This window comes from Dyella sp. NPDC103356 (assembly GCF_055584465.1).
In genome coordinates this window covers 115,344-171,148 of the sequence record NZ_JBVJLZ010000009.1, presented here as the reverse complement: position 1 = coordinate 171,148, position 55,805 = coordinate 115,344, and the positions used below count along the sequence as shown (strand labels likewise).

At 60.1% G+C, this 55,805-nt stretch carries 55 protein-coding genes (2 of these 55 cut by a window edge); 23 read left to right on the top strand and 32 right to left on the bottom strand.

Annotated features, from left to right (window positions below; genetic code table 11):
• Nucleotides 1-153, bottom strand: partial view of an SRPBCC family protein gene (locus tag ACZ6WW_RS19295; RefSeq protein WP_465275640.1) — the beginning only. 348 nt of this gene lie to the left of the window's left edge; 153 of the gene's 501 nt are visible here — the first part of the coding sequence; the start codon lies at nucleotides 151-153; its stop codon lies off the left edge, out of view.
• Nucleotides 131-493, bottom strand: coding sequence for an ArsR/SmtB family transcription factor (locus ACZ6WW_RS19290; protein ID WP_465275639.1), 363 nt, complete (start codon nucleotides 491-493; stop codon nucleotides 131-133). The genes ACZ6WW_RS19295 and ACZ6WW_RS19290 overlap by 23 nt, the downstream gene beginning before the upstream one ends.
• 290 nt (nucleotides 494-783) lie before the next feature.
• On the opposite strand from ACZ6WW_RS19290, the gene ACZ6WW_RS19285 reads away from it, so the two are divergent.
• Both ACZ6WW_RS19285 and ACZ6WW_RS19280 read left to right on the top strand, forming a co-directional pair.
• Entirely contained in the window at nucleotides 784-2,187 is a 1,404-nt protein-coding gene (locus ACZ6WW_RS19285; protein ID WP_465275638.1) for a multicopper oxidase family protein, read from the top strand.
• A 14-nt stretch (nucleotides 2,188-2,201) separates the two neighbouring features.
• A complete protein-coding gene (locus tag ACZ6WW_RS19280; protein WP_465275637.1) occupies nucleotides 2,202-3,503 on the top strand; it encodes an FAD-dependent oxidoreductase in 1,302 nt (433 codons plus the stop codon).
• A 16-nt stretch (nucleotides 3,504-3,519) separates the two neighbouring features.
• On the opposite strand, the gene ACZ6WW_RS19275 is transcribed toward ACZ6WW_RS19280, so the two are convergent.
• Together ACZ6WW_RS19275 and ACZ6WW_RS19270 are read right to left on the bottom strand one after the other, a co-directional pair.
• Nucleotides 3,520-4,203 (bottom strand): TetR/AcrR family transcriptional regulator, encoded by a 684-nt coding sequence (locus ACZ6WW_RS19275; RefSeq protein ID WP_465275636.1) that lies wholly within the window; start codon nucleotides 4,201-4,203, stop codon nucleotides 3,520-3,522.
• An 86-nt stretch (nucleotides 4,204-4,289) separates the two neighbouring features.
• Nucleotides 4,290-5,231 carry a helix-turn-helix domain-containing protein gene (locus tag ACZ6WW_RS19270; protein ID WP_465275635.1) on the bottom strand — a complete coding sequence of 314 codons (942 nt, stop codon included), beginning with the start codon at nucleotides 5,229-5,231 and terminating at the stop codon, nucleotides 4,290-4,292.
• Between the two features lie 66 nt (nucleotides 5,232-5,297).
• On the opposite strand from ACZ6WW_RS19270, the gene ACZ6WW_RS19265 reads away from it, so the two are divergent.
• From ACZ6WW_RS19265 to ACZ6WW_RS19245, 5 genes are all read left to right on the top strand, one after another.
• Nucleotides 5,298-5,780: a cupin domain-containing protein gene (locus ACZ6WW_RS19265; RefSeq protein WP_465275634.1), complete on the top strand. Its 483-nt coding sequence runs from the start codon at nucleotides 5,298-5,300 to the stop codon at nucleotides 5,778-5,780.
• Nucleotides 5,781-5,968: 188 nt separating this feature from the next.
• On the top strand, nucleotides 5,969-6,844 hold the full coding sequence (locus ACZ6WW_RS19260; protein WP_465275633.1) for a LysR family transcriptional regulator: 876 nt from the start codon (nucleotides 5,969-5,971) through the stop codon (nucleotides 6,842-6,844).
• Nucleotides 6,845-6,929: 85 nt separating this feature from the next.
• A complete protein-coding gene (locus ACZ6WW_RS19255) occupies nucleotides 6,930-7,835 on the top strand; it encodes an MBL fold metallo-hydrolase (protein ID WP_465275632.1) in 906 nt (301 codons plus the stop codon).
• 254 nt (nucleotides 7,836-8,089) lie between these two features.
• Nucleotides 8,090-8,881 carry an alpha/beta fold hydrolase gene (locus ACZ6WW_RS19250; protein WP_281848792.1) on the top strand — a complete coding sequence of 264 codons (792 nt, stop codon included), beginning with the start codon at nucleotides 8,090-8,092 and terminating at the stop codon, nucleotides 8,879-8,881.
• 86 nt (nucleotides 8,882-8,967) lie between these two features.
• Entirely contained in the window at nucleotides 8,968-9,480 is a 513-nt protein-coding gene (locus ACZ6WW_RS19245; protein WP_465275631.1) for a DUF302 domain-containing protein, read from the top strand.
• A 244-nt stretch (nucleotides 9,481-9,724) separates the two neighbouring features.
• Here ACZ6WW_RS19245 and ACZ6WW_RS19240 read toward each other — a convergent pair whose 3' ends face one another.
• Nucleotides 9,725-10,678: an AraC family transcriptional regulator gene (locus ACZ6WW_RS19240; protein ID WP_465275630.1), complete on the bottom strand. Its 954-nt coding sequence runs from the start codon at nucleotides 10,676-10,678 to the stop codon at nucleotides 9,725-9,727.
• A gap of 116 nt (nucleotides 10,679-10,794) precedes the next feature.
• Here ACZ6WW_RS19240 and ACZ6WW_RS19235 point away from each other — a divergent pair, with 116 nt between their 5' ends.
• Nucleotides 10,795-11,565, top strand: coding sequence for an alpha/beta fold hydrolase (locus ACZ6WW_RS19235; RefSeq protein WP_465275629.1), 771 nt, complete (start codon nucleotides 10,795-10,797; stop codon nucleotides 11,563-11,565).
• 181 nt (nucleotides 11,566-11,746) lie between these two features.
• Here ACZ6WW_RS19235 and ACZ6WW_RS19230 read toward each other — a convergent pair whose 3' ends face one another.
• A complete protein-coding gene (locus tag ACZ6WW_RS19230) occupies nucleotides 11,747-12,343 on the bottom strand; it encodes a TetR/AcrR family transcriptional regulator (RefSeq protein WP_465275628.1) in 597 nt (198 codons plus the stop codon).
• 108 nt (nucleotides 12,344-12,451) lie between these two features.
• Here ACZ6WW_RS19230 and ACZ6WW_RS19225 point away from each other — a divergent pair, with 108 nt between their 5' ends.
• From ACZ6WW_RS19225 to ACZ6WW_RS19210, 4 genes are all read left to right on the top strand, one after another.
• A complete protein-coding gene (locus ACZ6WW_RS19225; RefSeq protein ID WP_465275627.1) occupies nucleotides 12,452-13,198 on the top strand; it encodes an SDR family NAD(P)-dependent oxidoreductase in 747 nt (248 codons plus the stop codon).
• Nucleotides 13,199-13,308: 110 nt separating this feature from the next.
• Complete coding sequence (locus ACZ6WW_RS19220; protein WP_465275626.1) at nucleotides 13,309-13,761, top strand: DOPA 4,5-dioxygenase family protein; 453 nt, start codon at nucleotides 13,309-13,311, stop codon at nucleotides 13,759-13,761.
• Complete coding sequence (locus ACZ6WW_RS19215) at nucleotides 13,758-14,447, top strand: SDR family NAD(P)-dependent oxidoreductase (protein WP_465275625.1); 690 nt, start codon at nucleotides 13,758-13,760, stop codon at nucleotides 14,445-14,447. The genes ACZ6WW_RS19220 and ACZ6WW_RS19215 overlap by 4 nt, the downstream gene beginning before the upstream one ends.
• A gap of 102 nt (nucleotides 14,448-14,549) precedes the next feature.
• A complete protein-coding gene (locus tag ACZ6WW_RS19210) occupies nucleotides 14,550-15,596 on the top strand; it encodes an aldo/keto reductase (protein ID WP_465275624.1) in 1,047 nt (348 codons plus the stop codon).
• Nucleotides 15,597-15,689: 93 nt separating this feature from the next.
• Here ACZ6WW_RS19210 and ACZ6WW_RS19205 read toward each other — a convergent pair whose 3' ends face one another.
• From ACZ6WW_RS19205 to ACZ6WW_RS19185, 5 genes are all read right to left on the bottom strand, one after another.
• Nucleotides 15,690-17,282, bottom strand: coding sequence for a tryptophan halogenase family protein (locus tag ACZ6WW_RS19205; protein WP_465275623.1), 1,593 nt, complete (start codon nucleotides 17,280-17,282; stop codon nucleotides 15,690-15,692).
• Nucleotides 17,283-17,451: 169 nt separating this feature from the next.
• A complete protein-coding gene (locus ACZ6WW_RS19200) occupies nucleotides 17,452-19,881 on the bottom strand; it encodes a TonB-dependent receptor (RefSeq protein WP_465275622.1) in 2,430 nt (809 codons plus the stop codon).
• A gap of 114 nt (nucleotides 19,882-19,995) precedes the next feature.
• Complete coding sequence (locus ACZ6WW_RS19195; RefSeq protein WP_465275621.1) at nucleotides 19,996-20,220, bottom strand: hypothetical protein; 225 nt, start codon at nucleotides 20,218-20,220, stop codon at nucleotides 19,996-19,998.
• Complete coding sequence (locus ACZ6WW_RS19190; protein ID WP_465275674.1) at nucleotides 20,217-22,712, bottom strand: glycoside hydrolase family 3 protein; 2,496 nt, start codon at nucleotides 22,710-22,712, stop codon at nucleotides 20,217-20,219. Before ACZ6WW_RS19190 ends, ACZ6WW_RS19195 begins: the two co-directional genes overlap by 4 nt.
• 402 nt (nucleotides 22,713-23,114) lie before the next feature.
• Nucleotides 23,115-24,128 (bottom strand): LacI family DNA-binding transcriptional regulator, encoded by a 1,014-nt coding sequence (locus ACZ6WW_RS19185; RefSeq protein ID WP_465275620.1) that lies wholly within the window; start codon nucleotides 24,126-24,128, stop codon nucleotides 23,115-23,117.
• 300 nt (nucleotides 24,129-24,428) lie between these two features.
• Between ACZ6WW_RS19185 and ACZ6WW_RS19180 the strand changes: the two genes are divergently transcribed.
• Complete coding sequence (locus tag ACZ6WW_RS19180; protein ID WP_465275619.1) at nucleotides 24,429-25,895, top strand: MFS transporter; 1,467 nt, start codon at nucleotides 24,429-24,431, stop codon at nucleotides 25,893-25,895.
• An 18-nt stretch (nucleotides 25,896-25,913) separates the two neighbouring features.
• Here ACZ6WW_RS19180 and ACZ6WW_RS19175 read toward each other — a convergent pair whose 3' ends face one another.
• The 5 genes from ACZ6WW_RS19175 to ACZ6WW_RS19155 all read right to left on the bottom strand — a co-directional run bounded on the left by ACZ6WW_RS19175 (nucleotide 25,914) and on the right by ACZ6WW_RS19155 (nucleotide 30,410).
• On the bottom strand, nucleotides 25,914-26,420 hold the full coding sequence (locus ACZ6WW_RS19175; protein ID WP_281848804.1) for a hypothetical protein: 507 nt from the start codon (nucleotides 26,418-26,420) through the stop codon (nucleotides 25,914-25,916).
• Between the two features lie 230 nt (nucleotides 26,421-26,650).
• Nucleotides 26,651-28,426, bottom strand: a complete 1,776-nt coding sequence (locus ACZ6WW_RS19170; RefSeq protein ID WP_465275618.1) for a GGDEF domain-containing protein — start codon at nucleotides 28,424-28,426, stop codon at nucleotides 26,651-26,653.
• A 57-nt stretch (nucleotides 28,427-28,483) separates the two neighbouring features.
• Entirely contained in the window at nucleotides 28,484-28,783 is a 300-nt protein-coding gene (locus ACZ6WW_RS19165; RefSeq protein WP_465275617.1) for a hypothetical protein, read from the bottom strand.
• Between the two features lie 185 nt (nucleotides 28,784-28,968).
• The gene (locus ACZ6WW_RS19160) at nucleotides 28,969-29,811 is read right to left on the bottom strand and encodes an SAM-dependent methyltransferase (RefSeq protein ID WP_465275616.1); all 843 of its coding nucleotides are present in this window, start codon (nucleotides 29,809-29,811) and stop codon (nucleotides 28,969-28,971) included.
• Nucleotides 29,812-29,999: 188 nt separating this feature from the next.
• Nucleotides 30,000-30,410, bottom strand: a complete 411-nt coding sequence (locus ACZ6WW_RS19155) for a cytidine deaminase (protein ID WP_465275615.1) — start codon at nucleotides 30,408-30,410, stop codon at nucleotides 30,000-30,002.
• Between the two features lie 189 nt (nucleotides 30,411-30,599).
• Here ACZ6WW_RS19155 and ACZ6WW_RS19150 point away from each other — a divergent pair, with 189 nt between their 5' ends.
• Nucleotides 30,600-31,046, top strand: coding sequence for an HIT family protein (locus ACZ6WW_RS19150; protein ID WP_281848809.1), 447 nt, complete (start codon nucleotides 30,600-30,602; stop codon nucleotides 31,044-31,046).
• 16 nt (nucleotides 31,047-31,062) lie between these two features.
• Here ACZ6WW_RS19150 and ACZ6WW_RS19145 read toward each other — a convergent pair whose 3' ends face one another.
• The 4 genes from ACZ6WW_RS19145 to ACZ6WW_RS19130 form a co-directional block, all read right to left on the bottom strand.
• Nucleotides 31,063-31,509: a hypothetical protein gene (locus ACZ6WW_RS19145; RefSeq protein WP_465275614.1), complete on the bottom strand. Its 447-nt coding sequence runs from the start codon at nucleotides 31,507-31,509 to the stop codon at nucleotides 31,063-31,065.
• 91 nt (nucleotides 31,510-31,600) lie between these two features.
• Nucleotides 31,601-32,182 (bottom strand): hypothetical protein, encoded by a 582-nt coding sequence (locus ACZ6WW_RS19140; protein WP_465275613.1) that lies wholly within the window; start codon nucleotides 32,180-32,182, stop codon nucleotides 31,601-31,603.
• Between the two features lie 194 nt (nucleotides 32,183-32,376).
• Nucleotides 32,377-34,011 carry an NAD(P)/FAD-dependent oxidoreductase gene (locus ACZ6WW_RS19135; RefSeq protein ID WP_465275612.1) on the bottom strand — a complete coding sequence of 545 codons (1,635 nt, stop codon included), beginning with the start codon at nucleotides 34,009-34,011 and terminating at the stop codon, nucleotides 32,377-32,379.
• A gap of 95 nt (nucleotides 34,012-34,106) precedes the next feature.
• Entirely contained in the window at nucleotides 34,107-35,054 is a 948-nt protein-coding gene (locus ACZ6WW_RS19130) for a hypothetical protein (protein WP_465275611.1), read from the bottom strand.
• A 308-nt stretch (nucleotides 35,055-35,362) separates the two neighbouring features.
• Here ACZ6WW_RS19130 and ACZ6WW_RS19125 point away from each other — a divergent pair, with 308 nt between their 5' ends.
• Complete coding sequence (locus tag ACZ6WW_RS19125) at nucleotides 35,363-35,770, top strand: hypothetical protein (RefSeq protein ID WP_465275610.1); 408 nt, start codon at nucleotides 35,363-35,365, stop codon at nucleotides 35,768-35,770.
• A 10-nt stretch (nucleotides 35,771-35,780) separates the two neighbouring features.
• On the opposite strand, the gene ACZ6WW_RS19120 is transcribed toward ACZ6WW_RS19125, so the two are convergent.
• Nucleotides 35,781-36,818 (bottom strand): DUF1254 domain-containing protein, encoded by a 1,038-nt coding sequence (locus tag ACZ6WW_RS19120; protein WP_465275609.1) that lies wholly within the window; start codon nucleotides 36,816-36,818, stop codon nucleotides 35,781-35,783.
• Between the two features lie 112 nt (nucleotides 36,819-36,930).
• Here ACZ6WW_RS19120 and ACZ6WW_RS19115 point away from each other — a divergent pair, with 112 nt between their 5' ends.
• Entirely contained in the window at nucleotides 36,931-37,845 is a 915-nt protein-coding gene (locus tag ACZ6WW_RS19115) for a LysR family transcriptional regulator (RefSeq protein ID WP_465275608.1), read from the top strand.
• A 223-nt stretch (nucleotides 37,846-38,068) separates the two neighbouring features.
• Nucleotides 38,069-39,199 (top strand): aldose epimerase family protein, encoded by a 1,131-nt coding sequence (locus tag ACZ6WW_RS19110; protein ID WP_465275607.1) that lies wholly within the window; start codon nucleotides 38,069-38,071, stop codon nucleotides 39,197-39,199.
• 74 nt (nucleotides 39,200-39,273) lie between these two features.
• Here the strand turns inward: ACZ6WW_RS19110 and ACZ6WW_RS19105 are convergent, their stop codons facing one another.
• The 8 genes from ACZ6WW_RS19105 to ACZ6WW_RS19070 form a co-directional block, all read right to left on the bottom strand.
• A complete protein-coding gene (locus tag ACZ6WW_RS19105; RefSeq protein WP_465275606.1) occupies nucleotides 39,274-40,026 on the bottom strand; it encodes a hypothetical protein in 753 nt (250 codons plus the stop codon).
• Between the two features lie 157 nt (nucleotides 40,027-40,183).
• Nucleotides 40,184-40,822, bottom strand: coding sequence for a glutathione S-transferase family protein (locus tag ACZ6WW_RS19100; protein ID WP_465275605.1), 639 nt, complete (start codon nucleotides 40,820-40,822; stop codon nucleotides 40,184-40,186).
• Nucleotides 40,823-40,987: 165 nt separating this feature from the next.
• The gene (locus ACZ6WW_RS19095) at nucleotides 40,988-41,353 is read right to left on the bottom strand and encodes a hypothetical protein (protein WP_465275604.1); all 366 of its coding nucleotides are present in this window, start codon (nucleotides 41,351-41,353) and stop codon (nucleotides 40,988-40,990) included.
• A gap of 62 nt (nucleotides 41,354-41,415) precedes the next feature.
• The gene (locus tag ACZ6WW_RS19090; protein WP_465275603.1) at nucleotides 41,416-41,874 is read right to left on the bottom strand and encodes an ankyrin repeat domain-containing protein; all 459 of its coding nucleotides are present in this window, start codon (nucleotides 41,872-41,874) and stop codon (nucleotides 41,416-41,418) included.
• Nucleotides 41,875-41,949: 75 nt separating this feature from the next.
• Nucleotides 41,950-42,174: a hypothetical protein gene (locus ACZ6WW_RS19085; protein ID WP_465275602.1), complete on the bottom strand. Its 225-nt coding sequence runs from the start codon at nucleotides 42,172-42,174 to the stop codon at nucleotides 41,950-41,952.
• A gap of 108 nt (nucleotides 42,175-42,282) precedes the next feature.
• A complete protein-coding gene (locus ACZ6WW_RS19080) occupies nucleotides 42,283-42,729 on the bottom strand; it encodes a hypothetical protein (RefSeq protein ID WP_465275601.1) in 447 nt (148 codons plus the stop codon).
• A gap of 417 nt (nucleotides 42,730-43,146) precedes the next feature.
• Nucleotides 43,147-43,272 carry a hypothetical protein gene (locus tag ACZ6WW_RS19075; RefSeq protein ID WP_281848826.1) on the bottom strand — a complete coding sequence of 42 codons (126 nt, stop codon included), beginning with the start codon at nucleotides 43,270-43,272 and terminating at the stop codon, nucleotides 43,147-43,149.
• Between the two features lie 79 nt (nucleotides 43,273-43,351).
• Nucleotides 43,352-43,903 (bottom strand): RNA 2'-phosphotransferase, encoded by a 552-nt coding sequence (locus ACZ6WW_RS19070; protein ID WP_465275600.1) that lies wholly within the window; start codon nucleotides 43,901-43,903, stop codon nucleotides 43,352-43,354.
• A 147-nt stretch (nucleotides 43,904-44,050) separates the two neighbouring features.
• On the opposite strand from ACZ6WW_RS19070, the gene ACZ6WW_RS19065 reads away from it, so the two are divergent.
• The gene (locus ACZ6WW_RS19065; RefSeq protein WP_465275599.1) at nucleotides 44,051-45,643 is read left to right on the top strand and encodes a carboxylesterase/lipase family protein; all 1,593 of its coding nucleotides are present in this window, start codon (nucleotides 44,051-44,053) and stop codon (nucleotides 45,641-45,643) included.
• A gap of 72 nt (nucleotides 45,644-45,715) precedes the next feature.
• On the opposite strand, the gene ACZ6WW_RS19060 is transcribed toward ACZ6WW_RS19065, so the two are convergent.
• Together ACZ6WW_RS19060 and ACZ6WW_RS19055 are read right to left on the bottom strand one after the other, a co-directional pair.
• Nucleotides 45,716-46,351, bottom strand: a complete 636-nt coding sequence (locus ACZ6WW_RS19060) for a dihydrofolate reductase family protein (protein ID WP_465275598.1) — start codon at nucleotides 46,349-46,351, stop codon at nucleotides 45,716-45,718.
• Between the two features lie 286 nt (nucleotides 46,352-46,637).
• Complete coding sequence (locus ACZ6WW_RS19055) at nucleotides 46,638-49,253, bottom strand: phosphocholine-specific phospholipase C (RefSeq protein WP_465275597.1); 2,616 nt, start codon at nucleotides 49,251-49,253, stop codon at nucleotides 46,638-46,640.
• A gap of 303 nt (nucleotides 49,254-49,556) precedes the next feature.
• Here ACZ6WW_RS19055 and ACZ6WW_RS19050 point away from each other — a divergent pair, with 303 nt between their 5' ends.
• A complete protein-coding gene (locus ACZ6WW_RS19050; protein ID WP_465275596.1) occupies nucleotides 49,557-50,444 on the top strand; it encodes a dihydrodipicolinate synthase family protein in 888 nt (295 codons plus the stop codon).
• Between the two features lie 100 nt (nucleotides 50,445-50,544).
• Nucleotides 50,545-51,438 (top strand): ATP-grasp domain-containing protein, encoded by an 894-nt coding sequence (locus ACZ6WW_RS19045; protein WP_465275595.1) that lies wholly within the window; start codon nucleotides 50,545-50,547, stop codon nucleotides 51,436-51,438.
• 131 nt (nucleotides 51,439-51,569) lie between these two features.
• Here ACZ6WW_RS19045 and ACZ6WW_RS19040 read toward each other — a convergent pair whose 3' ends face one another.
• Entirely contained in the window at nucleotides 51,570-52,412 is an 843-nt protein-coding gene (locus tag ACZ6WW_RS19040; RefSeq protein WP_465275594.1) for an alpha/beta hydrolase family protein, read from the bottom strand.
• 521 nt (nucleotides 52,413-52,933) lie between these two features.
• On the opposite strand from ACZ6WW_RS19040, the gene ACZ6WW_RS19035 reads away from it, so the two are divergent.
• The 3 genes in view from ACZ6WW_RS19035 to ACZ6WW_RS19025 are tightly spaced (at most 2 nt apart) and all read left to right on the top strand, a layout consistent with a single transcriptional unit that may run on beyond the window.
• Nucleotides 52,934-54,565: a hypothetical protein gene (locus tag ACZ6WW_RS19035; RefSeq protein WP_465275593.1), complete on the top strand. Its 1,632-nt coding sequence runs from the start codon at nucleotides 52,934-52,936 to the stop codon at nucleotides 54,563-54,565.
• A 2-nt stretch (nucleotides 54,566-54,567) separates the two neighbouring features.
• Nucleotides 54,568-55,254, top strand: coding sequence for a hypothetical protein (locus tag ACZ6WW_RS19030; protein ID WP_465275592.1), 687 nt, complete (start codon nucleotides 54,568-54,570; stop codon nucleotides 55,252-55,254).
• Nucleotides 55,244-55,805: the 5' end (the start) of a hypothetical protein gene (locus ACZ6WW_RS19025; protein ID WP_465275591.1), read on the top strand. It continues 890 nt past the right edge of the window; the window shows 562 of its 1,452 coding nt (coding positions 1-562); it begins with the start codon at nucleotides 55,244-55,246; its stop codon lies off the right edge, out of view. Before ACZ6WW_RS19030 ends, ACZ6WW_RS19025 begins: the two co-directional genes overlap by 11 nt.

The following is a 55,805-nucleotide window of genomic DNA, read 5'->3' as shown; positions in this document are numbered from 1 at the left end:
CCAGAGCTTGAACAAATCGGGGTTGCTCCACGCCTCGAAGACGATGTGCGCTGAGGCATCGAACGTTCGCGTTACGACGAGTTCGTAATCGGATTTGCGTTTCACGGCGGTGCGGTTCATGGCGGCGGGGCTACCTTCTTTTACGTTGGTCATCTGCCTTCTCCTTGCTTTTCAAGTGTTCGACAAGTTTGTCCAGCGCATCGAAGCGCGCGCTCCAGAGCTGGCGGTGCTGCTCGATCCAGGCGGCCTCTTCTTCCAGCCGGCGCTGTCCAAGCTTGCAGGTTCGTACGCGCCCAACCTTTTCCGTCGCCACGAGCCCTGCCTGCTCCAAAACGTTGATGTGCTTCTTCATGCCCGTGAGGGTCATGTGAAACCGTTGGGCGAGGTCGGTGATCGAGGCGTCTGAATCTCCAAGCTGCTCCAGTACGCCGCGTCGGGTGACATCGGAGAGCGCAGCGAACGTGGCGTCGAGGCGGGCTTGATAGTGAACCATGTGGTTCACTGTACGGCGCGTCTGGGTGATTTGCAAGCGGATGACTTCAAGGGCCCCGCGCTCGAAAACTTGACGCTATCACTGGTAAGAAATTAGAGTGAGCACTCACTTTATTTTTGATGCTCATGGACCCCTCCTTCGGAAATGCTTCCCGTCGCCGATTCTTGAAGCTCGGCCTGACCGGTGGCCTGCTGCTCACGGCTGCCCCGCTCGCGCGGCTGACGGGCTTCGGAGTGCACAGTCCATCCAAGCTACCTGTCCGGTTTTCGACCCCACTCCCCATTCCACCCGTGCTGGAACCGTTCCGAGTCGACGAGACCGGCGTCCATTACGAGCTGGAGCAACGCGAGGACGTGGCCCATCTCTTTCCAGGTCAAGCGACCCGGATATGGGGCTATAACGGTTTGTTTCCCGGGCCTACCATCCGTGCCCGGCGTGGCGTTCCGGTGCATGTGCATCACACCAACCACTTGAGCACCCCAACGGTCGTGCATTTGCATGGCGGGCGCACGCCAGCCGATTCGGACGGATTCCCTAATGACTTTGTCATCCCCCGTGGCTTTTCGGCGGCTGATTTCCCTATTTGCGGCACCAGCAATCCGGACAGCCTGAAGAAGCTGCAGGATTTCGCCAGCAGCGCCACCTATACCTATCCGAACGATCAACGTGCAGCGACGCTCTGGTATCACGACCACGCGATGGGTGGCACCGGCAAAAACGTCTACATGGGTCTGGCGGGCTTTTACCTGATCGATGACGAGGAAGCGTCCGCACTGCAGTTGCCCGCCGGAGCGTTCGATGTCCCATTGATGATTTGCACCAGGCAATTCGACGATGCGGGGCAACTGGTCTATGCCGACCATGGCAAGCGCGGCGCGAGCGGCGACACGGTGCTGGTCAATGGCGCACCGTGGCCCGTGTTCCGCGTCGAACGGCGGCGCTATCGCTTCCGCCTGCTCAATGCCTGTAATGCTACCACCCTGACGCTGGCACTCAGCGAAGGCTCGATGACACTTATCGCCACCGATGGCGGCCTGGTGGAGCAACCGTTATCCCTCGACACACTGCCGCTTGCTATGGCGGAGCGCGCCGAAGTAGTGATCGATTTCTCACGTTATCCGGCCGGGCACCAGGTGATGCTGCACAATCGGGAAGCACTCGGTGCGCTTGGTGACATTCTGCGTTTCGAGGTGACTGACGCGACCGGAACGGACGACTCCGCCGTACCGGCGAAACTGACCACCATCGCGCCGTTGACGCCGCCCAAGGATGCTCGCGAGCGCAGCTTTGTCTTCGGTGCCAGACCCGAGTTTGTGTTGCGGGTGCCGCCTATCTATTGGTCCATCAATGGTCAGCGGTTCGATCCCGAACGAGTCGACGCCGATCCCGTACTGGGCGACGTGGAAGTGTGGCGATTCATCTATGCCAGGACGATGTTCCCTACGTCGGTCCATCCGGCCCATATTCACGCGGTCCAGTTCCAGATCCTTACTCGCAACGGTGAACCGCCTGCGCCACATGAACGCGGCTGGAAAGACACCGTGCGTCTGGTTGAAGGAGACGACGTTCGGGTAGCGGTGCGTTTCGATGCTTATCCGGGGCGCTACCTGCTTCATTGCCACAACCTGGAGCACGAGGACCACGACATGATGGCGCGCTTCGACATCCGCCCCGCGGCTCAGAACCCGGTTTAATCGAGGAGACATTCATGCGGGTCATCATTATCGGCGCGGGCATCGGCGGCCTGTGCCTCGCCCAGGGTCTTCGACGTTCAGGCGTCGAGGCGGTCGTGTTCGAACGCGCTGCTTCTGCGCAGGCGCAGATCAGAGGCTACGGTATCCATCTGGACCATCACGGCATGACAGCCCTCAAGGCTTGTCTGCCGAAGGCGATTTTTCCCGAACTCGATCGTGCAGCGAGTTATGCAGGTACGGCCGCACGCTTTTTTGATCGACGCCTTCATTTTCTGGCGTCCACAAGCGAACGGGCACCCGACGGAATGGGTGGTCACACCCTTTCACAACGCCGCGGCATCGGGCGAGCATTACTCAACCGCTTGCTGCTCTCCGACTTGCCCGATGTGCATTGGAACAAGACGTTTCAGCGATATGTGGTTGGTGCAGATGGCCGGGTCACCGCGTATTTTTCAGACGGTAGCTCGGAGACCGGTGATCTCCTTGTCGGTGCCGATGGCAGTAATTCGCGCGTACGCCAGCAGTATCTCCCCCATATCGAACGGATGAATGTGGGAGTCACCGCCATCGCCGGACGCTACTCGCTCTCGCCGGAACGCAAAGAAGCATTGCCGGCAGCGCTGGTGGATGGGGCGCCCAATATGCTCGTGCCCTCCTCGCCTGACTGGCTGTTCTTTTCCGCGTGGCTCACGCCGAAAGGAGCTTCCAGCGACGAGCCACCAAGTAACGCCAGTGATTATGTCGTCTGGGCATACGTGGCCAATGCTCGTGCACTACCCGCCCATCTTGATGCAATGAATGACGCGGCATTACAGGAAATGGTGCTGAAGCGTACGGTCGGCTGGTCCGATCAGGTACGCACCCTCATACAGGACGCCGAGCCTGGTTCGCTATCGGTTATTCCACTGAAAAGCATGCCGCACCTCGAACCCTGGCTCGCCTCGTCCGTCACTTTGCTCGGCGATGCCATTCACAACATGACGCCTATGGCTGGCATTGGCGCGAATACAGCCTTGCGCGATGCGGCTAGCCTGATGCAATGCCTGTCGGTGGTGATTCGTGGCGAAGTACCGCTGAAGGACGAAGTCGCTCGTTACGAAGAGCGCATGCGCCAGTATGCAAATCCCGCTGTATTGAAATCACTTGGCAACGCGCAGCGCGCCGGTTCAGGCCATCGCTTGAGCCGCGTTGTATTTCGCACTTTACTGAGACTCTCCGGGAAACTGCCTTGGGTCGAGCGTCGACTGTTTCGCGGGAACGATCATAGACGCTCCTGGCGTCCCGAGACAGCGTCCAACGAAGACACGTCTCCATAGCAGATCAGCGGCATGGTTAGCGTTTGGTGCGGGATGCTTTCGTTTTGACGGCAGCACTCTTGCCCGATGGGCCGGCAACTTTTCTGGACGTCGCCGGGGTGGCGCGATCGTGATTCACACCAAGCCCTGCGATCTGGCTGGCGACCAGGCGTTGCGCGAATGTTTTGGCGGACACGTCCGGAAAGATCGACATCCCGGTAGACCGCATGGAGAACACCCATTGGAAACACGGCGCCATCAGCGCAAATGCTGCGAGTGAAGGTTCTATTGCTGCATTAATTCGCCCAAGTGCCTGCTCGTTTTCAAGATAGTGAGCAATGGCACGAATCATGTGCTGAGGCCCTCCTTTGCGCAGGTCTACAGCTTCATGGTGGCGCGCCAGAAGCTCGGCATCGGCGAACACCGAAAGAATGACCGGAAGCACATCGTCGTAGAACGTGATCACGCCACCGGCAATCTCAACAAGATTTCGCTCAACGGTCTTTGTGCCCGCTTCAGGTATCGTGAGCAGAAACTTCGGTGCTCGCTCCAGGATAACCGCCAGGACCAGATCGTCTTTACGGGCGAAGTGATTAAACAGCGTGCCTTCCGCCAACCCGGCGGCTTTGGCGATGTCCTTGGTCGTCAGGCGGGCAACACCGCGCGTACGAAGCAGATCTTCCGTGGCAGCGAGGATGCGCTGCCGAGTGTTGGCGGCCATGGCTATTTCCGGTAAAACCCAACGGCACGTTAGGGAGGTCCGCGGCGATCGTCAACCATCGTTGTTGGCTCCGAAATCGGCTGAATTTAGCTGGCCCGCCGGAAGCGGCCCGGCGACAGGCCGACGCGCTGACTGAATACGCGCGAAAAGTGCTGCTGTGTCTTAAAACCACAGCGCTGCGCGACATCAAGGATGGAAGCGTCTTCGTCTTGCAGCAGTGCCTTCGCGCGACTAACCCGAAGACTTAGCAGGAACTCATGGGGCGTCGATCGGAAGGTGATGCGGAAAGCGCGAGAAAGGTGGGAAGCGCTGAGGTCCGCTACCGTTGCCAGTTCGATCATGGAGATCTCCGTGGCGAGATTGTCCTGCACGTATTCCGTCAGACGCCGCGCAACGCCGGGTGCCAGGCCTCCCCTTGCACTCCGTATCGGTGGGACATCACTCCGTCCCGTAGCATGACGAGCCAGGTACGACGTCATCGCTTGCTCGATTCCATCGACAAACAGGCGCCCGCTCGGATAGCCCGCATGGGCTTCGGCATTCAAGACATCGAGCAATCCGCTCAGCCGGGGGTCTAGAAACCCGGGGCTTGGCGCGAGCTCGATATCCGCCCTTCCCCACAAGGCCTCCGAAGCGAGCGAGAGCGCTCTGCCGTCGATCTGTACGGAAAGCTGGTCCGCCGCTTCTATCCACTCCACCGACTCGACCTGGCGCCGCAAGGAAACCACCACGCCTCGCCGTGGAATGTGAATCCGTTGGGTGCCTCTTCCTTCACTCCCGTGCAGCACAGTGGCGCCTGCGGGGAAGTACGTAAGCACATGGCTGGCGAATTCCCTCGTGCAGGTCTCGCCACGCTCCATGTGTTGGGATTCGACCAGGAAACTCGGAGAGGGCGAATGGACCGATGGCCCCAAGGCATACAACGGCTCGAAGGTATCGTTGCGCAGGACTGAAATTCGGCCTTGGATCATGAGTGTCATTTGATGCAATGAGGGAGGGTTGTAGCAGGTGCGGATAAAACCCGTCACGGGGGGATAAACGTGGATCGAGTTGCCGCCCTAACCTCGTCATTTTACCCACCCTGGATATCCTCAATGGCGATCCCCGTCTTCAAATCTACGAGAAATAACGAATACCTGCTCTTTGGCGTGCACTTGAAAGTGCTCCTGACAGCCGACCAAACCAACGGCCAGTTCAGCCTCGTCGAAGGCACGATGCCACGCGGTGGTGATAGCGGACTTCATGTCCATCACCGTGAAGACGAATCCATGCACATCTTGGAGGGATCGCTGGAGGTGACGATCGGCGCCGAGACACAAGTTCTTGGCGCTGGCAGTTCCTACTTTGCGCCGCGAGGGATTCCGCACCGCTTACGCAACCTGGGAGACACGCCCATGCGTTCATACATGATCGCCACGCCGGGAGAGTTCGCGAATTTTGTGATGGAAGCGGGCATCCCGATTCCCGAATCGGGTGAAATGCCGCCGGTCACGCCGCCGACGCCGGCGCAAATGGAAGCGATCGGGAAGCTGCTGCATAAGTGGGGCATCGAGATGCTCGTCGCCCCTGGCGCATAGGGTTGCGGGTGTTGGCCACTGGCGCCGTCGGCGTGCTTCTAGCTCAAGGGCATGGGGGTGGTTAAGAAGATTTAATCACCTCCGTCCCAGGTTTCGGATTTCGCCAAGCGTGTTGCTCGTCATTGCTGCAGCCGGCAGACTGCCCTGCACTCACGCACAGCCGTTGCTCGGCCTAAAGGAATCCTGACGTGGAATGGAGCGACCTTCGTATTTTTCTCGCCGTCGCCCGCGAGGGCTCGCTAGGGGCCGCTGCTCGCGTCATGGATATTAGCCATCCCACTGTCGGTCGGCGGATGCGCGTGTTGGAACAGGACGTGGGCCAGCCGCTTTTCCAGCGGCATAACAACGGGGTACTCCTTACCGAGGCTGGGTCTACGGTGCTTCAGCTCGCGGAAGAAATGGAGATCTCCGCACTGACCATCCAACGTCGATTGGCTGGCGAAGACAGTCGACCTGTGGGGCCGTTACGCATCTCCTCGGCAGACTGGTTTGCAACCTACGTCTTGCCACCTGTCATTGAAACGCTACTGCGCGATTACCCTGGCGTGCTGCCAGAACTCATGGTCAGTTCCCGGCGATACGATCTTTCGCGCCGAGAAGCTGACGTGGTGTTTCGGGTGGTGCCCTTCGAGGAGCCAGGCGTAGTCCAATGTCGGCTCCTGCGTGTCGCCTACGGTCTGTATGCCAGGGATGGTTCGGCGCTCCCCATTCGCGGCGATGGCAAGGAGTCGGGCCTGCTGCTCATGGATACGGCAATGCATAGTTATCCCGAAGTGGAATGGCTCCGAGACATCCTGCCGAATGCATATCCGGTCGTCATCGCCAATCACCGGGCCCTGCAAGCACGGTTATGCCAGCAGGGCATGGGGTTGGCCGTGCTGCCCCGTGTGGTCGGCGACGCGACGATCGGACTGATGCACATTGATCTGGGCGAAGCGCCACCCTCCCGGCACATCTGGATGGGCTACCACGAGGACATGCGTGGCATGGACAGGATCCGGGCACTCGCGGATATCGCTAAACGTCTGCTCGGTGACGCCGATGATGCGGAGCCCGAACAATAGTGAAGGGGTGACGAACGTTCGTGTCAGTGTGCACCTGGGTTCGTAATCGTCAGGCTAGAGCTCCCCTTACTTCTGAGCCTTGACGATGTGCGACGACAGCCTGTCCGTGTCTGTGCAGTCCTTTCCTGAAAGCCATCCGGTGTCTGCCGAGGCAGACTTTCATCGCTTCCAGATCGGAAGGATGACAATCACGGCATTGTGTGACGGGCACTTCCCGCTATGTGCCCAAGACATACTGCGCAGTGGCGAATCGCCACTGGACAAGCTCTTGATGAACGCTCGCCTGGGCAATGTCGTGCCCAGTCATGTCAACGCGTTTCTGATCGATGATGGCCTGCACCGCATTCTCATCGATACCGGCGCGGGCGAACTTCAGGATGCAACGTTGGGTCGACTGGGAGCGAGCCTGCTATCGGCAGGCTATCAACCAGCCGACATCGATATCGTGTTGGTGACGCATCTCCATGCCGACCACATCGGCGGCCTGACCCGGCAAGGCGAAGCGGTATTTCCGCGCGCTGTCGTCTATGTGCCGCGTGAGGAGGCCGCGTTCTGGCTGGAAACATCCGATCGTGATGTTGTCGACCCTAGTGTGCGGACGACGTTCGACCATGCTCACCGGATGCTTGCGCCGTATGTCGCTGATGGGCGCTGTCGCTGGTTCGGCCCAGAGACCTCCTGGTACGGGGGCCTCACACCGGAATGGTTGCCGGGCCACACCCGTGGCCATACCGGATACCGTCTGCAAACAGGCGAACGGGATATCGTGTTTTGCGGAGACCTTTTCCACGTGGCCGCCGTACAACTTGCCGAGCCCGATGTGACCGTCTGTTACGACAGCGAGCCCATGCAGGCGAAAGCGACAAGGCAAGCCTTTCTGGCAGAGGCCTGTCACCGTGGAGACATCGTAGGCGCCGCTCACGCACCGTTCCCCGGGCTCGGACATATTTACAAGAGCGCACGGGGATACGTATGGCATCCCGTAGGCTAATCCTTGCCGGCGGTGCAGCAGCGTTTCCTGCCACCTGGCGCGCTACCCGCTCGCCCCGTGCGCCTCAAGTCACGTGCGGATTCCTGGTGTTTTATAGCTCCCTGCCCTTCCCCCGACCGGGCTTTGCGCGCGTCGGACGACCCATCATGTATTCCGGAGATTCCGGTATGGCTCGGTTTTTTTAAAACCCTAACCTATGTCCACCGCAACACACCGACCTAACCGCTTCGAACTTCACTACAGGAATCTCTCTCATGAAACTCGTTCTCGCCGCTCTCATCTCCTCCGCTCTCGCCTTCGGCACCAATGCCATGGCCGCAGAAAAGCCGCCGATCGTGCTGGTCCACGGCGCATTCGAAAACGCCTCTGTCTGGGGCCACGTGACCGCCAAGCTTCAAGCCGATGGCTATAAGGTCGTAGAGGTCAATCTGCCGGGCCGCCCGGGGAATCCGGCCGCACCCGACAAGGTCAGCCTGAGCCTGTATGGCGACACTGTCGTCGGCGCGCTGACGAAGCTCAACCGTCCCGCGGTGGTCGTGGGCCACAGCTTTGGCGGTATCGTGATCGCCGACGCGGCTGAAAAGGCGCCGGCGAAGGTCAAGACGCTCGTGTTCACGGCTGCCTACTTGCCGCACGATGGCGACTCGCTGGTGTCGATGGCGAATAAAGACGCCGATGCCAAGATTGGTCCCCACCTGCAGATCAAGAAGGAACAGGGCATCGCCTCGATCGAGTACTCGGCGCGCGCGGATCTGTTCGCCAACGGCGCTCCCGAAGGCCTGCGCAAAGCGATCCCCGACTTGATCCTGGACGAGCCGCTCGCGCCGTTGGCCACGCCTGTGCACGTCACCGCAGGCAAGTTCGGCAAGGTCGACAAGGTCTATATCCACACCGCCAACGACCAGGTGATCAGCCCGTCCTTCCAGGCTCAGATGGTCGCCAGCACACCGGTGCGCCGCGAATTCACCGTGCAGACCGGCCACACGCCGTTCCTGACGGCGCCCGATGAGCTGGCCGCGGATATCGAAGCCGCCGCCACCCGCTGATACCGTCGATCCACTCGCACGTACGGGGCGGTAAGACGTATCGCCCCGTACGTGCACTCATTTTGCACATCTCGCAGGAGTCGCTCATGTCTCACAATATTGAACACAAGCCTTTCAATGGCGTGCGTATCGAAGTTACCACCTCGACCGGTTTTGACGAGGTACTAAGCCGCCTTCGTTCCCTGATGGGACGTGTCAGCACGTCGGAGATCGTGACTCTGGCGCAAACGGACATCTCTGAAGCGGAATTCGTCCGTACCGTGCAAGAGCGGTTCGAAGGAGAAAGTGGTTTCATGCTGTTTGCCGAGATCGACCATGGCGGCTGGCTATCTAAATTCCAAATCCAACGTCGCACGGTTCGCTGGATTCTTGGCAACCCGGTGATCGCCGTCACGATGATTCGGCATGACATCACCGCAGGTCTTTTCGCGCCCGTGGAGATCCTGGTCACGGAAGCCGAGGACGGTCAGGGCACGATGGTGACGTACGTGCGTCCCTCTTCGCTGATGGTGATCGAGGAGAATCCGCCACTCCTGGCCATGGCGACGCTACTGGACGCCAAATTCGACGCTCTCATTGCTAGCGCTACCCGTTCCTAAGCAACTAAGCGAGCCTCGAATAACCTCAGTTTTTATGTCTCGTCATTCCGGCGCAGGCCGGAATCTAGTGGCTCTGCATTCGGTTATCGCGAAAGTCTGCAAGCGTCTGCTCTATCGCGAAAACTGAAAACTGATGCCACTGGGTTCCGGCCTGCGCCGGAATGACGAGTAGGAGAGGTTTTTTTTTGAGATCCGCCGAAATCGGAAAGCGTTTGAGCAAAAATACTGCCGGGCTGATGCACGGTCAAACTGCAGTCGTCTGAATCTTCGCCTCGCTGGGCGCGTATCCGAAGTGGCTCTTAAACGCCCGGCTAAAGGCAGCATCGGAGGCGTAGCCTGTTTTGTACGCCGCCTCTGTCACCTTGAGCCCGCCACTGCGAAGCATGTCCGCAGCGATGGTCAGGCGCCACCGGGAAAGGTAACGCAGCGGCGGCTCACCGACGGCTGCGGTAAAGCGTTCGGCAAAGATCGAACGCGACATCGCCGCTACGGAGGCAAGCATCTCGACCGTCCACCGCTTGAACGGGTCTGCGTGCATCGCTGCCAGCGCACGTCCGATCCGTTCCTCAGCCAACCCCCCAAGCCATCCTACGCGGTTCGCTTCGCTGGCCGCCCAGCTGCGCAATGTCCGGATAACGAGCAGATCGATCAGCCGGGAGATCATCAGCGACGACCCTGGATCGGGCCGCTGTGCTTCGTCGACGAGAAAGTGCGAGATAGCTGCAAGCCATGCCGGCGCACCTGCATCTCCCTTCGGGATGTGGATCAAGGCAGGAAGCGCCGACATGACCGCAGGCAGCGGGCTGCCCTCGAAACTGAAAAAACCACAAACCAACTGGCTTGTCGGCCCCTCCCCGCCATGGTGGAGGATGAGCTTGTCGCGATCGAAATGATCGGAAGCAACGGCGTCAACGTTATCGATCGGCGAGCCGGCCGCATCCGTGATGGTGTGACCTTTCCCGAGTGGCAAAAGCACCAGGTCGCCGGCGTCGATCCACAGAGGCGGATGGCCCGCAGGCGTCACCCAGGCTCCACCAACCTCCACGAAACAAAAATGCGCGGGCCCCGGCGGAAAGCGCAATCCCCATGGCTGGCTCAGGCGTGTCGTGTAGACGAGATCCCCGCGCAGCCTGATCAGGGTAAGCACCTGCGAAAGCACATCGGTACGCGCTGCGGACATTCCGAAATCGGCGGTCATGTCGGACGATCCATCATGTAAACGGGAGGCCATGATATATCTCATCGTCGGTGCTCTGACTACTATTTTCTCACGGCATTGAGCCGCTCACTCACACTAAAGAGAGGATAATCGTCATGAGCCACGCAAATTCAGTTGAAACGAACAACAACGGCAACATTGCAGAAAAGCCGGCCGTCATTCTGGTGCACGGTGCTTTCTCCGATGGCCAGGTCTGGGGCTACGTCGCCGGAAAGCTTCGCGCTGCAGGTCACCCTGTCGTCACTGTCGACCTGCCCGGCCGTCCGGGCTCGCCCATAGCCGCCGACCAGGTCAGCCTCGACCTGTATCGCGATACGGTTGTCCAGGCTTTGAACAATGTTTCGGGCTCGGCGATTCTGGTGGGCCACAGCTTTGCTGGCATCGTTATCGCTGCCGCGGCCGAACAGGTGCCAGAGAAGATCAAGACCCTGGTGTTCACCGCTGCCTATCTGCCGCAGGATGGTGATTCTCTGCTGTCGCTGGCCCAACAGGACCATGACGCCAAGATCGGCCAGCATCTGACGATTGATAAAGAGCGGGGGATGGCCGTGGTGGAATACGCGGCACGCGCGGAACTCTTTGCCAATGACGGCCCCGCTCCGCTGAAGGCAAAACTGCCCGATCTCATCCTTGACGAACCGGCAGCACCGCTGGTTACTCCGGTCCGCGTGACTGCCGAGCGGTTTGGCAAGGTCGACAAGATCTATGTGTCCACTCAAGTGGACCAGGTCATCAGCCCCGCTTTCCAGGCTCAGATGATCTCGCGTACTCCGGTGCGAAAGGTCGTCTCACTCCAGACCGGTCACCTGCCCTTTCTGACGGACATCGAAGGCATGGTGCAGGCGATCGAGAACGTTGCGGCCTGAAGCTTGCGCATTCGATGGAATACCGCGGCGGGAGTCCCCTCAAAGGGTTTCCCGCCGTGAATTTTGTTTCGAAGCATCCGTCGCCGCTGGCGTGGTTAGCAAGGTTCAGTGATAGCCACGGTGGATGTCCTCGATATTCGCAGATATCCACAAACGCTGAGCGCAATATCTATGGGGCTGCTCAATTTGGTGCAGGCCAGCTGAGCATGGCCAGATGAATGGTCTTGTGAAGATCTTTCGTTGAGACGCCGCTTGCCGCCTGCACCGATATGCCCTGGGACACTGTGCCGAAATAGCGGGCCAGTGCCTTGATGTCGGCTCCTGCAGCCAGCTCTCCTTGTTTCTGAGCTCGTTTCAGGCACGTGCGGAACATCTCCACACCCTGCTCGCGAATCTCACACAACGCTTTGGCGACCCGCTGCGATTCTGCATTGCCGACAAGCGCGCCTTGGATAAATAAACAACCCCGTGGCGATCCGGGCATGCTCTGGAATGTGGCTAATGCTCGCAAAAAGGCCTCGACCCCTTCGCGTGCGGAAGGTTGCGACAAGGAGGGTGCAGCCGCTTCAGTCAAACGCTCCTGATATCGCGCCAGTGCCTTGAAGAACAGTTCTTCTTTGCTGCCAAACGTGGCGTAAAGACTTGGCTTGTTGATCCCGACGGCCTCTACGAGATCCATCAAGGATGTGCCCTCGTATCCCTTGGCCCAGAACACTGCCAGAGCCAAGTCAAGGGCTCTATCTGCATCGAACTCTCTGGGTCTTCCGATTGTAGCCATCATACCCATCCGTCACTTTTCTTACCGGTCGGTATATTAAACCATTGACTTCGGCTCGTCCACGTGCAGATACTTACCGATCGGTATAAAACTCTCTTGGAGAAAGTCATGGCAAGTCGTTTGAACGGTAAAGTGGCCTTGGTGACCGGTGGAAGTTCGGGCATCGGCCTGGCAACAGCAAAGCGCTTCGTGGCGGAAGGCGCGACGGTTTACATCACGGGGCGCAAGCAAGCGGCACTGGATGCGGCAGTCGCTTCGATAGGTGGCAACGTCATCGCCGTGCGGGCAGATTCCAGCGTGCCGGCTGATCTGGACAAGCTCTTCGACACCATTCGCGCTCGCAGTGGCAAATTGGACGTGTTGTTCGCCAATGCGGGGATCGCTGCGTTCGTTCCTCTTCCGGCCGTTACGGAAGATCACTACGACAGCATCATGAATACGAACCTCAAGGGCGTCGTGTTCACGGTCAAGCAGGCCGTCTCGCTGCTGCCCGACGGCGCGTCGGTCATTCTGACGTCTTCCACCGCGGGCTATCGCGGCATGGAGGCGTTTAGCATCTACAGCGCCACGAAAGCCGCGATCCGCCAGTTGGCTCGCGGTTGGATTCTCGATCTGAAGGCCAAGAAAATTCGTGTAAATGTGATCAGTCCGGGCATGGTGGACACACCGGCAATCGATGGATTGGCGGGCGAGGCAGCGGCGGGGATGAAGGCGCATGTCGCGTCTCAGATTCCTCTGGGCCGCATCGCGCTCCCAGAGGATGTGGCTTCGGCCGCGCTCTTCCTCGCCTCCGATGAGGCTGCCTACATCAACGGCATCGATCTGCCGGTGGATGGCGGAGCCAGCCAAATCTAACCAGGCGACCATGGCTGAGATCCAGCCATCGACTTGTTTGGTCCGCGGTGTCATCGAAGAAAATTTGCGATGGCGCCGCGTTGATAACGGCCCCTGCGGAAGAACTCATCATGCTTCAACACGCATTCCCTCCCATGCCCGAACGTGAGTCCGACAGGGAGGTCCAACCTGTTGCCCTGATCGAGAGCTATCACGCTCACATCTACTTCGATGGGCCTGAGCAGAGCCAGTGGGCACTAGCGTTGCGATCGGATATGGCAGAACGTTTTTCAGTGCTGATCGGACGCTGGTGGGATCGCCCCATCGGTCCCCATGCACGCCCGATGTATCAAGTGGCCTTCGCGCCCTCGGAGTTCGCGCGCGTGGTGCCCTGGCTCATGCTCAATCGCGGCGACTTGTCGGTGCTGGTGCACCCCAACACCGGCCGTCCACGGCGCGATCACCTCGCCAGCGCATTATGGCTGGGTGACGTGCTTGGCATCACCGCTGATCCGTATCTGGTGGATCAGGAGGAGCCCGAGCCGGCGCCCCTCCCCAACACGCATCCGACGATCACGCCATGACTCATCTGCCCTATCGTAACGCCCTCATTATTGGCGCCGGCCCCGGCATCAGCGGGTCGCTGACGCGTCTATTGCGCGCAACCGGCATCCCGGTAGTCATGGCTGCCAGGGATCCACACAAGCTTGCATCGTTGGCGCGGGAAACAGGTGCCATCGCGCTGCCGGTCGACGCCAGCGATTACACCCAGACCGAGCGGCTGTTTGCCGAAACCGAATCCCGTATCGGCGCACCGGAAGTCGTGATCTATAACGCAAGCGGAAGGCTTCGTGGCTCCATCGCCGAGCTCGATCACGCACAGGTTGAAAAGGCGGTAGCGGTAACGGCGCTGGGCGCGTTCTACGCGGTCCAGCACGCGGCCAAACGAATGATCCCCGCGGGTAAGGGAGCCATCCTGTTGACGGGAGCCACGGCGGGCATCAAGGGCTTTGCGCTTTCGGCGCCCTTCGCCATGGGCAAGTTCGCGTTGCGAGGGCTCGCGCAAAGTGCGGCACGCGAACTGATGCCCAAAGGCATCCATGTCGCTCACATCGTGGTCGATGGCATGGTGCGCGGCGCTGACGCCGATCCATCGGATGCCACGCTGGATCCCGACGCCATCGCTCAATCCTATATGGACCTGCTGCGCCAGCATCGAAGCGCCTGGTCCTGGGAAATCGAAGTCAGGCCATGGACTGAACGATTCTGATACCCAGGCGGCCATCACCGTTGGCCGCTGACTGTGGCAGCTCTTCTTGCGCAACCGACGGCATGCGCGGCGCGCGATCAACATCATCTGGAGACAACCTTCATGCGCTACAAGCTCTTTGGTAAACACACCGGCCTGCGGGTCTCCGAACTGGTTCTCGGCGCCGGCAATTTCGGAACACGCTGGGGACACGGGGCGGAGCCGGACGAATCGCGTCGCATCTTCAACGCCTACGCTGAGGCCGGCGGCAACTTCATCGACACAGCCAACGGCTATCAGTTCGGACAGTCCGAGGAAATCCTGGGCGATCTGTTGACTGGACGGCGCGATGACTTTGTGCTGGCCACCAAGTTCACGGCAAGGACCGATCTGAACTCCGGCATCCTGGTCACCGGCAACAGCCGCCGCGCGATGATTTCATCGGTGGAGGCCAGCCTCAAGCGGCTCAAGACCGACCGTATCGATCTCTATTGGGTGCACATGTCCGATGGCGTTACGCCGGTCGAAGAGATCGTGCGTGGCTTCGATGATCTCGTCCGCGCTGGCAAGATCATCTATGCAGGACTGTCCGACTTCCCGGCATGGCGCGTGGCACGCGCGGCGACCATCGCCGAGCTTCGCGGCGCAGCTCCCATCGCCGGTTTGCAGGTGGAGCATAGCCTGGTCGAACGCACCACCGAACACGAACTACTGCCGGCAGGCCAGGCGCTCGGCCTGGGGATTGTCGCTTGGTCGCCGCTTGGGGGCGGCATGCTGACCGGCAAATACCGTCAGGGAGAAAAGGGGCGCGCAGAGGGATTTGGCGGCAAAGTGTTCCAAGCAGAGAACTCTCCGCAACGCACCGCTATTCTGGATACATTGATCGCCGTCGCGACGGATCTTGAAGTCACACCCAGTGAAGTGGCGATTGCCTGGGTAGCCGCCAAGGGACCGCTTCCGATCATCGGGCCACGCACCTTGGCCCAGTTGGAAAACAATCTGGGGGCAATCCAGGTAACGTTGTCGCCTGCCCACATCGCTCGCCTGGATGAGGTGAGTGCGGTCCCTGCTGGGTTTCCTTACACGGTCATCCACGACCCGGGAACCCGCGAACTGTTCACGGGCGGTAAGGCCGAGCAGTTCGATGCACCGAAGGAACCGGTGGCGTGAAACGATCGGCCAGGTCGCACCCTTGATGATCAGAAGCGAGCGCCTTCCCGATAACCGCTCGCTCATCTGAGCACTCAAGGTTGATTGGCGAATTCAGCTGGCAGATGCAGCCCTTTCCGCCTCTGGCCGGGTGCGCTGCATATGTTCGTGGCATAGCTGTTCGACCAGCGCACGATGATCTGGCAGGTCGTGGAGTGCACGAGTAGCCGCCTGCTGGATCATCGCGAACTCCTGGCGTGCCGCTTCCATGTGCGGATAGGCGCTGCGCATGGATTCAAGATCGGTCCGGAACTCCATGCCGTACAGAATGTACTGCCAGCTGGCGGTCATGAACATTTCCAGGTCGCCAACGAAATCCAATCGATGCGGTGGGCGCTGCGTCCACTTCGCGAGTTTTTCCTGCAGGGTTTGCGGGATGCTGGCGACGTCGGCGTTGTCGATCCAGAACTGCGAGTCACGGCGCTGGCTCAGGCAGTAGTGCATCTTGATGAAGTCGATGATGCGGTCGTAGCGTGCAACCATCATCTCGTTGAAATGACGCGCCGTACTTTCCATGGCGTCGGTGTCGCTCGGCAACAGGTGCGTGAGCAGGTAGGTCGCCAGCTCGATCAGCGCGATGCCGGTGGATTCCAACGGCTCGACGAAGCCGCCGGCCAGTCCCACCGCCACGCAGTTCTTGCGCCAATGCTCGGGGCGATATCCCGTCTCGAACTTGATGTGCATGGCCTTCAGGCCCTCGCCGGCACGGCCCAGATAGCGCCGGAAGACTTCTTCGGCGCGATCGTCGGTGGTGTGCCGCGACGAATACACATAGCCGGTGCCACGCCGCTTCTGCAAACCGATGTCCCAGATCCAACCGGCCTCCTGGGCGGTGGAGATGGTGTACGACGGGATCGGTGTATCGGGCGTTTCGTACGGCACCTGCATGGCCACCGCGCGATCGGCGAACAGCACGTCCGCACGGCTGCGGAAGGGTGACTGCATCACGTTGCCGATCAGCATGCCACGCAGTCCGGTGCAGTCTACGTAGAGATCGGCGGTGAGTTCGCCCGCCTCCTTCGTCACCACACGCGCGATGGCGCCGTGTTCGTCCAGCTCCGTGCGCTCTACCGTCGCCACATGTCGAACCACGCCGAGCGCCTGCTGGCCGTGCTCGGCAAGCACGCGCGCGAAGCAGGCGGCATCGAAGTGGAAGGCGTGATTCATCGGCCCCTGATAGTCCGCGTCCCTTGCGCGCTTGGGGCCACGCGAGTGATCGACCAGCGTGCTCTGCATCGACACGGCGTCGGCGAACGGCATGCCCTCCGGTGCGGCGCCGAGCAGCCAGTACGGCAACAGCTCCGGGCCACCCGGACGCTGACTGGGTGCGTTGAATGGATGAAAGAAGTGATCCGCTCCGGGCGTTCCTGGCGGTCGTACCCAGTGGCGATAGTGGATGCCCTGTTTATATGTCGCGGTGGCGCCGACCAGAAAGCGGCGCTCGTCGAGGCCGATGGCCGACAGCGTGCCGCGAATGGAGGGAAACGTGGCTTCGCCCACGCCAAGCAGGCCGATGTCTGGCGATTCCACCAGATGCACCTGCACGCTCCGGGGATCGACCGCGTTGACCGCTTTGGCCAGATAGCACGCCGCCAGCCAACCGGCGGTGCCGCCACCCACGATCAATACCTTCTTCAGACGCGCCATGGTGTCCCCGCCGGTACTGCATGATGAAAGAAAGAATTGCCGGCCCCGCCCCACGCGGACCCGGCAAAGAGCCGTTCAAAGGGAGGATCGGCGGCGCTCACCCAGAGCGTCGCCGGCAGAACGGCAAAAATCAGGCGACACGTGCATCATGGGGGCGCCGTGCATCACCTCAGAACCACACGCCTAGTTGAACGCCATAGGTACGCGGGGCGAGATACTGCGACACGTACTGCAGCGAGCCATCGGACATCAGGAAACGGCCTGCGCTGGTGCGGATCTTGTCATCGGACACGTTCTGCACATACGCGTTGACCCACCACTTGTCACCCGGCTCGGTGTAACGCAGCGACAGGTCCCCACGCGTGTACGCCTTCTGCTGGTCGCCCGAACCCAGGTTGAAGTAACTCAGCCACTGCGTGCTCTGGTACTGCACGCTGATGCGTGGCGTGAGGCGTCCGCCGTTGGAAAGGTGAAAGTCGTGCTCGTAGATGCCGGTGAGCGACACGTTCGGCGCATGCGGCAGATCGTTGCCAGTGACGTTCATGCAGTTGGCGAGATTGGACTGCGGCGGGCATGCCGGCAGGCCCTGGTAGTCGTTGGATCCGGCGTAGATCAGCTTGCCGAGTTCCTTTTTCGGAATAGCCGAGAAGATCAGGTTGAGGCGATCGTCCTTCTGCTGATACGCCAGCTCCGATTCGATGCCGAGCACCTTGGTGCTGCCCCCCACGTTGGAGAAGCCCAGGCCGTGGTTGCCGTCCGGATAGACGATGGGCGCGGAGAGCTGGAAGTTCTTGAAGTCTTCGTAATAGATGGCCGAGTTCCACGTCATATGGCCATCGAGGAAGGAGAACTTGCTGCCGATTTCATAGTTGGTCAGCGTCTCGGGCTTATACAGCGTACCTGCGTCCTGCGTGCCGCCCGACTTGTAGCCGGTGGACACACTGACGTAGACCATGCCGTTTTCGCCAACGTCGGTATCCAGGCGCAGCAGCCAGGTCGGCTTGCTCTTGCTGTACTTGGCGGTGTTCCGCTGCGAGACGGTGAAGCCGTTCGACGGATCCGGATACACGCCCGGAGAGATCGGCACCTGCGGCACGGTCGGGTCGTAGTCCCAACCCCAGTTGATGCCGCCCTTGTTCTCCTTGTCGTCATGCGACCAGCGCGCGCCACCCGTGAGGCGCCAGTGATCGCTGAGATGCCAGGTGGCCTGACCGAACAACGCGTACGACTCCACCGTTTCCTTCGGCTGGATAAAGGAACCCTGCCAGTTCACGGTGCCATAGCGCGTACCGTTCATGATGGGGATGTCGAAGCGGATGTTGTTGTCTTCGTAGGCGTAGTACGCGCCGACGATCCAGTCCACGGTCTGCTGCCCGCTGGACTTCAGGTCCACTTCCTGGCTCCAGCTTTCGTAGTTGGAATAGTTGGTGCGGTCGTCCTGATAGACACCATTGGTGGTGAAGCTGGTGGGTACGCTGACACCGACGTCCTGGTCGAAGTCGCTCTTGCCGGAGTAGCGGTTGTAGCCGGCGATGTAGCTGAGCTGCATGCCATCGTTGATGTTCCAGTCGATGCGGCTGCGCAGCGTCTTGGAGGTACGGTCCAGGTACGGCGCGGTGTCGATCAGCGCGGACCAGAAATCCTGCCCCTGGCGCGGCGTCTGCATCAGGCTGAGGCTGGGCGTGCCGCGATCGACAAAGTACTCGTACGACAGGTTCCACTTGAACGCATCGCTGGGTTGCCACAGCGCACTGACGCGCGCGGCGGACTGATCCTGCGCGTTGTACTTGTTGCCGCCCTGCACGTACTGACTGGGATCGATCGGCTTGAAGTTGGCCAGCGTACCGCCGGAAGCGAGATACGCCTGCTGCTGTTGCGCCACGGTGGGCAGCTCGCTCGACGGATTCTGGTAATCGACGTAGCCATCGTGTTGTTCGTGCACCACGGCAACGCGCATGGCGAAGGTGTTGCTGATGGGCAAGTTGAACGCGGCGCGCGCGCCGATCAGGTTGTAGTTGCCCGCTTCTACCTGCGCATTGCCGTAGAAGCCCGCGCCGATTTCCGGCTTGGCCGTCTGGAAGCTGATGGCGCCGGCGGTGGAGTTGCGGCCCCAAAGCGTGCCCTGCGGACCGCGCAGCGTTTCGACGCCATCCATGTCCAGCAATAGACCCGATGCGGCCTCGGCGCGAGGCGCATAGACGCCGTCGACGAAAGTCGCGACTTCGGGATCGGCGTACTCGGTTTTGGCGCTGTCGTTGCCGATGCCGCGCATGGTCAGCGTCACCACACCATGATCGCCCTCCGACGTACCTTGCAGGCCAGGTACCAATTTGGTCAGGTCCTGCACGGTCATGACGCGCTCCTTGTCGAGCGTGTCCGCCGAGATCGCTGTCACTGCCACTGGCGTTTTCTGAAGAGGCGTCTCGCGTTTGGTTGCACTAACCGAGATGGCATCCAGATTCTTTACTTTCTTGTCGGCGCCTGCCGGATTCTGGGATGGCGGGTTTTGCGATGTCGCGTCCTGGTCGGCTGCAAGCAACGTACCCGGAGCAAGCACGAGTGACATGGCGACATACAACAGCTTGTGATGCAGATTCATCTGGCTCTCCCCTCTAAATCGTTCGGATCAGTGTTGTCTGCCGCACAAACGGCCATGACAAAGGTTTCCCAACTCCCCAACCGGCACGTCATTTATCCCGAAATGACAGCGCTGTCATTTCGGGATAATAAAGCGCCACCCCAATGAATGCTTGCCGCATGGCAGCAAGTGATCAAGACAAAGCAAATAGACACCCTGGCGCCCAATCTCACGGAGACGCGAGCCAGCTGTTAAGGCGTAACCGATGGCCAAGCCGCGCTGGCGCAACGATCCCGTCGATATCGCGAAACCGGTCAACATCAGCAACATAACCACTACAAGTAGCGACTCGACATTCATGGCTTGTTCCCCTGCGTCGGGCATGCCAGCGTCCGGTCCGCTACCGTGCCGAGCGACACGTCGGCCATAGCGATCCGATCGCCGGAATGACTGGACCATTCGAATGGCCGGTCCAACCTGCTCATGCTGGCGCCGGCGTCACGGAAACATTTCAGCGGAATGCCCAGCCGCAGCCACTGCCCCTGAGGCAACTCAGCGAGCTGTCGCCCCACGGGTACCTGAGCACCGCAACCGACACCGCAGCCGACACCGATCATCGCGGTACTCCCCGGCATTACCGTGTCGATCCTCAACGTGGTTACCAGCAACACATCGCCGTTGGTTTCGCGTTCCACATCGAGTGGCGTTGGTGCCACCAGCTCGACGCCTGCGGCGCCGGTGCCGGACCAGTTCAGACTGCGCGCGTCCTCCTGCGCCTTGTAGTCGAGCGCGCTGATGCGCAGGCTGCCGTCTGGCGTGGCGGCCGGCACGGCGTCGACATTCATCGCTGCGCCGTTTGCGCCAGTCAGGCGCACCACGAAACCTTGCGCCGGTTTGCCACGGGTGAAATAGACACCGGCCTGTGCGGCATTTAGCGCGATCCCTGCATCCTCGGACAAAGGAGCGGTAGTGCCACGATCGGCATAGGTCAGGCCGAAGCCGTAAGGGAATTGCGGATGCTCGCCTCGTGCGATCGCGGCGACGGGTACTTGTGCTGCGCTGAGCGGCCACGCATATGCCAGCTTGCCGTGAAAGTCGTGCGCTATGCGACCGTCACGGGTACGCAGCAGCACGTCGGCAATGCCTTCGCCTTCGCTACCGGGGAGCCACGCCACTACAAAGGCATCAGCAGCGTTGATTTCGCGATTCATCCACAGCGGCCGCCCGGTCAGGAACACCGCCACCACCGGCACGCCCTGCCCGCGTAGCCGCCGAAGCAGGTCAAGATCGTGATCGTTGCCCGGCCGGTAGGCCAGGTTCGGCAGATCTCCCTGGAACTCGGCGTAGGGATCTTCGCCGAACACCACGATGGCGACATCGGGTTTCTGCTTGTAGTCACCCTCTACCGACAATTCGGCGCTGCCACCAGCTGCCTGCACCTGCGCCTGGAGGCCGGCCCAGATGGAGGTGGCTCCGGGGAAATTTGCATTGGTCAGGCCCGTGCCCTGCCAGGTCAGTGTCCAGCCGCCGTTTTGCTTGGAGATGTTGTCGGCACCGCTACCGGCAACCAGAACATGCTTGCGCGGATCGATCGGCAGCACGCCCTGATTGTTCTTCAGCAACACCAGCGACTCACGTACTGCACGACGCGCCAGCGCACGATGCGCAGGACTTCCGATCACCTGCGCCGACCGGGCCACCAGCGGGTTGGTCGATGGCGCCCCGGTCTCGAACATGCCAAGGCGCATCTTCACCCGCAGAATGCGCGTCACCGCATCGTCGACGCGGCTCATCGGGATCACTCCGGCCTTCACCTCGGCCAACGTGTTCTTGTAAAGGCCTTTCCAGGAATCGGGCGCTTCGAGCATATCCAGCCCAGCGTTGTACGCCGCCGCGCAATCCTCGCTGGTGCAGCCGGGCACCTGGCCGTGCGCGTTCCAGTCGCCCAACACGATCCCGTCGAAACCCATGCGCTCCTTCAGCACACCGGTGATCAGCGCCTTGTTGCCGGCCATCTTCACCCCGTTCCAACTGGAGAACGAGACCATCACCACCTGCACGCCGGCCTTGATCGCAGGCGGATAGCCGGCTGCGTGCACGTCGCGCAACGTCGCCTCGTTGATCTGGGCGTCGCCCTGGTCCTTGCCATCGTGCGTGCCGCCGTCGCCGACGAAATGCTTGGCGGTAGCGATCACATGCTCGGCGTCCAGGAACTGCGCAGTACCCGGCCCGCCCTCCAGGCCGCCGATCATGGCGGCGGCGTATTGCGCTACCAGCGCCGGATTCTGCGAATAACCTTCGTAGGAGCGACCCCAGCGAACATCTTGCGGCACGGTGAGCGTGGGCGCGAACGTCCAACTGATCCCGCTGGCACGTAGTTCTTGCGCGGTGACCTCGCCAATATCGTGGATCAGCTGCGGATCGCGCGTAGCGCCCAAAGCGGAGTTTTGCGGGAACAGCGTGCTACCGACGAGGTTGTTATGGCCATGCACGGCATCGATGCCAAACAGCACCGGGATCGCCAACCCTCCCTTCGAGGTATCCATCGACGCGCGGTAAAACGCGTCGGATAGCGCCTGCCACTGCGATGCCACGGGGTATGGCTGCCCGGGCGGCTTGGAATTACCGCCGGCCAGGATCGAGCCCAGGTGGTACTCGCGTACATCGTCCGGCGTCACGTACTTGATGTCGGCCTGGATCATCTGGCCGACCTTGTCCGCCACCGACATCTTCTTCAGCAAAGCCTGCACCCGTGACTCGATCGCCGGGTCAGCCGGCAGCGGCGAGCCGCCTTTGGGCCACTGTTCGGGGTGAACGACGGTCGCGTCGCCGGCCATGGCAGGGACGGCCATCAGCAGTGCGCCGACTAACGGCAGGCTTATGGAAACGCTTCGCGGGAACGAGCTCAATGACTGCAGCAATGGCACGGCAAAGCCCCAGGGTGGCGTACCGGCGGTACGCGTTGGGTCGCATAGTGGCAGGAATGACAGCGCTGTCAATTTGCTCTGCAACATGACTCTCGCGCTATTCCCCCGGGTGAAGCGACTTCAAGGGAACCGCTGAAAACCTCGCCTATTTGTCATCCCGACGCAGGCCGGAGGCGCTTCACAAGAGCAAAGCTGGTCATCCAGCGACTTCGATCTTCGCGATAATGCAAATGCTTGAACGCCCTGGCGATAGCCGATCGCAAAGTCACTGGATTCCGGCCTACGCCGGGATGACGGTAGAAAAACCGAGGCTATTCGAGGTTCCCTTCAGGGTACGGCGCCTGTGGAACCGCGGATCTGCAGGGAGAAAGGTACCTGCACCAGTCGGCCGGGGCCGTGACCGCGCAATACGCTTAGCAGTTGTTCGGCCGCAAGCTTGCCCATCTCGCGACTGGGTTGCTGGACGGTAGTGAGCGCCGGCCACAGTTGTCGCGACAGCGGCGTGTCGTCGAAGCCGCAGACCGACAGATCATGCGGCACCTTCAAACCGTACTCGCCCGCCGCCCACATGACGCCGGTGGCCATGTCGTCGTTGGCGGCGAACACCGCTGTCGGCCGCTTGGTCAGCGAAAATAGCTGCCGCGCTGCCTCCACACCGGAGCCGAAAGTAAAAGCGCCCTGCACTACCAGCGCTGGATCCTCGGGGATACCCGCAGCAGCCATCGCGTCGCGATAGCCGGCCAGTCGCCAGCGGCTGGCGCCATGGTCGGCAATGCCGATCACATGAGCGATCCGCCGATGGCCCAGCTCCAGCAGGTGCTCCATGATCGCCCGCGCAGCCTGCTGCTCGTCCATCGTTACACCGATGGTCTTGCCGTGCCGTAGCGGCGACACGCTGGCGTAAGGCACATCGCGCTCGCGCAGGCGTTTCAGCAGCGGCGCATAGTCGGTGATCGGTGGCGTCAGCACGACGCCGTCGGGGTGGTGATCGGAAATCAGCGCGTCGAAGCGGCGGATGAAATCGCGGTCACGCATGCGCAGCGGCCGTACCATCATGCTGTAGCGATGCGCATCGCAGGCCTCGAGCACACCATCCTGGATCTCGGCCAGGTAGGTCGAGGCCGGGTTGTCGTTGTTGTCGTACAGCATCGCGACCAGGAACGATCGATTACCCGCCAGGCTGCGCGCCGACGGATGCGGGCGATAGTCCATCGCCTCCATGGCGGCGCGCACGCGCTGACGCGTGGCGTCGGTCACGTTGGCCTCGTCATTGAGCACGCGCGACACCGTCTTGGGCGATACGCCCGCTGCGCGCGCCACATCTTCGAGGCGTACCCGCATGGATTCTCCGCTGTCATCACACTGTCGATTGACTATGCCGCCAGAGCCCTCCGCTTTACAAGGACGATCGGCGTTGCGATGAATACTTGCGCAAGCGCCGGTTACCGCGCTGAGGCCTTGCGTACCATGCAAGCCCGTCCCTGGCAACAAAAAGTATCGATGCTGCGGTCGCAGCATGCGGGATGCGTTACGCCATGACATAACTGCTGCTGGAGGGAGGCATCCATGACGAATTCGACCACAGCGCAGACCCCACGCTGCGCCCGGCACGGCGCCACCTATGACAAAGGGTAGGCTCCGATGACACAGAAATCCGCACTGTCGTTCTGGCAGATATGGAACATGTGCTTCGGCTTTCTTGGCCTCCACTTCGGCTTTGCATTGCAGAACGCGAACGTCAGCCGAATCTTTCAGACGCTGGGTGCGGACGTAAACGACATCCCGGCGCTATGGATCGCTGCGCCGCTGACGGGGTTGATCGTGCAACCGATCATTGGCCACTACTCCGACCGCACTTGGAACCGCCTGGGCCGGCGGCGGCCGTACTTTCTGTTCGGCGCGGTGTTCGCCTCGCTGGCGCTCCTATGGATGCCGAATGTACCGGCGTTGTGGATGGCTGCCGGCCTGCTGTGGATTCTGGACGCGTCGATCAACGTGTCGATGGAGCCATTCCGCGCGCTGGTCGGCGATCAACTGCCCACGCAACAGCGACCCGCCGGTTATGCGATGCAGAGTTTCTTCATCGGTGCCGGCGCCGTGATCGCCTCGATGCTGCCATGGGTCCTTGCTCGGTTCGGCGTGGCCAACGTAGCGACGAACGGTGGGATTCCCGATACGGTGAAGTACGCGTTCTATGGCGGCGGTGCAGTACTGCTGGGCGCGGTGCTTTGGACCATCGTGACCACGCGTGAATACCCGCCTGCACAGCTGCAATCGTTCAACGACAACGTGCCCGATGGACCGGCGGCGGACGTGTCGCGCGCGTGGCGACCGGGTTTGCTACTGCTGCTGGTCGGCATGGCGGTACTGTTCGCGATCAGGTACTTCTCGCTGGAAAAAGAGGTTTACCTGCTGGCCAGCGGCCTGATCGCGTTCGGCCTGCTGCTCACATGGCTGAGCCGCACCCGCGGCCGCGGAATGCTACGCGACGTGATGGGTGATCTCTATGGCATGCCCATCTCGATGCGCCGCCTGGCCGGAGTGCAGCTGTTCTCCTGGTTCGCGCTATTTGCGATGTGGATCTACACCACCGCCGGCGTGACGCAGACGATTTATGCCACCACCGATACCGGCTCGTCCGCCTATAACGAGGGCGCCAACTGGGTCGGCGTGTTGTTTGCTGCGTACAACGGGTTTGGTGCGCTGGCCGCGGTGGTTATTCCGCTAATGGTGCGCCGATGGGGCCTGCGCATCAGCCACGTCATGAATTTGTGTCTTGGCGGGGCCGGTCTGCTGTCGTTCCTGTACATCCGCGATCCGCACTGGCTGCTAGCGTCGATGGTGGGTGTCGGCTTTGCGTGGGCATCGATTCTGTCACTGCCTTATGCGCTGCTTTCGGACAGCCTGCCCACGGCGAAGATGGGCGTCTACATGGGCATCTTCAATTTCTTTATCGTGATCCCGCAATTGCTTGCCGCCAGTGTGCTCGGCCTATTGCTGCGCCTGTGTTTTCACAACCAGCCCATCTGGGCGTTGGGCCTCGGTGGCGCGAGTCTGCTCGCGGCGGGACTTTGCACTCTGCGTGTAGCCGAGCCCGAAGGCGCCTGACCAGGCACGCTTGCGTCACTAATCACCATCTGATAGCTGGCGCAGATACCCGCCAAGCATTTGGAACGCCCCATCAACCATCCGTTTTACGTCAGCGCCATGCCGAATCTTGTAAAGCAAATTCGGCTCTGCGGTCACAAAAGCTCCCCACTCATCGGTGGTATCGAAGCGGTTGCCACAGCCAACCCATAGCGGAAATGGCTTTCGCTGGAGCATGACGCACCAACCCCAGTCTTCACCCAGCACTTTGGCACCCTGGAAGACCTCGCCTTCTGAAAATTTCCAGGCCAGCCAGTTCGCCATTGATTTCCCGAATCGACCTGGATTGGTCGCTTCATCCTCCCCGGGCTCTATGTCAAAGAAATCCGTCTTAATCCAAATCTGTGGTGATGATGTCATTCTATAAATGCTCAGCTTTGATATTGATGCCGCGCCGATACAGAACCAATTCAGTGGCTTTTCTTCAACCGCCAAGCGTTCCAATATTCTATAGCCGTCACCACAGAGAAAAATGCAGAGATGCACGTAAGCACCTTAGCCGCCGGATAGAACTTAAATACAAACAGAACCACACACAGCACCACAAGGAATCCCACCAATCTGAGCCCGCTCCTGACACGGATATCAGATTGTCTAATGCGTTCTTCTCTCTTCACATCCGTCAACCGCGCTTTATACAATCGTGTGGAGCCGAGGCCCAAAGGCTTTCTACGCACTTCGCCTACCAATCAAGCTCTCTCTCGAGTCAACTCGTATCAGGCGTTAAGAGTAAGCTGACCGTCGCCCGAGACAACGCCTGCGGGCGTCTCCGCACGAGTGTGCGCCACGACCTGGTTGCGGCCACCCTCTTTCGCCTGGTAAAGCGCCGCGTCGGCGTCAACCAGCAACACGCGCAGCATGTAGCTCGAACTGGTGGCGCAAGCGAGCCCCAGGCTGGCCGATACCGTGACGGTGACCTGGGAATCCAGCGTCACCGGCGTAGTGGCCAAGGTATGGCGAATGCGATTTGCCACCTCCAATCCCTGGTTGCACGAACAGCCCGTCATCAGGATGCCGAACTCTTCGCCGCCCAGGCGGCCGAGCAGGTCGGTGGAGCGCAGTTCGTCGCCGATGATCGTCGCGGCAGAACGTAATACCTGGTCGCCGGCGGCATGTCCGTGCGTGTCGTTGATCCGCTTGAAATGATCCAGGTCCAGCACGACCAGACAGGCATCGGTCCCTGCCTTGTGCAGCCGCCGCAGCGTGCGCCCCGCTTCGACGAAAAAGTGTTCGCGGTTATACGCCCCGGTCAAGCCGTCGTGTCGCGCCATCCAGCGGAAACGCCGCCAGGAGCGCCACAGCCACAGCAGCGCCAGAACGAAAAAGGCGATCACCGTCAGCAGCAGCGCATTGAACAACTCGCTGCTTTTATGTGCCTGACTCGCCAGGGCCTGGCTAAGCTGCAGGATCCTGTTCTCCTTGCTCAGCGCATCCAGCTTCATCTTCTCGGAAAGCACCTGCTGCCTGACCGTCTGGTAGGCCAAGGCGATGGCCCGGGCATTGTCCAAGGCGGCGGTTTTCTGAGCGTCGTACTTCTCGTAATAGTTGAGCGCGGCGGTATCGTGGCCCTCTTTCTTTTCCGCCTTATAGAGCACCTCATAGGCGGCCCGCAGTGTCCACAGCGGACTGTCCGGTCCTGTGATGGCAATGCTGTCCAGGGCGAACTTTCGTGCATTGGCCGCGTCGCCGAGGCTGAGATAAGCCTGCGCCTCGGTGACAGGCAACGAGGCCAGATAGGGTGTGTACCCGGTAGCCTGAATCTCGGGGGCGATGCTGCGTAACAAGGCGATGGCTTGATCGGCATGGCCTTCGTCAATCATGGCGCTGGCCAGATCCAGGCGCACCGCAACGGCTTGACGGGACTCCCCCGCTGCAAGGCACGCGTCGATCGCAGCCTGAAAAGCGGGATGGGTCGAGGACAATTTACCTGCGTAGAGCAAGGACTGTGTCTCAAGCGACCTGGCATGGCACTGGCCTTTGCTCGAAGGAATCAGAGCCTTCATCTGCCGGGCATAATCCAGTGCAAGGTCGTATTGCCCCACGGCCTCCTGGTTCAACATGTGGATGACCTCATCCATGCCTTCCAGGCGAGCTTGCGGATCAACACCCTTGGGGAGCTCGGCCACCAGGGTGTTGGCCAGTGCATAGGCGGTCACATAGTCCCGGCTGAAGAACTTGCCTCGAATCAACGCCGCCGTGGCGCGAACGGAGAGGGACACATCGCCCGACTGATCAGCAATGTCGTAGAGGGTCGACTCGACTTTCGCGTAGTCACCATCGGCCACGGGCAGGCGCGTATCCAGCAGTCGCAAATGCCAGCGCTGCGTGGCGTTCAACTGGCCTTCGTGCTGATGAAGCCGCGCCAGAGCGTTTCGGAAATGGAAAGTATCGTCCGGCCACGCATCATCGGCCTGCGCGAACCATGCAACGACCGGCGCGGCATCAGTCGATGTACCGCCGCCCTTTGCAGTACACAGCAGGAACACCGCCATAGCGGCGGCGCCTGCCAGACAAAACGGTACTCCGCGGGCCATCGAATGATTAGCCGGTCATGGCTTACGCTCCGGAGGCTGATGCGTTTCATCCGCTTCGCCGCCCTCGCGCCGTGGCTCGTTTTGCGTATCGTCTTCGTCGGGCTCGCACCCTCCGGTGTTGTGGTTGACGCGTACCGGGGGACGATTGTTCCCCAGCTCCTCCTCGAGACGGCTCTTGTCGCCCGATGCCGCCGCCACTTTCAGACCCTCGCTGGCATTCAGCGCGTCGAGCGCCTGCGCCAGGTCTTCCTGAGATGCATGACGCAACGATGCGTCCTGCCCGATAAGTTCCAGCAGCTCGATCGTCTTGGACATGTTTACCCCCTGCTCCTGTTGTGGACGAATCGTTCACCCTGCTGCACGCAATGGCATGCATCTCCAGGGCGACCACGTTGCATGCAGATGGGCGCACAGCTGCGAGTTTCATCGCAGCTTGGCGCCCCCAACGCCAATATCCAGCCTACCACCGTTCGGCAAGCCGCACGATGACTCCCACGGCCCTAGGCCGGCGACACGACACCCCGATCCAGAACGGCCAATCGCTCGCGTACCGCATGATTGGCACGCAGCGGCGCCGCCGGGCGTAGAACGACGGTTTCGTCGCTGCCCACCTCCGTCGCCGGCAAATCCCGCAAGGCCACGTAGCGAATGCGCGGTTGCTCGACCGGCAAGGTGGCGCCGCGGTAAATGATGACCTCGTGATCCAGCGGGTAATCCCGGCTCAGCACGTCCACCAGCACCTGCCGGTACTCGGGCCCGGTGGAAAAACGCGCCATCGAGCGGTCGCCGACCAAGCCCACCTGCCACAGCACCAGACAGGCGCCGGGGTTGATGGGTGTCTCGTAGAACAGCAACTGGCTGGCCTCGTAATGCTGGCAGCCAAGGCGCCCCGGGTCGATGCCGAGGTCTGCATACAGGCAGTCCTCGGCGGAGATGCCAGGCTCCATGTGCGCCCGGAAACCTTCCGCGCGAGCCAGCCTGATCACTTCATGCGGCGACCAGGCAAAGATGCCTGGATGACCGTAGAACACGGCGCAGACCCGTTTGCCGGCCCGCACTTCGGCCATCATCACCTCGACCCATTCGCGGTAGGTGACCGCGCGCGACTTGCCATCCTTGCCGTCGCCGTAATATGGCTGCAGGCTGCGGACGTCGGGGTGCATGTGCTCCAGCCACAGCTCGACAATAGCGTCGGAAAGTGCCGCGAATACCACCTCGGCCCCCTGGATATGGCTGCGTGCCAGCGGCGAGAGATGCGACCCCAGCGTCATGCCCAGCCCCACGCACACGATGCTGCCGCGTGGCTCCGCGTTTGCAGGCTTGGCCGGTAATGCAGATGTCATAGTAGATATCCAGGAAAATTAAGGAATAGCGCCTGCGTCCGCGTGCCGACATTCCTTTTCGGTGTTGGCAAGCGGCAAATATACAGTTTCTCTGGCCCGCATCGCAGCTGCCTGGGTTTTCCAATACCCTTCAAGGGGTAAACCCTTTATTCCCTGATATTCCTTGCGGCGGCGCGAACAAAGAACGGTCAAGATTCGGAGCGCGAATATTTCTCAGGGAGAAGCTTGGTGATTTCCATGACCGCAAAACCATCAGGCCTTGGCACGATCACACGAGCATCTGGCGCATAGTCGCTGATCATCTCCCGGCACATTCCGCAGGGGGAAACTACCGTTGGTTCAGCATTCGTAGACGCCTGATGTACCGCCACGATGGTTGCGCCTGCTAAATCATCACCCAAAGTAACAGCTTGTCCGATAGCGATAGCTTCGGCGCACACCGTCATGCGCCCCACGTAGCATTCCAGGTGCACCCCGAGGTGAATCTTCCCCGTTCGAGTTCTCATGGCACAACCGACGGCATGCCAATCAGGCTTGTAACGGGCGCGTATGATGCTACGCGCAGCAGTAATCAATTCAAGATCGATATCAGAATGCATACGTTGTAATTCCCAGGTCCATGGCGAGCTTATCGCAGGGCAAAATGTTCTGCCCCGCTCGGGCAGTTCGAGTATTCAACACACACTCGAATGAGTGCGTTCTCGTAGTCGGTCAGCCCGATGTTCCTTGACGGGTAGCCGGGGCACGCCACAAAATCAGGAATGCGCCCCAATTAATAGCTAGACTTCATGAAGAATGCTCCACCCGGGTACGAGTGTCCATTCTGCGGTATTGCTGAAACGCTTCCCTCGCCTGCTCCAGAATCAGCCGTTGTCCTGGTGGATGCCAACGTGTTCGCTTTGGTTCCGACGCATCACTACGCTGGAATAAAAGGCAACTGCCTGGTGGTGCCTCGGGGCCACTATGAGAACGTGCTGGACATCCCGGACAACCTTGGCAGCGACTTCTTTCGTGCAACGCGCCGCCTGGCACAGGCTATGCGGAATGCTTTCGGGTGTGAAGGCATCTCCACGCGCCAACACAACGGCCCGGCCGGCAACCAGGATGTGTGGCACTACCATCTTCATGTATTTCCTCGTTACCCAAACGACGGACTGTATGGGGGGCAGAAAGTGCCATACACCACTGAGGAGCGTATTGAGTTGGCGGCCAGTCTCCGGACTGCGTTGCGGTAGCGCATACCGCCTGATGTCAGAAAATTTTCCACCAAGGGCGCTTTGGGGCTTTGGTTTTAGCCGCAGCATCCGCTTGAGCGGCATCTTCTTGCACTACCAGCTCACCATCCGCCCCGTACTCCTCGCCATCATCTCCAAGGACGCGCGCGCCAAGTGCTTGGGCAATCTCAAACATCTTCTGGCGGATTTCTTCATCTGGGTTCTTGGCAATTATTCCGCCTGATCCAGGGTAAAGCCATGCCATGTTGCCGTTGACGCTGTGTCCAGAGTAGGCGATCCAGACAGCAAGCCCTTCGTCTTCGACTCGAAGAACATCTCCATTTCCGGAGGTTGCTTCCGCATAGCCGTCTAGACGCATGTCAGGGTCAGAAGATAGGTAGGCCTTCCAATCCTCTAAGGAGATATTTGGCCCGTCGTTATCAAACCACTCCTTCTTGCGGGTGATATGAATTTCGTAGCCCATGACATCTCCTTTGAAAGCCAATCACAAACTTCGGGGCCAGGGGATGGTTAAGAGGATCTAATTGCCTCCGTCCCGACAGCTCCGAGTCCGATCAACCGCCGTATTGCTTTGGGATTGGCAGACCGGGGCGCTCGCCTTGCCAATAGATCGTCACTACCCACCAGCGGTGACCGTCGAACAACAATTGAAAGCTGTTGATACCACGCTGGAATGGCTCGGCATCTTTCGTATGGCGCGATTCGTACGTGCTGAACACCTGGGCGATGTTGCCGTAACGGTCTTCGGTGCGGTGTGCCTCGCGTTCGAAGAAGCCGTCCTTTTTCAGCAAAGGGTCACCCAATCGGATGTAATCCTCCACGCTCATCACATGTGCCGTGGTGAGGCCATCCTCGCCGGTATGCGCGGAAATCAGGCGTGCGCCCGGCACAAACAGCGAACGCATGCGATTCCAGTCGCGGTTCTGCCCTTTGGGGCCCGAAATCACGTCGTAGACGGCGTCGATGATGGCGCTCATCGACGCCACGTCCGCCGGGCGTGTGGCCGGAATCTCGGCCCCGCTCGTGGCGGTTTGAGAGGATGCCGGAGCGCTTTGCGCGGCGGCAGACTGCAGCGGCACCCCGGCGAGCGCCAGGGCGCAAAACACCGTCAACTTGCGAAGCAATACAAGGTCCATGGCGTGCCCTCAGTGATAAAGGTAGCGCTTCCCAACGTCGAAGCGGTGGGAACTATCCGAAAGTTTGACGCCCCGCTGGCAGCTTGGACTTAGTGGCGTAACGCGGGCAATCCAGGTGCGCTCAAATTTCAAGATAAGGAGCTTGGCAAGCGCGGGCAAGTGCGCTTCGTCATGCCGATACAGCTGGTTTGAAATCAATCGGCGCCGTTGATACTCCGCGCCACCGCTTCGGCCACACGAATGCCATCGACTGCCGCGGAAAGGATGCCGCCGGCGTAACCGGCGCCTTCGCCGGCGGGAAACAAGCCGCGCGTATTGAGGCTCTGGTAATCGTCGTTGCGGCGGATGCGCACCGGCGATGAGGTGCGGGTCTCCACGCCGGTGAGCAGCGCGTCGTGCATGGCGAAGCCCTTGATCTGGCGATCGAATGCCGGGAGGGCTTCGCGGATGGCGTCGATGGCGTATTCCGGGAGGGCTGGCGCGAGATCGGTCAAATGCACGCCGGGCTTGTACGAAGGCTGCACGCTACCCAATTCGGCGGACGCCCTGCCCTTGATGAAATCACCCACGAGCTGGCCCGGCGCGCTGTAATCGCGACCGCCGAGTTCATACGCGCGTGATTCCAGGGCGCGCTGCAAAGCGATGCCTGCCAGCGGGCTGCCGCTGCCGTCGAACGCGGCGAAGTCCTTCGGCTCGATACCCACCACGATGGCCGCATTCGCGTTGCGTTCGTTGCGCGAATACTGGCTCATGCCGTTGGTCACCACGCGCTCCGGCTCGGATGCTGCAGCGACCACGGTGCCACCCGGGCACATGCAAAAGCTGTAGACCGAGCGACCATTCTTGCAATGGTGCACCAGCTTGTAATCGGCAGCGCCGAGCAAGGCATGCCCCGCCTGCGAGCCAAAACGCGCCTGGTCGATGATCGACTGCGGATGCTCCACGCGAAAACCGATGGAGAACGGTTTCGCCTCCATGTACACACCGCGGTCGTGCAGCATGAAGAACGTGTCGCGCGCGCTATGCCCGACGGCGAGCACGACATGATCGCTCAGCAGCTGCTCGCCGCTGGCCAGCACCACGCCGCGGAGCTGGCGTGACCCGTCGGAGGCCGTGTCGACCAGCACATCGTCGACGCGTTGCGTGAAGCGAATCTCGCCGCCCAGCGCTTCGATGGTCTCGCGCATATTTTCCACCATCGTCACCAATCGAAAGGTGCCGATATGCGGCTTGCTGACGTAGAGGATTTCCTCCGGCGCGCCGGCTTTCACGAACTCGGTGAGCACCTTGCGGCCGTGGTGGTGCGGATCGGAGATCTGGCTATGCAGCTTGCCGTCGGAGAACGTGCCTGCGCCGCCTTCGCCGAACTGTACGTTCGACTCGGGCTCCAGCTTGCGCTTGCGCCACAGGCCCCAGGTGTCGACGGTGCGCTCGCGCACCGCCTTGCCGCGGTCGAGAATGATCGGCCGGTAACCCATCTGCGCGAGCAACAGGCCGGCGAACAGGCCGCACGGTCCAAGGCCGATCACGATGGGGCGCTGCTTCAGGTCGGCCGGCGCTTGCGCCACGAATCGATAGCTGGTGTCCGGGGACGGCTGCACATGCTTGTCATCGGCGTGCCGCTTGAGCAGGCCGGTTTCGTCCGCCACTTCCACGTCCAGCGTATAGATCAGCTGGATGTTGCCGCGCTTGCGAGCATCGTAGCCGCGGCGGAACACCGAGAAGCCCAGCACACCGCTTTTGCCCAACCCCAGCTTGGCGCGGATGGCCGCCTCGACGGCGCCTTCGGCGTGATCGAGCGGGAGCTTGATGTCGGTGAGTCGGATCATGCGAGAGGTCGGCCGGACGGTGTGGCCGGGTATTTTCGCATGTCTGGGCAGTCGAGGGCTCGGAGGCCCCCGCCTTGAGGGAACGCCCCGTACGCTCAGTGCGAACCGGCGCTGGAGGAAGCCGCCGGTGCAGACGACTCGGCGGCGGCGCGCTTGGGCGTGTCGGCTGGACACCAGGTCTTGAGCCGCTTGCCTGCACGGTACAGATCGATGCATTCACGCATTTCGGCCTGGAACGCGAGGTCGGGCGTGTTTATCGGGCAACCCTGCGACAGCGACTTACCGTCGTTGTACTCGGCGATGCAGGTGGACAGTGGCATCGTGACCGGAGGCGGGTCGCCGACCAGCGATGCCGGCGGTAGATTGAGGCGCTCGTCATGATTCTTGCGCGAGGGCGGCAAGGGAGGCGTGCCGCACAGCAGGTCGGCAGCCGTACTGTGCTTGGTGGGATCGCAGATGCTTTTGGTGATCGCCTTGATCGCATTGTCTATATGGCGCCCCGCCGCACCGCCGGCCGTTTCGTTCGGTGGCGGGAAATACTTATCGAAACGGGTGGGTTGGACGGGCGGCCGGCTGCTGTCGTGCTGCATGATTTGATGATCGTCTGCGGGCTGGGCCGGTTTGGTCTCTGCACTTGCTGCTACCGAGGTGCCCGTTGACACAGGCGGTAGCCGTAAGTTGAGGGAGGCCGGTGTCGCCGCGGAGGCTGCCGGCGCAGGTGTCGCTCCATGATCCTGCACGACCATCGCATCGCGACGCGGCTTCTCGGGCGGCAAGGGACGAGCACGCGCGGGCGCTGCCTGTTGCGGTAGTGCCGGCATGGGCGGCGGTGCAGGCGGTGCAGGCGGTGCGGCATGCTGCGTGCTGGCACTGCCGCCCAGCAGACGCACGATCAGCACCGGATCATTATCGACAGGTGCTATCGGCTGGGTCGCAGACCAGAGCATCAGCGCGAACGCCACGTGTAGTGCCAGCACCAAAACCAGCACGAACACCCGCGCCTGACGCGGCAGCGTCAGCTGTCGCCAACGTCTACGGCCCAAGATCTGATGTCGGCCCTGCCCGGAACGTTCGATGACACAGCCTCATTCAAGCCCATTACCCGCGCAAAAAATTACGCCTATCGTCATGCGCGTGTTGCGGCCGACGGTGGTAGACAGGTTCTTTCATCAAGGGTTCCCTTGAATGAGTAGCGCGGATTTGGCTAAGCCCGTCTCGAATCGTCGCGCACATACCCAACCGGTAGTTGAAGTTCGCCTAACAGCGAGTAACCCGCTGCCATGATGGAAACGTCCGAAGGATATGGATCGGCATACCATGAGCATGCATCCCCAACCGGGAAGAACCCCCAATGTCCACCCTGATCAAAATCCTCGCCCTGAGTGCCGCAGCCCTCGCCGTTTCTACCAGTGCCCTGGCAGCCGACAAGGACGCCCCCGCCGCAGAACTGGCTAAGTTGCTGGAGGGCCGAGTGGCCGGACCTCCGGTGAACTGCATCAGTCTGTCCCAGGCGCAAGGCACCCGGGTGATCGACCGCACGGCCATCGTCTACGACTTCGGGACGACGATCTACGTCAATTATCCCAGGGGTAGTGCCAACGCCTTATCCAGCGACGATATTCTGCTGACGAAAACCTTCAGCACTCAGCTGTGCAAGATGGATATCGTGCGCATGGTCGACCGGACCGGGCACTTCCCGAAGAGCTTCGTGAGCCTTGGGCAGTTCATTCCCTATAAGCGGCCCGCCGGGGCGAAGTGATAACGACGGTTCAAGTTTCAGGCTGTGCCAGCGGGAACTTCCATGTGCCGTCCAGGATTTTCGTCTGCGGGCGAAACAGCCGCACCGTATAGTTCCAACCCTTGACGATCGGCAGGCAATTGGGAGTTTTTCCATCGCACCCGCCGAATTGAATAGGGATCGCCCCATCGGGATTTTTCACTGCCGTGAGGCTATTGAGCGCATAGGCCCCATAGGGGTTGGGCTGGAGATAGCCGTCTTCGTTGTACACCGTCAGTGACCAGAAACCATCGACGGGGACATCCTTGACCGTCAGCTTGTAAATGGTGTTGCCATCATTGTGCATCGGTGTGATCGGCAAATAGAGGGCATCCTTTTCGGGATAGCCGCCCCATAGCATGGCGGTTCCAATCAGATGTTTCACGGGATCCACTTGATGTTCGTCAGCGCCGAACATGTGCCGCGTGTCGGAGATCGTAGAGCCCAATTGCAAGAGCGCTGCCTGCACTTTTTTAAGGCTCGCCATATCCCACAGAGGGACATCGAAGTTGCCAGGACTTTTCTGGCTGAGCTTGATGGCATCCTGTAAAGCATGGACCTGCCTGACATCGTCCTTGTCCGAGAAATTGACCAGGAAACGAACCACGGCGATCGCATAACGAGTGCCGATTGCCGCCCGGGTCAAGGTATAGGTTCCCCTGCTGTAATACGTGGCCCGGGTGTACTGGTCTTGATTGACGACCTGCATTCCCATGAATCGATGGCCGGCGTCAGGCAGCGTAATGGTTGCCGGGCCGGCATCGAGGTCGATGATCGCGAATGAATACAAAGTGTCGCGATTGGGCCGGACGATGCCTCCCTGAGCGGGCGGGGCAAGCTCGCGGCCATGCCGGAAGGTACCAAAGCCTCCGCTTTTGACCACACCCGCAAAATTGACGTCCGTCTGAGCGCGGTTGTAGTTCTCGATAGTGACGGGAACGGTTTGAGAGGCGGCTGTTTGTATGGAGGCTGTCGCGCTCATTGCCGCCAGCGACAGGATGGCCAAGGCTCTCGCATTTGTCTTCTTCATGGTGTTCCCGCAGCAAACTGGCTATATCAGTCAGGCACTGTAGGCCAATCAAATATGTGGAATGAAGGCGTAAAAATGGCAACTGGCCTATCATATTTGATAGGCTTGGTGGATGGATTTAAACGCCATCCGGATGTTTGTCGCCGTTGTGCAGGCCGGCAGTCTTTCCACGGCCGCTGCCCGCCTGGGAACGCCACTCCCCACGCTGAGCCGCCGGATCCGCGATCTGGAGCGGCAACTCAACGTGCAGTTGCTGGAGCGCTCGGCGCGCGGCACCAAGCTTACCGATGCGGGCGCCCGCCTCTACGAGCATGCCAGCCGCGGTATCGAAGCGCTGCTGGAAGCCAAGCAAGCCGTAACCAGCGACCAGGCACGCTTGAAGGGGCACCTGAGGCTATCGTTACCTACGTCGTTCGAGCCGTGGTGGGACTTGTTGGCTGCTTTCCAGGGGCGGTATCCGGATATCCAGGTTCACGTCTACGCCACCGAGCGACGCGTTGATCTCATCGAGGACGGTATCGATGTTGCTCTTCGTGTCGACGCGATCATTCACCAAGGCATGGTGGCGCGGCATGTTCTGTCATATCGCCACATTCTCGTGGCCAGCCCGAAGCTGATCGAGCGTTTAGGCATGCCGGCGACGCCCGACGAGCTTCAACGCTTTCCATGCGCTGTCTGGTCACCGCGTGCTGACGTCATAGCCACGTGGGCTTTGGGCGAGCAGATGGTTGTGCCCAAGGCGGTATTGTCTGTTAACGACTATCGACACCTTTACACCTGCGCAGTCGATGGTCACGTTGTTACCGAGCTGCCGCCGTTCATGGTACGGATGGCCATCAAGGAAAAGCGCCTGGTGCCGCTACTGCCGCAATGTCCGCTGCCTGAGCAGCCGATCCATTTGCTTTATCCACGCCACCGGCACCCATCGGCGATCGTCCGAACCTATCTGAGCTTCTGTCAGGAGCATCTGCCGCAGGTTTTGGATGCCTGCGATATCGCAGCGTGGCGGGATGAACGCATTGGATGATTTGTATTTATCGAACGCAGCAACCGTTACCGGGAAGCTGCCAGCGATGTGTGTAGAAGCAGCGAAAATGTGCAGTGCGGAATAAATTTTCCCATAGTGCGAATGGCGGCCTTTTTGCCGGGAAATCGACACTTGCGAAATAGTCATACAATATGTTTGCATGCGTATTCATGCTAAAGCGAAGAGGCGAAAGATCATGCAACGCACTGGATGGATAGGTTCGATGCTTTATCTCGCAACGCTGGCAACGAGTGCGCACTCCGCCACGGATGCCAAACGTGAAGCATTCGGCACGATGCCTGATGGTGCGCGCGTTGACGCCGTCGTACTTACCAACGCGCATGGTGCGACCGCTCGAGTCATTTCATTGGGCGCCACGTTGCAGTCGTTGATGGTGCCGGACCGCCAAGGCAAGTTCGCCAATATCGTGCTGGGCTACGGCGCGCTCGATGGCTACGTCAAGAAGTCGCAGTATTTCGGCGCCACGGTCGGGCGTTACGCGAACCGTATCGCCAAGGGCCATTTCACGTTCAACGGTCAGGCTTACGATGTACCTGTCAATGATGGCCCCAATTCGTTGCACGGAGGCACCAAGGGCTTCGACAAAGTGCTCTGGACCATTGGCGAGGTAAAACACGACGCCAATGCAGCCAGTGTCACGCTGACTTATGTCAGCCCTGATGGCGACATGGGCTACCCCGGCAAGCTGACCGTCAAGGCGACCTATACGCTGGACGGAGACAATCGCCTGTCCATCGACTATCGCGCCACGACGGACCGCCCTACCCTCGTCAATCTGAGCAACCACGCGTACTGGAATCTGTCGGGTGAAGGCTCAGGCAGCGTGATGGACCAGCGCCTCACGATTGCCGCCGATGCCTACCTACCGATCGACGCCACCTCGATTCCGACGGGCGAAATCCGCAGCGTCACAGGCACGGTATTCGACTTCCGCCAAGCCAAGCCGATCGGTCGAGATATCCGTGACGGCAACGAAATCCAATTGCTCAATGGCCGTGGCTACGACCACAACTGGGTCATCAGCCGCACGATGGCATCCGAGCCACGCGTTGTCGCACGCGTGTCGGATCCGGCGTCCGGTCGCGTGCTTACGCTCAAGTCCGCGCAACCGGGCCTACAGTTTTATTCGGGCAATTTCCTCGACGGCACGACCGTCGGCACAGGTGGCCACGTGTACCGCGAAGGCGATGCCTTTGTGCTCGAACCGCAGCTTTATCCGGACACACCCAATCAACCTGCTTTTGGTAGTGCGCGCCTGGATCCGGGCCATGAGTATCGCAACTTGATCGTTTACGAGTTCACTACTGAGCCCGGAGGCACCTCTGGTCGATGAGGCTCATTCTGGCGCGGGACTCGGCGCCAGATGAGTGGCTGATGACTTTACCGATGCCACCGAAAGCGCCCGCATCAGTGATCATGCATATCCGCAGACGTTCCGTCGGACCAATGGGGCGCCGGGACCAGGAAGACAAGAATCGGCGGCAGTCCTTTCATTTGAGTGGGCTCTGTCGAAGTGACAAACCAGTAAGGGCTCGACATGACCGGCGAGCCTTCGGCACCTGAACCCCAATCGTTGGCGTCTTTGACCTGCGTGTCGAACATCAGATGAGGCATGTTGTGGCCTCCCTGGTCAGTCAGATACGACGACTTCGACATCATGTAATCCATGGCGCCGCTTTCGAGTTCCGGCAGTTGTTTGTTTTGGTATGCAGCTTTGACAGACGAAAGCATTTCCGCTTTTGAACGGCCAGCCATCGCCATCCTTGCGCGCAGATAAAAGATGGGCACCAGCGAGCGTGCGGCTTGAGGGTTCAGGCAATCGGCCGCCCTTATTTTCGGGTTCCAGAATTCAGGCCAGTCAAACGGCCCCGTCCAGCTTCTGGCCACGATGCAGACAAACCCGTTCTTGCCTTTGACCGCTGTCTCGTAGCCCTTGCGCCCCAGAACCAGGATCGTGGCATCGCGGGAAATGGACTCCGGCGCGGCACTGCGCGCCAGGGCTATCTCCGCGGCCTGATCGGCCATGAGGTATTGGTCGAGCGGGGCCATCTTCGGATAGGGCGTGGCGACATCCTGGGCCATCGCCTGGTGTGCCGTCCCTAGTCCGATAAGCAGGACGACGTACTTCATCAAGAAAGCGCCAATCTTGTTCTTACGCACGGTCCTTTCCTCCAGTTAGCTATTTCACACAGAGAGTGAGACCGGATGCCCGGCCCTCTCTGTAGTGACGAACGGCAATGTCGGATTTCGACAAGCCGCGCGGAAAAATTTCGGATCTTTCCAACCCAGGTAGACGTGCTCGCGGCACCGTGGCCCACTACACCGGATTGGCGAGCCATGCTTTCCTGGATCGACAGGTATCCATGGCACGCTGGTAGCCCTCGCGTGCGCTCACGCGAGCCATGTAGGACCGCTCCACCTCACCGAACGTGACGCCGCCACATGTTTGCGCCAACTCCAAGGCGTAGGTCACCGAGATGTCGGCAGCAGTGAACGTCTCACCGGCAAGATAGGGGGTACGTGCAAGCTGACGTGTCACCAAGGTCAGCCGGCTTTCGAAAACGCTCAGCGCCTGCCCGGCGCTCCAGTTGCCGCGTTCGGATTCCGGCGCAAAAAGGCGCGCTCCCACGACGAAGTAGATGGAGGCCGCAAGGCCGGCTTCCCCGAGGTGGAGGAACTGCTGGTAAAGGGGGAACGCGGCATCCTGGGGGCCTTGTGCGAGCGGCGTCGGCCCGTAGCGAGCCATCAGGTACTCCATGATCGCAATGGACTCGACCATCGTGACCTCACCGTCCTGGATCGCCGGAATGAAGCCGGCCGGGTTGATCGCAAGAAACTCCGAGTCTTTCTCGACACCGGCCAGAAGATCTACCGGCCTCAACCGGTATGCGAGTCCCATTTCCTCCAGGAGCCAAACGACCCTGAAACCTCTTCCTTCGCCAAAAACGGTGATCATGTTTGATCCTTTTGAGATTCGGCCTTATCGCCCTTCACCGGAAAGACGAACAGGCGTTCCTAGAATCGACATGGTCGACGGGATTTTTAGCTCAGCGACGGCGATGCCTTTCGTAAGAAAGCCTGAGCTGCGGGCCGCTAACCTCCGTCCAGTCGGAAGTGCACATCAATTCGAAGCTGGATCGGTAAATGTCGATGTGGGCAATGCCGCGCTCACAGCAGCCAACAAGATGTTTGCGCTCTCCATGACCCACTCCCTGTAGTGGTTCTCGGTCACTATTCTCTCCGCGTCGGCCTTGGCCAGCGCATCAGTGGCCCAAAGCTCTCGTGCCCGGCCGACCGGGAATCTATCCGTTTCAGAATCGACGCCAACGAATGGACGAAAAAGTTCTTCGTCCAGTCCGTGATTCGACCAACCCCATTGGGCAACCTCCCTGACGCCCTCAGTCAGGCACACGTTGCCTGCCAAAAGGTCTTCAAGAGCCTGCTTGACGTGCCTCAGGACCACGGTGTTCGAATAGCCGACTTCCATATATCTCCATATGCCTGTTCAACAGCAAGGCCCGTTTTGAGTCGGACGCAGACGCTCTCAATTCAATCCAACGATGATTCAAGCCTGAAAATTTCGCGCCGAATCTGCTCGATTCGAGATTTAATGTATACGCTCCGCTGGCTTGCCTGTATCGACGTCATCAGCGGAGACAAATAGTCGCAAATGGCATCGTGGCCGCCCAGCCGAGCCGTTGTAAATGGCAGGTCGCCTTCGGACTGAGCGAAGAGGTCTGCGCCGCGGGCAACGAGAAGCTCGACAACAGCGATATGACCTGCCATGCAAGCAATGTGCAGGGGCGTGTAACCTCGTTCACCAAACTGATCAATGTTGATGCCCGCATTGATCAACGTTTTGGCAGCCTCTACGTCACCCCACAGGCATACGCAATGCAGCGCGTTGTCTCCCATGACGTTAGTCGCATTTACGTCCACGAGCTCGACACATGCAAAGTCAGCGGTCGAGGCGACCCTGTCCAAAATCAGTCGCAGTTGGCTGTCCATTACTAGTCCTTCGGGCTATTTTTGGCCTGCAGAATTGCCGGCCTTGAGTCGAAAACGGAGCCTTCATAAGGCCAGTTATCTGACCTTAACTACGATCAATTCTGGGCCATCGGCTAGGCTTGGCAGCCTATCGGTCAAGTGTACGTGGTCAAAGCCATCACCCTCCATTTCGGAGGCCAACTCAGCGAGGACCTTTGCGATAGCTCTCAGTTCGCCCGGGCTAGTTAAGATGCTTGCCTCAGAGAGTTGGATGGGTGTCTTCTTCTCGTCATTCCCCTCCTCGTAACCAAACAGTTTCATGCCAGCCTCCTTCTTTGATTCTTGTACTTATGAACTGTCCACTTTGAGTCGAAGGCGCACCTTCGTCGCCGTAGCTATGCCCTTTAACGACTCAAGAGTCCAAACGTTTCACTTGAGCTCAAACGAAGTGCGAAGCGGCACACTGGCTTGGCGAACATTGTCCTTGAGCAACACGCGCAACACCCATGTACCTGATGGATCGCCGGAATCGCCAGTCCACCCTATAACCGCCGGCGATAGGAAAGTATGAGCTGCGGGTTCGTTGATAACGCCCTTGAAACAGGGCATGCCGAGCTGATGAAACGTTGCTTTTCCATCGGGTCGAAGCACATCGATATCGCACGTGATATCCGCGGCACTGCCTTCCTTTAAAAGAGGATTAGCGAAGAAGATCAGGAAAAAGACCTGTTGCCCTCTCGGAATAACTTTTGCCACAGTAAAATGAGGGATGGTGTCGGATGGGGTTTGCCATTTGGCCTGCCAATCCGCGTCCGGCGTGACCAGCAGCCTGCCGCCAAATCCCTTGATGGACCTCTGGGAGTCGGAATCGGGCACCGGATGTCCATGCTCGTCCCTCCACCCTTCCTGGCAAAACGCTGGCAAAGACAGCTAGGTCAGCAGTAGCAAGCTCAGTCGTTTTGGCATGGATACTCCTTTGAGTTGGCAAGCGATGCCAGTGTTTCGGCGTTCCCCTGTGGCGTCAACACGCGTGAAGAGTCCGTTTGGGGTCGACGCGGACTAACGCCATGTCAGCTGCTAGCTTCGCGTAAAGGCATAGAGAGCAAAACACCAGCAGTAAACTCCCGCACCTATTTCTGTACGTAATACATAGGCAAAGATGAGGGTTCCCGCGATCCACCCAAGCCAGTACTTTGCGACAGATGGCCAGCCAAGCTGGTTGTGACGGAACGCCGTGAAGAAGGCCATTCCGATGCAGCCAAGAATAAAATTCACCCATCCCCCTAAGTGACGTCAGATTTCGGGCTCGTGACAGACCGCTTTAATGTTGCGTCCGTCCGGACCCACGACGAAAGCTGCTAAGAAAAAAGCCTTGCTCGCTTCGTAGCCGCTGACTCCGAATACGACATGGTCAAACATGAGCTCTCCTGAAATGTGTTCGAGCCGCGACTTCCGTTTGACACCCGCTGCGGGTCGAACGCAAATCTTCCTAATCTGGCTAGGGACAGTGCGGAAACTCGATACACGAAGCCGGAACATGGTCGGTAAGCCAAACACCGTTCTTGGACTCATAGAACATATACCCGCTGCGCCACATGTCTTCGGCAACAATCGTCAAAACTACGGGTTGCCCATGGCGACTCCCGACCGCGCTCGCCGCGTCCACATCTTGCGATAGATGGACATGATGCCTCGCGCCTTTTATCAGCCCCGATTGACGGATCGAGGGCAGGAAGCGCGTCGCTGTGCCGTGATAGAGAACGGCCGGTGGCTGGAGGGGCGCAAGTTCAAGATCTACCTCGACGGAATGCCCTTGGTTTGCCCGAATTTTTTGCCCGGACGAATCGAGCGTGAAGCGTTGCTTCTCGCTATTTCTGACAATAACCAGAATATCGTCGGCAGTTATGTCGTGGCCGCTTGCATTGGCGAGCCGAACAAGCTCCTGCAAGTCTGCCCACCCATTTGCGTCGAGGCTTAGCCCAATCAACGCAGGCTGATGTCTAAGCACCAGGCTAAGGAATTTGCTTTTGGAGACAAGGGCTTTGTCCATGTGCTCTAGCTTCCTCTTCAACGGTCATTGGGCTGCACCGCCCTTAATGATATCGGCTGAAGCGCTCGCCCCATACTCTCTCCTCCCGCGCAACAGAGGAAAATGGCACCATGGCGGGGCCGTTTCACTGCTTCGGGAAGACCAGGTATGTTCAACGCATCTCTGCATTCACGCCGTATCGCTCTAGGCCTGGCCATGGCTCTGGTTTCTGCACCGATGCTGGCTTCGGATGCGGCGCCGAGCGCTGACATTGCCACCGGGCGCCTGTCGGGTACCCACGATGCCAAGACCGGTTTGAACGAGTTCAAGGGCATTCCCTACGCTGCGCCACCCATTGGATCGCTGCGCTGGAAGCCACCGCAATCGGTCGTTGCATGGAAGGATGTACGCAAAGCCGACCGTTTCGGCCCGCGATGCATGCAGCGTCCCATCTTCAGCGACATGGTGTTCCGCTCCGACGGCATGAGCGAAGACTGCTTGTATCTCAATGTCTGGACACCCGCAGATGCTTCGAACAAGAAGCTGCCAGTGCTGGTGTATTTCTACGGCGGCGGTTTCATCGGCGGCGATGGATCGGAGCCGCGCTACGACGGTGCCAGCCTGGCGCAGCACGGGATCGTGACCGTTACGGTCAATTACCGGCTGGATGTCTTCGGCTTCCTGGCCTCCCCCGCCCTGGCGGCCGAATCTCCCGAGCACGCTGCCGGTAACTACGGCTTGCTCGACCAGCACGCGGCGCTTGAGTGGGTTAGGCGCAACATCGCTGCGTTCGGTGGCGATCCGGATCAGGTCACCATCGGTGGCGAATCCGCCGGCTCCATGTCCGTGTCGGCGCAGATGGCTTCGCCACTCTCCAAGGGGCTGATCCGCCGGGCCATCGGCGAAAGCGGCGCCATGCTCGGCAATCTCAATCCGACGCCGCTTGCCCAGACCATGCGTGAAGGCGAGGCCTTCGAACGTCGCGTCGGCGCGCGCTCACTGGATCAGCTTCGCGCGATGAGCGCACAGGCGCTGCTGGATGCCGCAGGCCAGAAAGACGTGCCCGAGTTCAGACCGACGATCGACGGCTATTTTCTCCCTCGCCCGCCCAAGGACATCTACGAGGCCGGCGAGCAGGCGCATATTCCCTTGCTGCTCGGCGCAAACTCGCAAGAAGGCAGCTACGTCAGCTTGTTCGAAGGTCAGCCGCCGAACCAGGCCAATTATCGCGCGGCCGTGCAGAAGCGTTTTGGCGAGCATGCGGCCGAAGCCCTCAAGCTCTATCCGGGCGAGACCGACGCCGACATCAAGACGTCCGGTACGGCGCTCGCGGGCGATGACTTCATCGCCTTCTCGACGTGGCAATGGATGCGAATGCATCGCCAAACCGGTCGCGCGCCGGTGTACTACTACTATTTCACGCAGGCACGTCCGTCCAAGCGCGAAGGTAACGCCGGCCCGGATGCCGGCGCCGTGCATAGCGGCGAGATCGAATACGCGTTGGGCAATCTGTCGAGCAACGCAGTCTATGCCTGGACAACGACCGACCGTCGCGTCTCGGAAGTGATGCAGGGCTACTGGGCTCGCTTCATCCAGACGGGCGACCCGAATGGTCCAGGGCTGCCGCACTGGCCAGCGGCAGCGAACAAGGACGGCGGTCTGTTGCGTCAGGTCATCGGCACGGATACGCACACCATGATCGATCGCAATGCAGCGCGTTATCAGTTTCTGATGGGCGTCGAGGGCACTAAAGTTCTGTGAAAATCGTTACGTAAAGTCAGGGCCGGGCGTCCACCAAAGCGAAGGAACGATTCCTTCCATCGCAACCTGCTATCAGGCCGCCCTCACATAGCGCACATGCGTGGCGGTTGATCCCTCAAGAACCCTCTCGATGCGAAATTGCGGCGCGGGCTCGTGCAGGTTCTCGAACAGGCGTCGTCCACCGCCGAACAATACAGGTGCCAGGGCGATTTCCAGTTCGTCGACAGCGCCCAGGTTGAGGTACTGCTGGATCGCCTCCGCGCCACCCGAGATGCGAATGTCACGACCGCCTGCGGATTCCCGAGCCAGCTCCAGCGCACGCTCCGGCCCCTCATTGATGAAGTAAAACGTCGTCCCGCCGGGGCGCTTCCAGGGGGCGCGTTTCTCATGCGTCAGAACGTAAACCGGGGTGTGAAACGGGGCGTCCTCCGGCCAGGAGCTCTCGCCCTGGTCGAACATTCGCTTGCCCATGATGTTGGCGCCGCAACGCTCGTTGGTGCTGCGAAGCAGGTCGTTCACCGGGCCTGTCTCACCCCCGGGTCCGAGCTTGAGGAGGTTCTCGCGGAAGTACTGTTGATTGAGGATCCAGGCCATCATCGCACCCCACTTGGCACCCCAGTTCTTGTACTCGGGTTTGCCCATCGTCATGCCTTCCGGTGCCATGTAGCCATCGAGGCTGAGTCCGATGTTGACGAATACCTTGCTCATGATGCTCCTCCGTATGTTCGAATGTCGGCCTAATGCTGGCATCAGGCGGCTGCGAAGCCATCCGCCTCGAACGAGTTGTCAGGTAGCATAATGACGAATAGGGATCTCCAGAATCGACATCGCAGGCTGAATTTTTAGCCCGGCGACGGAGATGTCCTGGAGCCGGCGTCGGGAACGGCCGGTGCGGAAGATGGCTGGTGGCCAACCGCAAACATCTGCCAAGTAAGCGATGATCCTCGACCCCATGTCTCGCGGTGACCGCGACACACGGGGTCGAACAGACGATTCAGATCCGGAACGTCACGGATTTTGTTCCGAACGGCGTATAGCCATCATCGAAGAAGTACCAGGCGTCATATCGACCCGATGGCAACGCGCCACCGGTGGCTGCTGACAGCGTCACTGAGCCCACGCCGCGCGGCGCGTAGACCCAACGCAGAAGATTGGCTTTCGAGGGAGTGGCCCCTGCCGGAAACACGCCGAGCCAATTCTTGGGACTATGACGCCACGGCGGCGTCGCGTAGTCGAAGCGCAGCGTCTCGTAAGTATTCCCGTGAATAGCGAACGATGGCCGGAACAGTCGATCATTGCCGATGGCCGGGTCGGTCATCGGCTCGCGAAGCCGATGCTGGACGCAACCGGCCACTCGCCTGAAGTAGATGGCATCGCCAGCCACTCGAATACTGGCATCGTACCAACCTGCACTGCCCTGCCATTCGATCGTTCGCTCGCTTCCGGCATCTACCCGGATCTGGAGCGGCTCGTTCTCGTAGTACGCGTTGTCGGTCAACTGAAAAATGCAGGCGCTCAGGCTTGACCGGTTGTCCAGCTTGATAAGCAGATTGCCGCCCAACGCATGCTGCGAGGTGATGACCTCAGGGGCCTGCCCCGATTGCACCATCGCATTCACATCGCCGCGGAACTCGCGCATGAAACCGTTGGGGCCGAATACGGACCAGTCGTAGACACCCTTGTCGCCAACCGACATGGGCGGCTTGGCCAGCAGAGATTTACCTGCTTCGACGGTGTAGTGATAAGGCTCCTGGGTGCTCGACATCGGGTCGCGATAAGCGATGAAGGCGACGCCGGTCGTTCCTGTGTTGGTGAAGCGAAGCGAAAGGTGATCTAAGTCGACTTGAGCGGCGGCGGAAAAGGCATAGCCCAGACGACACGCCGACCGCATCTTTGGAGCCTGCAGCGGAAACGCCTGCGGGTTGGGCACGGCAGCCTGGGCGGTACCGTTCTTGAACGTCGTGCTTGTGTCGATCGGCCGCAGTTGGCTCGGCCTGAAATCAAGGGCCTCGGTAAGATCGCCGCAGACCGATCGGCGCCAGTCCGAGATAGCCTGGCATTGCGTGCTTCCGTGCGCCGCGCTTTCGGTCCCGAGCGCCTTGGCGATCGACCATTGCTCCAGAAACTGCAGCACGGACGTGTGATCGCACAGCTGCGAGTAAACCTTTCCGCCTGCGGTCCACGGAGAGATGATCAGCATGGGCACTCGCGGCCCCAGCCCGACGGGAACCGATGCATAGTTTTCCGCTGAGCCGGCATCGGCCAAGGTCATTTCGCCGTAATGGGGACTGATGGCGGGAATCGGCGGAGGAATATGGTCGAAGTAACCGTCGTTCTCGTCGTACATAAGCATGAAGACGGTCTTGCGGAAAACCTCCGGATGATCGTTTACCAGGACGCTGAGCAACCGGGCGGTGAACGACTCACCATCTCCGGGCGAGGAGCTTGGATGCTCGCAAAACTGCGCCGGCGCCACGATCCATGAAACGCGTGGCAGCCCGGATTTCACCGTGCCCAATGCGGGGTTATCAGGCTCCATGCCGGCTGCAACGTCCTTGGCGAACTCGGCGATGATGGCATCACCGGTCTTTCCCGCGTTGGCGGCGAATACACGCCCACGCTGATACAGCGACTGAAAATAGGGATCTTCGGACTGATTGATCGGCTTGCCGCTGTTGTCGATGCGGAAATTTTTGAAGTACTGAAGGTAGTTGTCACCGTAGTTGTCGTACTCCTGGTAGACCTTCCAGGTGATGCGATTGTCTGTCAAGGTTTCTGCGTAGGTCTTCCAATCTGCAATGCCGGCGTTGACGGCCGCGTCTCTTGCCTGGGGCGTCTGCCCATACATGGCAGGCGTGATGTCCGTGTTGATATCGCACTGAATATCGGAGACGTAACCGCAGCTACCGTAGTTGTCCGGGAAATTCATGGGCGGTGGAACCGTTCCCGACCATAGACAGAATCGGTTAGGGTCCGTCGCCGCAAAGATGGAACAGTGGTAGGCATCGCAGACGGTGAAGGCATTGGCGAGCTGGTAATAGAACGGCAGGTCTTCGGCGTTGAGGCAGCCCATCGATTGCCTGCTCTTCAAAGGCACCCAGGTGTCCCAGTTGCGCCACGTATCTTGCGAAGCCTTCCAGCTATGGTCCAGATCCGTCATGTACTGGTACTGCACATTGCCTGGCTGGTTGAGCCTGAAGGGCAGCACGTAATGGGTGGACTGCGCCGCGCGGTCGGTGTCGTACCAGCCGGATGGCGTGGTCCAACTGGCGTAGGGCACGTGCGCACTGAAACCTCTTGAGCCAGGATTCAGGCCCTCCGGTTGGTACCAGACATAGTTTCCACTGGGCATCGGCACAGGCCGCGGGTCACCGTAACCACGGACACCGGGAAGCATGCCGAAGTAGTGGTCGAACGACCTGTTTTCCTGCATGAAGATGATGACGTGTTCAACGTCCGCCAGGCTTGGATTGCCGGTGGGGTTGTGCGGCTCGATGGCCAGCGCTTTTTCGATGAGGCCCGGCCACGCCGATAGCGCAGCCAACCCGCCCGCCGTTCCTGCAGTCATTTTCAAGAAGCGTCGGCGCTTGAGATCGTCAATCTCGCTCATGAGGTCTTCCGGGTGGTTAACAGATATTGTTGATCTGCAAGTTCACTCCGAATTTGTTGCACGCGGACTTCAACGAGGCGCCATCACCTCGCCGCAGTTCACAATTTGCGACATTGGCCAGCGCTTATGCATCAGGCTGCGCTACTACCTTGCGAGATGTCTTCGACGACATCGAAGTCTTCCACCATCGAACCTGTCGCCACAGCTATCCCGGTGACGTCAGCCACGAGCCTTCGAAATGCCTCTTCGTGAGGCCGGTAAGTGTCTTATTATTCGGCGCAGCCCACGTTGAAGGAATAAACCATGTTTTCCGGCTTGAGCGCCTTTCCGCTGACTCCCTTGAACGAAGCGGGCATCGACGAGGCCACGTTTGTCCACCTGATCGAGCGCCTCGCCAGCTCCGGGGTCGATTCCATCGGCGCCTTGGGTTCGACGGGCAGTTATGCCTATCTCACGCGACAGGAGCGGCTGCGCGTCGCACAACTTACCGTCCAGCACGCGGGAGATGTTCCTGTGATCGTCGGCATCGGCGCGCTGCGCACGCGTGACGTACTGGAACTGGCACAGGACGCGCAAAAGGTTGGCGTGCGTGGCGTGCTGCTGGCCCCCATGTCCTATCAAAAGTTATCCGAGGATGAAGTCTTCGGCCTTTTTGACGCCGTGACGCGTTCTCTGTCCGTGCCGCTATGCGTATACGACAACCCGACTACCACGCATTTCGAATTCAGCGATGAATTGCATGGCCGGATCGCGCAACTCCCCCATGTCGCCTCGATCAAGATTCCAGGCGTACCCGCCGACCCCGACGCAGCACGCTCGCGCGTTGAACGGTTGCGCGCTCTGATCCCGGCGCATGTGACGATCGGCGTCAGCGGCGACGCATTCGCTGCCACCGGCCTGAACGCGGGATGTGACGCCTGGTATTCGGTGATCGGGGGTCTGTTCCCGCAGATCGCCCTGGCGATTACGCGCAGCGCCCAAGCAGGGAACGTGCAGGAAGCCGAACGGCTGTCCCAGCGGCTCGCGCCTCTGTGGGCGCTGTTCCTTCAATACGGTGGCTTGCGCGTTATTGCTACAGCCGCCGAACTTCGCGGGCTGGCTGCCAGTAGCCTGCCCTTGCCGGTCAAGCCGCTCCAAGGGGATGTGAAGCAACGCCTCCATGCCATTCTCGATGAGCTGGAGCTGGCCTGAGACGGCCGTGAAACATGTCGTCGCTCGCGATGACGATGCTCGGCGGCAGTGCCATCGCCACTGTGACCGGGTATGACCTCCCCTTTGGAATGATCCCATCATGTCTGTGTCTTATACCCATCGCCTCGCGATCGCCACTTCCATAGCCGAGCCTGGCATCCACCCGGATGACAAGCACCTCGTCGCGTCACTGAAAGGTTTCGGCGTCGAGACGATGGCTTGCATCTGGAATGATCCAGCCGTGGATTGGGCCGCATTCGATGCTGTGCTGATACGCTCGATCTGGGACTACTTCAAGCATTACGCCAGCTTCAAGCAATGGCTGGCTCAGCTGCCCGTGCCGACGATCAACAACAAGGAGCTGCTGCTCTGGAATAGCGACAAACGTTATCTGATCGAGTTGGAGAAATACGGGGTTCCGATTATTCCCACACAAGTCGTGCTGGCATCGCAGTTGCAGAACACCTTGTCGGCCATGCCTGCTCGTGAAGTGGTGATCAAGCCAACGGTAAGCGGCACGGCATGGAACACGGTGCGCGGCGTGGCCGGCGAGACGGAGTTTGAACAAGCTGTCGCACGGCTTCCGCTAGAGCTTGATTACCTGGTGCAGCCCTACCTGCCGGAGGTTGCGAGCGATGGAGAATGGTCCTTGCTGTTTTTCGGCGGCCAATACAGTCACGCCGTCATCAAGCGACCCAAGGCTGGCGATTATCGTGTACAGAGCGATTACGGCGGTGTCGCCCAGGCAGCCGAACCCAGTGCGAGCCTTCTTGCCAGCGCGGCTCGTGTCCTGGAGGCCGCAGCGGCGATCGGCCACGCTGACGGAGCCTATGCACGGATAGACGGGGTTGTCTCTGAAGGACGTTTCTTGCTGATGGAGCTGGAAATGATCGAGCCCTTCCTGCATCTCGGACACAGAGCAGACGCGTCAGAACGTTTTGCCGCTCATTTGTTCAAGCGATTGACAGGCTCGGCGAGCCATGTCGCCGGATAGGATCGACGTCACCACGTTATTCGACACAGCGTCGGGTACGAAATGCCAATGAATAGCAGTGCAGCGACTGCGCGCCAGCGCCCTCTGATTCATTGGCATTTAGAGGTTCTATCGATCCCTCTCCTCGCCGACTACCTGAACGTCGCGAGCCACTGCAACACGGCTTGCGAGAGCTCCGCTCGCTTGTCGGAATATGCATGGTCGGTTGCCAGATGAAGCGTCGTCACCCGCGTATCGCCCGCCTGGCGAAGCGCGGCGGCGAAGGCGTCATCGACAGGTGCCAGTCCATCGTCCGAGGTCATGACGAGTACCGGTCGATCCTTGATCGCTCCAGCCTTCGAGTGAAATGCCCATGCAGAGGCATGGTCTGAAAGCTCCTGCGCCAAACCATCCGGCGTGCATCCGCTGAGCGGTGCCATGCCTTCATTGGCCAATAGCGCACTCATCTTCTTTATCCCGGCTGCCTGCGAGTCCTGCGTTTGCATCTGGCTCAACATCCCGGCCATATCGGCTCCCGAGATCATCGCGATGCCTTTGATGGCAGGGTCGGCGGACGCGGCCTGGACGGCCATGAATCCACCCATGCTGTGACCTACGAGTACGATCCTGGAGGGATCCAATCGCAGCCGCTTGGCGTTTTCGGGCTTGCGCAGATAGGCGATGACCGCCGCCACGTCATCGATACCGTGCGAGAAGGAGAAATCCCCGGATGAACCCCAAGACCCGCGATAGTTGAAATAGAGAACGTCCCACCCTGCCCGCCGCATGTCCTGCGCAAGATCCAGGTTTCGCTCGTTTCCCGGAAAGCCATGCAACAAAATCACGACCGGATGTGGCCCGACGCCCGCCGCCACATAGACCAGCGCATTCATCGGCGATCCATTGCTGGGAATCTGCATGGTCTCCATTGATGCCTTTGTCTCGCCTTGCAGCCTGGCTGCCGGCTCGACCTTGGATGGCGTGTCGTCAACCATGGCACCGTCATGGGCATGAGCGGTAGAGAACGCTATGCACAGCAACAGATATGCCGCGAACCATGCGGACTTCACGCAGACATTCATCTTGTCTCCTGGAGTGAGATGCTCGGAACCGGCAAAGCGGCCAGACCGAACTCTAGGGGGAAAGCACCTTGTCGGGGAAGCCATTCCGTTTCCTGTGCAAAAAGAGTGGCGATCGACGCCCTGGCTGATGTCCTCAGTGAAATAGTGAAAAGGGACGCAATTTCAGGAATTAATAAATTAAGCTATTTTCTTAAATTACAATAGTGTATATCGCGAATATGCGGTCATTAGTGCAGGGAATATGCCGTATGACATGTAGCGGCGCTTCGACGCCAGCCTGACATTGCATGCTGGACATTTAGGTAAATGTGGGGATGGGCCTGGGGAATGACCGTGCTTCGGTCATAGGCATTCAAGCCTTTGCAGCCTGAGAATTTGGACGAAAACAGCTGGCTGCCGATGTCGCTATTTCACATGGTTGAAGTAGGGAAGCTATGGCCAGCAGCAACGACTCAGATGCAGAACATCTCGACCGGCACGTCGCTGCGATGCGTCGCTTGGGCGAGTTGCCCGGCGTCATGCAGGTCGGTTTTGGCCTGAAAGAAACCCGTGGGGAAGTTTTACCCGTATGGGCGTATCGGGTTTACGTGCGCCGGAAGCGGCCTCGCGACGAATTATCCAGCGAGGAAATAATCCCCGCGGAAATCGACGGCATAAAGACCGACGTGCATGTGTATACACATGTCCAGCATCACACCAAGACGCCCTCTATCGCCCCAGGCGACGAAATCCAGCGCTGGCTACCCAATAACCCGCAAGATGCTGGAACGCTGGGACTGATTGTTCGCAAGGGCGGCGCCCGCCACATCCTTACGTGTCACCACGTACTCATCGACAGCTCGTTGCTGCTCAGCGGCAACGCGGATGTCTACGATCCGCATCGCAAGAGCTGCGCCGGTATCCAATGCAACAACCCTGTAGCGGCGATCATTCCCAACCAGGGCATGCGCCAGAACTACACCTATGCAGCGGACAGCAAAATTTATTGGGTTGACGCCACCATCGCAACGGTCAATGCGGGGGTCGACTCAAATAACGCTATCCCAGGTATCGGAGCGCTCGATCAGGGGGTTCGCGATCTCTCTACCGAGCCCCTTAGTGGCAGTGCGCCAACGAGTATCGTCACGGTGCAAAAAGTGGGGCGAAGCACCGGCTTCACTCAGGGCGTGGTGGTTCAATTGTTCTCAGTCATATCGGGCGACACGGTATGGGATATCCGCATCAAACCCTCGCCGGGCTATGCCTATAGCGCGAACTTCGAGCTTGCTGCGGGGGTCGACCCGACTCTCATTATCGATGTGTACAACAGCGATACCAATTTGGGCGTTACCGCAACGCTGGATACCTCATCGGGAAAGAACGTCATCAGGCTGAGCGGTCATGTGTTCTCGCTTCCTGGCGACTCCGGCGCGATCGTGGTGGACAACCAGCGAAAAATCGTCGGCCTGCTGCACGCCGGCTCGGTGGTACCCGACGTAAACGTGATGCAGGATGGGAGCATTCAGACTGTCCCCCTGGAAACAGGCAATACCTACGCGGCTTTTATCAACCCTTGCCTGGTTGCCATGGGTATGGACCTGGCAACGGCAGTGGTGCAGCCCGGCTCGCCCTCGGCGGGCGCGGTCGTGGAAGGCGAACTGCCGCTCGCCGCGCGCGAACGCGATTGGCATGCGACACCGCAACGTATCCTTGGAGAGGTGGAGCAACTGGCGGAGCGCTCGCAGACCGGCCGGCGCATGCTTGGCTTGGTGCAGCAGCACTATCCGCAGATCGCGCGTCTCGTGCACCACCGCCGACGCGTGAAGGTGACGTGGCACCGCAATCGCGGTCCCGCCTTCGCCAACCGTCTGTTGCACGCGCTTGGCGAGCAACAGGGCACGTTTCCGGAGGAGATCGGCGATGTGCATCTGTGCGATGCGCTCGAGCGCTTTCGCGCCGTCCTGATGATCGAGGGCGACGACGCGCTTCGCGCATCGCTGGAACGGGATGGCGACTTGATCGTCGACCTGGCCAGGAAGGCAAGAAGCCTGCCAGAGCTCCTCAAACTTATCGAGGGGGAGCCGTAGCCATGCTTCCCATCGTCAATGCGCGTGGCGTTCCCGGTTGTGCCGGAGCATTGGCTCGCGGGGCGGACGGGGCGCGCTACCTGGTGAGTTGCTATCACGTGCTGTATGGACACGGCGCTACCTCGGGCGATCCCGTGTTCGCGATGGACGAGTCAACGGGACGGCGGCGTTATGTCGAGCTTGGCCGTACCGTCCGTGGTTTCATCGGGCATGTCGATGGAGGGAATGTCGATGGACAGACGCACGCCTCCTTCGTCGATTGCGCCATCGCCACCCTCGACAAGGCGACGGAGCTCCCGCCCGTACTGCGCGACACGCTTCACGCCATGGCCTGCCCCGGCGGCGTGGGCCATGCGGAACGGGGCTCCCGAGCTTTCAAGGACGGCTGGATCAGCGGTCGCACCGAAGGTGTCGTGGTCGATACGGCGCACTACGAACGCCCCTTCTTTGAAGACGGTCAGCGCGACTCACCAGGGCAAATCCTGATCCAGTCGCTCGAAGACGAACGCGCCTTCTCGGTAGCGGGGGAATCGGGCAGCGCCGTGTTCGACGAGCGCCGTCGGCTTGTCGGTTTCCTGTGGGCATGCAACGCCGCCGGCGAAGGCATCGCCTTCCCTGCGCAGGCTGCACTGCGCCAATTGGGTGTGACGGTCGAATCGACATACGGGAGAGGCGGCGATGAGCGATGACCCGAACACCGTTCACAAGCCAGGCGACGTCATCGGCAACCCGTCTGCATCCGATGACAGCGACTCCGGATCGCTGGGCTGCTTTGCCCGCAACCGGGCCGATGGCTCGGCCGTATTGCTCAGCTGTGCGCATGTCCTGTTCGCCAATATCACCGATGGCAACGCATTGGCGATCTATTCGCCCGCATCGCACTCCACCTGCTGCACCCATCGTCAGATCGCCTCTACGCTCAGGTCGTGGGAAGAAGGTTTCGGCCCGCTGAACAACGCCGGTCAAGCCAGCACGGTGAGCATGACGGCAGCCGGCGATCCCACCACCTATAGCGGCTGGGAGACGGATGCCGCGATCGCGCAGCTCCAGCCCAACGTGCTTTACAGCAACGAGTTGCCGGGCGGCCTGGGCATGATCACCGGCGTACCATCCAGCGGCATCGGTGTGCCGGCGGGGCCGGCGTGGGGAACGCCATGGACCGATGCCCAGGTAGTTCGTTTCTTCAGCCCGCTCACCGGCAGGGTGCATTACGGCACGCTGGTGCCCCCCGATCATCCAG

Bases quoted from the DNA above. Each gene is read 5' to 3' on its own strand.
- ACZ6WW_RS19040 (WP_465275594.1), bottom strand. From the start codon at position 52,412: ATGGTTGACGACACGCCATCCAAGGTCGAGCCGGCAGCCAGGCTGCAA.
- ACZ6WW_RS19150 (WP_281848809.1), top strand. From the start codon at position 30,600: ATGAAGAATGCTCCACCCGGGTACGAGTGTCCATTCTGCGGTATTGCT.
- ACZ6WW_RS19035 (WP_465275593.1), top strand. From the start codon at position 52,934: ATGGCCAGCAGCAACGACTCAGATGCAGAACATCTCGACCGGCACGTC.
- ACZ6WW_RS19195 (WP_465275621.1), bottom strand. From the start codon at position 20,220: ATGAATGTCGAGTCGCTACTTGTAGTGGTTATGTTGCTGATGTTGACC.
- ACZ6WW_RS19090 (WP_465275603.1), bottom strand. From the start codon at position 41,874: ATGGACAGCCAACTGCGACTGATTTTGGACAGGGTCGCCTCGACCGCT.
- ACZ6WW_RS19265 (WP_465275634.1), top strand. From the start codon at position 5,298: ATGGCGATCCCCGTCTTCAAATCTACGAGAAATAACGAATACCTGCTC.
- ACZ6WW_RS19280 (WP_465275637.1), top strand. From the start codon at position 2,202: ATGCGGGTCATCATTATCGGCGCGGGCATCGGCGGCCTGTGCCTCGCC.
- ACZ6WW_RS19190 (WP_465275674.1), bottom strand. From the start codon at position 22,712: ATGGCCGTCCCTGCCATGGCCGGCGACGCGACCGTCGTTCACCCCGAA.
- ACZ6WW_RS19055 (WP_465275597.1), bottom strand. From the start codon at position 49,253: ATGAGCGAGATTGACGATCTCAAGCGCCGACGCTTCTTGAAAATGACT.
- ACZ6WW_RS19160 (WP_465275616.1), bottom strand. From the start codon at position 29,811: ATGACATCTGCATTACCGGCCAAGCCTGCAAACGCGGAGCCACGCGGC.
- ACZ6WW_RS19250 (WP_281848792.1), top strand. From the start codon at position 8,090: ATGAAACTCGTTCTCGCCGCTCTCATCTCCTCCGCTCTCGCCTTCGGC.
- ACZ6WW_RS19145 (WP_465275614.1), bottom strand. From the start codon at position 31,509: ATGGGCTACGAAATTCATATCACCCGCAAGAAGGAGTGGTTTGATAAC.
- ACZ6WW_RS19155 (WP_465275615.1), bottom strand. From the start codon at position 30,410: ATGCATTCTGATATCGATCTTGAATTGATTACTGCTGCGCGTAGCATC.
- ACZ6WW_RS19255 (WP_465275632.1), top strand. From the start codon at position 6,930: ATGTGCGACGACAGCCTGTCCGTGTCTGTGCAGTCCTTTCCTGAAAGC.
- ACZ6WW_RS19030 (WP_465275592.1), top strand. From the start codon at position 54,568: ATGCTTCCCATCGTCAATGCGCGTGGCGTTCCCGGTTGTGCCGGAGCA.
- ACZ6WW_RS19140 (WP_465275613.1), bottom strand. From the start codon at position 32,182: ATGGACCTTGTATTGCTTCGCAAGTTGACGGTGTTTTGCGCCCTGGCG.
- ACZ6WW_RS19245 (WP_465275631.1), top strand. From the start codon at position 8,968: ATGTCTCACAATATTGAACACAAGCCTTTCAATGGCGTGCGTATCGAA.
- ACZ6WW_RS19060 (WP_465275598.1), bottom strand. From the start codon at position 46,351: ATGAGCAAGGTATTCGTCAACATCGGACTCAGCCTCGATGGCTACATG.
- ACZ6WW_RS19110 (WP_465275607.1), top strand. From the start codon at position 38,069: ATGCTTTATCTCGCAACGCTGGCAACGAGTGCGCACTCCGCCACGGAT.
- ACZ6WW_RS19050 (WP_465275596.1), top strand. From the start codon at position 49,557: ATGTTTTCCGGCTTGAGCGCCTTTCCGCTGACTCCCTTGAACGAAGCG.
- ACZ6WW_RS19070 (WP_465275600.1), bottom strand. From the start codon at position 43,903: ATGGACAAAGCCCTTGTCTCCAAAAGCAAATTCCTTAGCCTGGTGCTT.
- ACZ6WW_RS19075 (WP_281848826.1), bottom strand. From the start codon at position 43,272: ATGTTTGACCATGTCGTATTCGGAGTCAGCGGCTACGAAGCGAGCAAG.
- ACZ6WW_RS19235 (WP_465275629.1), top strand. From the start codon at position 10,795: ATGAGCCACGCAAATTCAGTTGAAACGAACAACAACGGCAACATTGCA.
- ACZ6WW_RS19100 (WP_465275605.1), bottom strand. From the start codon at position 40,822: ATGATCACCGTTTTTGGCGAAGGAAGAGGTTTCAGGGTCGTTTGGCTC.
- ACZ6WW_RS19215 (WP_465275625.1), top strand. From the start codon at position 13,758: ATGACTCATCTGCCCTATCGTAACGCCCTCATTATTGGCGCCGGCCCC.
- ACZ6WW_RS19095 (WP_465275604.1), bottom strand. From the start codon at position 41,353: ATGGAAGTCGGCTATTCGAACACCGTGGTCCTGAGGCACGTCAAGCAG.
- ACZ6WW_RS19180 (WP_465275619.1), top strand. From the start codon at position 24,429: ATGACACAGAAATCCGCACTGTCGTTCTGGCAGATATGGAACATGTGC.
- ACZ6WW_RS19230 (WP_465275628.1), bottom strand. From the start codon at position 12,343: ATGGCTACAATCGGAAGACCCAGAGAGTTCGATGCAGATAGAGCCCTT.
- ACZ6WW_RS19115 (WP_465275608.1), top strand. From the start codon at position 36,931: ATGGATTTAAACGCCATCCGGATGTTTGTCGCCGTTGTGCAGGCCGGC.
- ACZ6WW_RS19135 (WP_465275612.1), bottom strand. From the start codon at position 34,011: ATGATCCGACTCACCGACATCAAGCTCCCGCTCGATCACGCCGAAGGC.
- ACZ6WW_RS19290 (WP_465275639.1), bottom strand. From the start codon at position 493: ATGGTTCACTATCAAGCCCGCCTCGACGCCACGTTCGCTGCGCTCTCC.
- ACZ6WW_RS19200 (WP_465275622.1), bottom strand. From the start codon at position 19,881: ATGAATCTGCATCACAAGCTGTTGTATGTCGCCATGTCACTCGTGCTT.
- ACZ6WW_RS19120 (WP_465275609.1), bottom strand. From the start codon at position 36,818: ATGAAGAAGACAAATGCGAGAGCCTTGGCCATCCTGTCGCTGGCGGCA.
- ACZ6WW_RS19210 (WP_465275624.1), top strand. From the start codon at position 14,550: ATGCGCTACAAGCTCTTTGGTAAACACACCGGCCTGCGGGTCTCCGAA.
- ACZ6WW_RS19045 (WP_465275595.1), top strand. From the start codon at position 50,545: ATGTCTGTGTCTTATACCCATCGCCTCGCGATCGCCACTTCCATAGCC.
- ACZ6WW_RS19170 (WP_465275618.1), bottom strand. From the start codon at position 28,426: ATGGCGGTGTTCCTGCTGTGTACTGCAAAGGGCGGCGGTACATCGACT.
- ACZ6WW_RS19125 (WP_465275610.1), top strand. From the start codon at position 35,363: ATGTCCACCCTGATCAAAATCCTCGCCCTGAGTGCCGCAGCCCTCGCC.
- ACZ6WW_RS19205 (WP_465275623.1), bottom strand. From the start codon at position 17,282: ATGGCGCGTCTGAAGAAGGTATTGATCGTGGGTGGCGGCACCGCCGGT.
- ACZ6WW_RS19220 (WP_465275626.1), top strand. From the start codon at position 13,309: ATGCTTCAACACGCATTCCCTCCCATGCCCGAACGTGAGTCCGACAGG.
- ACZ6WW_RS19085 (WP_465275602.1), bottom strand. From the start codon at position 42,174: ATGAAACTGTTTGGTTACGAGGAGGGGAATGACGAGAAGAAGACACCC.
- ACZ6WW_RS19275 (WP_465275636.1), bottom strand. From the start codon at position 4,203: ATGGCCGCCAACACTCGGCAGCGCATCCTCGCTGCCACGGAAGATCTG.
- ACZ6WW_RS19240 (WP_465275630.1), bottom strand. From the start codon at position 10,678: ATGACCGCCGATTTCGGAATGTCCGCAGCGCGTACCGATGTGCTTTCG.
- ACZ6WW_RS19225 (WP_465275627.1), top strand. From the start codon at position 12,452: ATGGCAAGTCGTTTGAACGGTAAAGTGGCCTTGGTGACCGGTGGAAGT.
- ACZ6WW_RS19185 (WP_465275620.1), bottom strand. From the start codon at position 24,128: ATGCGGGTACGCCTCGAAGATGTGGCGCGCGCAGCGGGCGTATCGCCC.
- ACZ6WW_RS19165 (WP_465275617.1), bottom strand. From the start codon at position 28,783: ATGTCCAAGACGATCGAGCTGCTGGAACTTATCGGGCAGGACGCATCG.
- ACZ6WW_RS19065 (WP_465275599.1), top strand. From the start codon at position 44,051: ATGTTCAACGCATCTCTGCATTCACGCCGTATCGCTCTAGGCCTGGCC.